General features: G+C 65.2%; 48 protein-coding genes and 1 pseudogene (1 of these 49 running past the window's edge). 20 read left to right on the top strand and 29 right to left on the bottom strand.

The genetic code is table 11. From position 1 onward, the window contains the following. Positions 1-415: 415 nt before the first annotated feature. The 3 genes from ACI2KK_RS20570 (at position 416) to ACI2KK_RS20580 (ending at position 3,324) form a co-directional block, all read left to right on the top strand. Positions 416-1,345 (top strand): helix-turn-helix domain-containing protein, encoded by a 930-nt coding sequence (locus ACI2KK_RS20570; RefSeq protein WP_404670338.1) that lies wholly within the window; start codon positions 416-418, stop codon positions 1,343-1,345. 95 nt (positions 1,346-1,440) lie between these two features. Further along, a complete protein-coding gene (locus ACI2KK_RS20575) occupies positions 1,441-2,418 on the top strand; it encodes a zinc-binding alcohol dehydrogenase family protein (protein WP_404670339.1) in 978 nt (325 codons plus the stop codon). A gap of 21 nt (positions 2,419-2,439) precedes the next feature. Further along, a complete protein-coding gene (locus ACI2KK_RS20580) occupies positions 2,440-3,324 on the top strand; it encodes an arginase family protein (RefSeq protein ID WP_404670340.1) in 885 nt (294 codons plus the stop codon). A 109-nt stretch (positions 3,325-3,433) separates the two neighbouring features. Here the strand turns inward: ACI2KK_RS20580 and ACI2KK_RS20585 are convergent, their stop codons facing one another. The 6 genes from ACI2KK_RS20585 to ACI2KK_RS20610 form a co-directional block, all read right to left on the bottom strand. Then, the gene (locus tag ACI2KK_RS20585) at positions 3,434-3,721 is read right to left on the bottom strand and encodes a DUF3077 domain-containing protein (RefSeq protein WP_404670341.1); all 288 of its coding nucleotides are present in this window, start codon (positions 3,719-3,721) and stop codon (positions 3,434-3,436) included. A gap of 185 nt (positions 3,722-3,906) precedes the next feature. Next, positions 3,907-4,164, bottom strand: coding sequence for a hypothetical protein (locus ACI2KK_RS20590; protein ID WP_404670342.1), 258 nt, complete (start codon positions 4,162-4,164; stop codon positions 3,907-3,909). A 467-nt stretch (positions 4,165-4,631) separates the two neighbouring features. Further along, the gene (locus ACI2KK_RS20595; protein ID WP_404670343.1) at positions 4,632-4,874 is read right to left on the bottom strand and encodes a hypothetical protein; all 243 of its coding nucleotides are present in this window, start codon (positions 4,872-4,874) and stop codon (positions 4,632-4,634) included. A 562-nt stretch (positions 4,875-5,436) separates the two neighbouring features. Further along, positions 5,437-7,101, bottom strand: a complete 1,665-nt coding sequence (locus ACI2KK_RS20600; protein WP_404670344.1) for an ankyrin repeat domain-containing protein — start codon at positions 7,099-7,101, stop codon at positions 5,437-5,439. A gap of 86 nt (positions 7,102-7,187) precedes the next feature. Next, positions 7,188-8,078, bottom strand: coding sequence for a hypothetical protein (locus ACI2KK_RS20605; RefSeq protein WP_404670345.1), 891 nt, complete (start codon positions 8,076-8,078; stop codon positions 7,188-7,190). A gap of 659 nt (positions 8,079-8,737) precedes the next feature. Continuing rightward, a complete protein-coding gene (locus tag ACI2KK_RS20610; RefSeq protein ID WP_404670346.1) occupies positions 8,738-9,661 on the bottom strand; it encodes a LysR family transcriptional regulator in 924 nt (307 codons plus the stop codon). Positions 9,662-9,748: 87 nt separating this feature from the next. Here ACI2KK_RS20610 and ACI2KK_RS20615 point away from each other — a divergent pair, with 87 nt between their 5' ends. Beyond that, positions 9,749-10,531 carry an NAD(P)H-dependent oxidoreductase gene (locus ACI2KK_RS20615; RefSeq protein ID WP_217843092.1) on the top strand — a complete coding sequence of 261 codons (783 nt, stop codon included), beginning with the start codon at positions 9,749-9,751 and terminating at the stop codon, positions 10,529-10,531. On the opposite strand, the gene ACI2KK_RS20620 is transcribed toward ACI2KK_RS20615, so the two are convergent. From ACI2KK_RS20620 to ACI2KK_RS20630, 3 genes are all read right to left on the bottom strand, one after another. Then, a complete protein-coding gene (locus tag ACI2KK_RS20620; RefSeq protein WP_404670347.1) occupies positions 10,528-11,451 on the bottom strand; it encodes a DNA-3-methyladenine glycosylase family protein in 924 nt (307 codons plus the stop codon). The genes ACI2KK_RS20615 and ACI2KK_RS20620 overlap by 4 nt on opposite strands. Positions 11,452-11,757: 306 nt before the next feature. Further along, complete coding sequence (locus ACI2KK_RS20625; protein WP_404670348.1) at positions 11,758-12,087, bottom strand: DHCW motif cupin fold protein; 330 nt, start codon at positions 12,085-12,087, stop codon at positions 11,758-11,760. 132 nt (positions 12,088-12,219) lie between these two features. Next, a complete protein-coding gene (locus ACI2KK_RS20630; protein ID WP_404670349.1) occupies positions 12,220-12,387 on the bottom strand; it encodes a hypothetical protein in 168 nt (55 codons plus the stop codon). Between the two features lie 205 nt (positions 12,388-12,592). Between ACI2KK_RS20630 and ACI2KK_RS20635 the strand changes: the two genes are divergently transcribed. The 4 genes from ACI2KK_RS20635 to ACI2KK_RS20650 all read left to right on the top strand — a co-directional run bounded on the left by ACI2KK_RS20635 (position 12,593) and on the right by ACI2KK_RS20650 (position 19,357). Then, positions 12,593-14,380 (top strand): hypothetical protein, encoded by a 1,788-nt coding sequence (locus tag ACI2KK_RS20635; protein ID WP_404670350.1) that lies wholly within the window; start codon positions 12,593-12,595, stop codon positions 14,378-14,380. 192 nt (positions 14,381-14,572) lie between these two features. Then, positions 14,573-15,190 carry a response regulator gene (locus ACI2KK_RS20640; protein ID WP_404670351.1) on the top strand — a complete coding sequence of 206 codons (618 nt, stop codon included), beginning with the start codon at positions 14,573-14,575 and terminating at the stop codon, positions 15,188-15,190. A gap of 9 nt (positions 15,191-15,199) precedes the next feature. Then, positions 15,200-18,397, top strand: coding sequence for an ATP-binding protein (locus ACI2KK_RS20645; RefSeq protein ID WP_404670352.1), 3,198 nt, complete (start codon positions 15,200-15,202; stop codon positions 18,395-18,397). 120 nt (positions 18,398-18,517) lie between these two features. Further along, positions 18,518-19,357: an EAL domain-containing protein gene (locus ACI2KK_RS20650; protein ID WP_404670353.1), complete on the top strand. Its 840-nt coding sequence runs from the start codon at positions 18,518-18,520 to the stop codon at positions 19,355-19,357. Between the two features lie 231 nt (positions 19,358-19,588). On the opposite strand, the gene ACI2KK_RS20655 is transcribed toward ACI2KK_RS20650, so the two are convergent. From ACI2KK_RS20655 to ACI2KK_RS20675, 5 genes are all read right to left on the bottom strand, one after another. After that, entirely contained in the window at positions 19,589-20,578 is a 990-nt protein-coding gene (locus ACI2KK_RS20655) for a fimbrial protein (protein ID WP_404670354.1), read from the bottom strand. A gap of 1 nt (position 20,579) precedes the next feature. After that, positions 20,580-22,973 carry a fimbria/pilus outer membrane usher protein gene (locus tag ACI2KK_RS20660; RefSeq protein WP_404670403.1) on the bottom strand — a complete coding sequence of 798 codons (2,394 nt, stop codon included), beginning with the start codon at positions 22,971-22,973 and terminating at the stop codon, positions 20,580-20,582. A 210-nt stretch (positions 22,974-23,183) separates the two neighbouring features. Continuing rightward, positions 23,184-23,903: a molecular chaperone gene (locus ACI2KK_RS20665; RefSeq protein WP_404670355.1), complete on the bottom strand. Its 720-nt coding sequence runs from the start codon at positions 23,901-23,903 to the stop codon at positions 23,184-23,186. A 68-nt stretch (positions 23,904-23,971) separates the two neighbouring features. Then, positions 23,972-24,562, bottom strand: a complete 591-nt coding sequence (locus tag ACI2KK_RS20670) for a fimbrial protein (RefSeq protein ID WP_404670356.1) — start codon at positions 24,560-24,562, stop codon at positions 23,972-23,974. Between the two features lie 291 nt (positions 24,563-24,853). Beyond that, positions 24,854-25,660 (bottom strand): LysR family transcriptional regulator, encoded by an 807-nt coding sequence (locus ACI2KK_RS20675; RefSeq protein WP_404670357.1) that lies wholly within the window; start codon positions 25,658-25,660, stop codon positions 24,854-24,856. A gap of 122 nt (positions 25,661-25,782) precedes the next feature. On the opposite strand from ACI2KK_RS20675, the gene ACI2KK_RS20680 reads away from it, so the two are divergent. The 5 genes from ACI2KK_RS20680 (at position 25,783) to ACI2KK_RS20700 (ending at position 31,224) form a co-directional block, all read left to right on the top strand. Then, a complete protein-coding gene (locus ACI2KK_RS20680) occupies positions 25,783-26,514 on the top strand; it encodes an SDR family oxidoreductase (RefSeq protein WP_404670358.1) in 732 nt (243 codons plus the stop codon). A 192-nt stretch (positions 26,515-26,706) separates the two neighbouring features. Beyond that, positions 26,707-27,198: a GNAT family N-acetyltransferase gene (locus ACI2KK_RS20685; RefSeq protein WP_404670359.1), complete on the top strand. Its 492-nt coding sequence runs from the start codon at positions 26,707-26,709 to the stop codon at positions 27,196-27,198. A gap of 255 nt (positions 27,199-27,453) precedes the next feature. Further along, positions 27,454-28,806: an MFS transporter gene (locus ACI2KK_RS20690; protein WP_404670360.1), complete on the top strand. Its 1,353-nt coding sequence runs from the start codon at positions 27,454-27,456 to the stop codon at positions 28,804-28,806. A gap of 26 nt (positions 28,807-28,832) precedes the next feature. After that, positions 28,833-29,822 (top strand): LysR family transcriptional regulator, encoded by a 990-nt coding sequence (locus ACI2KK_RS20695; RefSeq protein ID WP_369991509.1) that lies wholly within the window; start codon positions 28,833-28,835, stop codon positions 29,820-29,822. After that, a complete protein-coding gene (locus tag ACI2KK_RS20700) occupies positions 29,809-31,224 on the top strand; it encodes an aspartate ammonia-lyase (RefSeq protein WP_404670361.1) in 1,416 nt (471 codons plus the stop codon). Before ACI2KK_RS20695 ends, ACI2KK_RS20700 begins: the two co-directional genes overlap by 14 nt. A gap of 162 nt (positions 31,225-31,386) precedes the next feature. On the opposite strand, the gene ACI2KK_RS20705 is transcribed toward ACI2KK_RS20700, so the two are convergent. From ACI2KK_RS20705 to ACI2KK_RS20760, 12 genes and pseudogenes are all read right to left on the bottom strand, one after another. Further along, on the bottom strand, positions 31,387-32,613 hold the full coding sequence (locus ACI2KK_RS20705) for an MFS transporter (RefSeq protein ID WP_404670362.1): 1,227 nt from the start codon (positions 32,611-32,613) through the stop codon (positions 31,387-31,389). Positions 32,614-32,908: 295 nt separating this feature from the next. After that, the gene (gene nhaA / locus ACI2KK_RS20710; RefSeq protein WP_404670363.1) at positions 32,909-34,258 is read right to left on the bottom strand and encodes a Na+/H+ antiporter NhaA; all 1,350 of its coding nucleotides are present in this window, start codon (positions 34,256-34,258) and stop codon (positions 32,909-32,911) included. Positions 34,259-34,649: 391 nt separating this feature from the next. After that, the gene (tatC, locus tag ACI2KK_RS20715; RefSeq protein ID WP_404670364.1) at positions 34,650-35,402 is read right to left on the bottom strand and encodes a twin-arginine translocase subunit TatC; all 753 of its coding nucleotides are present in this window, start codon (positions 35,400-35,402) and stop codon (positions 34,650-34,652) included. 38 nt (positions 35,403-35,440) lie between these two features. Continuing rightward, a pseudogene (gene tatB, locus ACI2KK_RS20720) lies at positions 35,441-35,638 on the bottom strand (Sec-independent protein translocase protein TatB); the annotation flags it as partial. A gap of 3 nt (positions 35,639-35,641) precedes the next feature. After that, complete coding sequence (locus ACI2KK_RS20725) at positions 35,642-35,872, bottom strand: twin-arginine translocase TatA/TatE family subunit (protein WP_404670365.1); 231 nt, start codon at positions 35,870-35,872, stop codon at positions 35,642-35,644. A 70-nt stretch (positions 35,873-35,942) separates the two neighbouring features. Next, positions 35,943-37,379 (bottom strand): FAD-binding oxidoreductase, encoded by a 1,437-nt coding sequence (locus tag ACI2KK_RS20730; RefSeq protein WP_217843116.1) that lies wholly within the window; start codon positions 37,377-37,379, stop codon positions 35,943-35,945. 430 nt (positions 37,380-37,809) lie between these two features. Beyond that, positions 37,810-38,904: an SMP-30/gluconolactonase/LRE family protein gene (locus tag ACI2KK_RS20735; protein ID WP_404670366.1), complete on the bottom strand. Its 1,095-nt coding sequence runs from the start codon at positions 38,902-38,904 to the stop codon at positions 37,810-37,812. Between the two features lie 509 nt (positions 38,905-39,413). Next, positions 39,414-40,574 (bottom strand): mandelate racemase/muconate lactonizing enzyme family protein, encoded by a 1,161-nt coding sequence (locus tag ACI2KK_RS20740; RefSeq protein WP_404670367.1) that lies wholly within the window; start codon positions 40,572-40,574, stop codon positions 39,414-39,416. A 33-nt stretch (positions 40,575-40,607) separates the two neighbouring features. Beyond that, entirely contained in the window at positions 40,608-41,900 is a 1,293-nt protein-coding gene (locus ACI2KK_RS20745; RefSeq protein ID WP_404670404.1) for an MFS transporter, read from the bottom strand. 232 nt (positions 41,901-42,132) lie between these two features. After that, positions 42,133-43,161 carry a LacI family DNA-binding transcriptional regulator gene (locus ACI2KK_RS20750; RefSeq protein ID WP_404670368.1) on the bottom strand — a complete coding sequence of 343 codons (1,029 nt, stop codon included), beginning with the start codon at positions 43,159-43,161 and terminating at the stop codon, positions 42,133-42,135. 397 nt (positions 43,162-43,558) lie between these two features. Next, positions 43,559-44,287 (bottom strand): FadR/GntR family transcriptional regulator, encoded by a 729-nt coding sequence (locus tag ACI2KK_RS20755; RefSeq protein WP_217843121.1) that lies wholly within the window; start codon positions 44,285-44,287, stop codon positions 43,559-43,561. Positions 44,288-44,334: 47 nt separating this feature from the next. Further along, on the bottom strand, positions 44,335-46,071 hold the full coding sequence (locus ACI2KK_RS20760; RefSeq protein ID WP_404670369.1) for an IlvD/Edd family dehydratase: 1,737 nt from the start codon (positions 46,069-46,071) through the stop codon (positions 44,335-44,337). 192 nt (positions 46,072-46,263) lie between these two features. Here ACI2KK_RS20760 and ACI2KK_RS20765 point away from each other — a divergent pair, with 192 nt between their 5' ends. The 6 genes from ACI2KK_RS20765 to araH all read left to right on the top strand — a co-directional run bounded on the left by ACI2KK_RS20765 (position 46,264) and on the right by araH (position 53,263). Continuing rightward, complete coding sequence (locus tag ACI2KK_RS20765; protein WP_404670370.1) at positions 46,264-47,586, top strand: MFS transporter; 1,323 nt, start codon at positions 46,264-46,266, stop codon at positions 47,584-47,586. 48 nt (positions 47,587-47,634) lie between these two features. Continuing rightward, positions 47,635-48,627 (top strand): AraD1 family protein, encoded by a 993-nt coding sequence (araD1, locus tag ACI2KK_RS20770; RefSeq protein ID WP_404670371.1) that lies wholly within the window; start codon positions 47,635-47,637, stop codon positions 48,625-48,627. Positions 48,628-48,787: 160 nt separating this feature from the next. Further along, positions 48,788-49,651: an SMP-30/gluconolactonase/LRE family protein gene (locus ACI2KK_RS20775; protein WP_404670372.1), complete on the top strand. Its 864-nt coding sequence runs from the start codon at positions 48,788-48,790 to the stop codon at positions 49,649-49,651. Between the two features lie 39 nt (positions 49,652-49,690). After that, positions 49,691-50,692, top strand: coding sequence for a substrate-binding domain-containing protein (locus ACI2KK_RS20780; RefSeq protein ID WP_404670373.1), 1,002 nt, complete (start codon positions 49,691-49,693; stop codon positions 50,690-50,692). Positions 50,693-50,755: 63 nt separating this feature from the next. Beyond that, complete coding sequence (gene araG / locus ACI2KK_RS20785) at positions 50,756-52,285, top strand: L-arabinose ABC transporter ATP-binding protein AraG (RefSeq protein WP_404670374.1); 1,530 nt, start codon at positions 50,756-50,758, stop codon at positions 52,283-52,285. 9 nt (positions 52,286-52,294) lie between these two features. Next, positions 52,295-53,263, top strand: coding sequence for an L-arabinose ABC transporter permease AraH (araH, locus tag ACI2KK_RS20790; RefSeq protein WP_404670375.1), 969 nt, complete (start codon positions 52,295-52,297; stop codon positions 53,261-53,263). Positions 53,264-53,312: 49 nt separating this feature from the next. Here the strand turns inward: araH and ACI2KK_RS20795 are convergent, their stop codons facing one another. Beyond that, positions 53,313-54,461 (bottom strand): aldose epimerase family protein, encoded by a 1,149-nt coding sequence (locus tag ACI2KK_RS20795; RefSeq protein ID WP_404670376.1) that lies wholly within the window; start codon positions 54,459-54,461, stop codon positions 53,313-53,315. Between the two features lie 136 nt (positions 54,462-54,597). Here ACI2KK_RS20795 and ACI2KK_RS20800 point away from each other — a divergent pair, with 136 nt between their 5' ends. Then, positions 54,598-55,371 carry an SDR family NAD(P)-dependent oxidoreductase gene (locus tag ACI2KK_RS20800; protein WP_404670377.1) on the top strand — a complete coding sequence of 258 codons (774 nt, stop codon included), beginning with the start codon at positions 54,598-54,600 and terminating at the stop codon, positions 55,369-55,371. Between the two features lie 424 nt (positions 55,372-55,795). Here the strand turns inward: ACI2KK_RS20800 and ACI2KK_RS20805 are convergent, their stop codons facing one another. Continuing rightward, a complete protein-coding gene (locus tag ACI2KK_RS20805; RefSeq protein WP_404670378.1) occupies positions 55,796-56,599 on the bottom strand; it encodes an IclR family transcriptional regulator in 804 nt (267 codons plus the stop codon). 92 nt (positions 56,600-56,691) lie between these two features. After that, positions 56,692-56,702: the 3' portion of a galactonate dehydratase gene (dgoD, locus tag ACI2KK_RS20810; protein ID WP_404670379.1), read on the bottom strand. 1,138 nt of this gene lie beyond the right edge of the window; the window shows 11 of its 1,149 coding nt (coding positions 1,139-1,149); its start codon lies off the right edge, out of view; the stop codon is at positions 56,692-56,694.

Genomic DNA, 56,702 nt, shown 5'->3' on the forward strand with positions numbered 1-56,702 from the left:
GCGCCAGCTTTTAGAAATTGAGCAAGACAGTTGCTCCCACAGGGATTGCATAAGCTTCAGGCCAGTGCCGTACCTGTAGGAGCCGGCTTGCCGGCGATAGGGCCTGCACAGGCTAAAGCTGGCACCGGCTGCGTCAGTGATCGCCGGCAAGCCGGCTCCTACAGGGATCGCACCAGCTTTTAGATATTGAGCAAGACAGTTGCTCCCACAGAGATTGCGGTTATGCCCACCGGCCGCTATGGGTCGAGAGCAGTCCTTCGTAACGGCCAGCTGATGCCCTCCATAGTCGTTGCGGCGGTCATCCAAGCCAGTCGGGAGTACAATGCACCATCGACCACAAGGGCACGAACCCGGGTTGCGGGATCAACATGCTGCGTTTGTGCAGCATCACGATGCTCGTAACGGTGAGGTACTCATGGCACAGCAATCTCTCCCACCGAAGGTAACGTCAAGCGATCATCCGGATGAGTGGCAGGCGCTCACTGATGCGGCCTACGGCCCCACGCGTAATCTGCCTGTCGACGACATACAGTTCGAAGGGCGTTTGCAAGAGCGCCTGCTAGGCACGCTTGGGCTCACACGCATTGCGTCTACGCCGATTCACTACCGACGCGATAAAGAGTCGACTTGCACCGAGAACTTTTTCATTTCTCTCACGCTCTGCAAAGAGGCCCACGTCGAGCAACTGGATCGCGTATCAACTCAATACCACGGTGACATAGTGCTGTATGACGGTGCGCTGCCCTATGCCTGCTCCTTCCCGCAGGGCGATGACCAGGTTGTATTGTCTGTGCCGCGGGCGCTTTTGCTGCAGCACATAGGGGCAGCGGGGCAAATGGTAGGCCTCACCCTGCCTGGTTCCAATCCGCTGGCATCCATTGCTGGCAGCATGATGCAACAGGCTGTGGATGCTGGGCCGTTACCTGTAGGCGCGGCACACAAGCTGGCCGACTCAATGCTGGGTGTGCTCGCAAATGCCTTTGAGCTTTCTTTTACCAGCAACCTGGATAGCAGTCGCCGTGATAGCCAGTTGAGCCGAATCAAACAGCTGATCTTGGCCAACCTGGGGGATCATCAGTTGTCTTTGGAAGGCGTTTCTCAAAGCGCGCATATGTCCGCGCGAACCGTCAGCCGCCTGTTCGCCGCGCAGGGCACTACGTTCGCACGCTGGCTGTGGCAACAGCGCTTGAGTGCCTGCCATCAGGCACTGATTCGAGGGGCACATCGAAGCGTCACCGAAGTTGCCTTGACGTTCGGGTTTTCCAACCCGGCCCACTTCAGCCGTGCATTTCGCCAGGCTTATGGCGTGGCACCCAGTGAGCTTATGCCTGGCCGAGCGAGATAGGCTGGACGAGCAAAGCGCTTGGCCGTTTCGGTCAAGCAGCCCCCCAGGGTTCGGCCGACCATGACCACCATTGTTTTATAAATGGGGTCAGAAACATGCAGGCATTAGTGTTGCGCCAGGCCGGCGAGCAGCCGCACATGGTCATTGAAGAACGACCGCAACCTGGCGTTCAGGTGGGCCATTCGCTTGTGCGTATGCATGCGGCAACGGTCAACCCGCTTTCCAACTGGATTCGCAAAGGCATCCTCAGTGACGGCATTGATCTGCCGCTGGTACTGAGCAATGACGGCGTTGGCTTCATCGAACAAAGCGAAGTGTACGGTGAAGGAACGCCGGTGCTTGTCTATGGCGGTGGCCAGTTGGGCATTAGCCAGGACGGCTTGCAGCAGCAATGGGTGTCGGTTGAGAACCATAGGCTGGTTGCGGTTCAGCAGGGTGTTGAGCTCGACGCGGCCGCCGCGCTAGCGATCAACTACGTCACAGCCCATCAGGCGTTGCATCGGGTGGGCGCGGTCAAGGCCGGCCAGACGGTGCTGATTTCTGGAGCATCGGGTTCGGTTGGGCATGCACTGATCCAGCTCTGTGTAGCCACTGGGGCACACCCGATCGGCGTTGTCTCCAGCGCCGAGAAAGCCCGGCAGGTGCTGGACAGCGGAGCAACCGCTGTCGTTGACCTTTCAAAGCAATCAGTTTGCGACGCGGTTGCCGAGATAACTGGCGGGGCCGGGGTCGATTGGGCTTTCGACGTGGTGGGTGGTCCTGGGCTCAGAGACCTTGCGCTGGCGCTGTGTCAACGCGGCAGTGTCGTCTGTATCGGATTTTCTGGGGCGACCCAGGGCACATTGGATGTCGCTGACCTGGTGATCCAGGAAAAGCGCGTATTGGGGTACGACGCTCACCTAGAGTCCGACAGCGATGTTCAACAGGTTCTGAGCCATCTCATGACATTGGCTGGCGCCGGTGCCATTGCCCCTCGAATCGACAGTCGCTTCTCCATGCCTGACCACGCCCAGGCCTACGCAAGGCTTGAGTCGAGGAAGGCCACGGGCACGATCCTGATCGATCTGAACTGACAACACTGGAACATTGATGCCATGAACAACAGCAATACGCTGCGTTTGCTCTTCCCCCAATGGCAGGGCGGCAACAACCCGCCCTATCACTTTGGCGCTCAATTGCTGGCTTGGCTGGCGCCCCAGGCACAAGGGCCTGTAGAGGAGGTGCCGGTTGCGCTCCCAGGGGCAGATCCTTTGCCTTTGGAGGCCGGTATTCGAGGCCGCACCGCGCTGCTCGAGCAGCTGTACGCGGCCAGGCAGATCATTGACCGACACCAGCCTGATCGTCTGGTGGTTCTTGGTGGTGATTGCCTCGTCGACTTGGCACCGTTCGCTTACTTGAACGAGCGATACGCAGGGGATCTGGCGGTCTTGTGGGTGGATGCCCACCCCGACATCCTGACGCCAGAGCAATTCTCCAACGCCCACGCCATGGTGTTGGGCAACTTGCTAGGTGAAGGGGATGTTCAGTTTGCCGGGGTTGTAGCTCGGCCGCTCAAACCCTCCCAAGTGATGTACGCCGGCGTGCACAGCCTGATGCCCTGGGAGGCCGAGACCATTGATCGCTTAGGTATCAAACTGGCCGGCCCAGATGAGCTCGCAAACAGCAGCGCTAAAGTGCTCGACTGGTTTTCGAGTACCGGCGCGAAGCATTTGGCGATTCACCTGGACCTGGACGTCCTGGAGCCTTCGTCGATGCGTTCAGTGCTGTTCGCCAACCCCCAAGACCCACCGGGCGCCTATGAAGGGGTAGCGCAGGGCAAGATGCAAATTCCTCAAGTATTGAAGCTGCTGCAGGACGTTGCTGCATTGGCCGATGTCGTGGGTATCGGCATTGCCGAGCATTTGCCATGGGATGCGCTAGCCATGCGCGATCTGTTAGCCCAGTTACCTCTCATTGGGGGCGGCGGTACCCGCGCATAGTGCGAGCTTTCAATGGCGCGCCTGGCAAGGTGAGGCGCGTGACACGACGTAGCTGCCTGATGGCGAGGGGCAGAGGCCGGGCGCTCTTTCGACACGCCCGGCCGATCACTTACCCGTTCTTGAGCATTCCCATATGCGCATCATCCATCAGCGCCTTGGCCAGTTCGCTCAAGTAGTGGGAGGCCCAGACCAGTACCGGCTCGTCGTCCATCACGCCTATGTATGACGCACGACGGGCGCTGGCGAGCAGCTGCGAGGCTTGCTCCATGGCATGGTCGGCGCAGTTGCCGGGGATGACCTGGAACAGGCGTTTGCCTTCGACGGCGCCGTCCATGCAGGTTGCGCTGCCGACGGTCCAGCCGAGCTTGCCGAGCGGGGTGGGGGAGGTGGTGTCCATGGGAAGTCCTTTTGGTTTGCATGTCGAATTACGGCAGCCCAGACGGGTAGGGCAGTGTGGGAACGCTTGATTCGGCGTTCGCGCGGCCCTGTGGGAGCGGGCTTGCCCGCGAAGCAGGCGACGCAGTACATGGCACCGGCTACGCCGGTGTTCGCGGGGCAAGCCCGCTCCCACGTGTCACTCGCCTAATGCAGCGTGTGAACCTGCCGGCGCTGCCCTAGCTGTACTTGCGCCAAAGCACACTCCACCAGCTGGCGCACGGCTTCCAGTTCATGCATCACCGCCAGCAGCATGATCGAGGCCGGGGACTTGGGCAAAAAGGTGATGGACTGTTGACCGACAGCTAGGCCGCACATGGCGTATTCCAGGGCTTCGACCAGGGTGTCTTCCAGGTATTGGGGGGTATTGCTGCGGTGGGGTGGGTCGGGGACGATCTTGAGCATAAACACCTCGTAATGCTGGAGTCAGGCCGCCACACACTCGCTTGCAGGCGAAGGGTGGCAGCTACGTACGGGCCTGCAAGACCGGGGCATTACGAGGTCTTTCCCGGCTGACCCGAAGGTCACCCGTACGTAGCCACCATTGAACGAGACCCACGACGCATCGCCGAGGCTCAAGGTGTGCACCATCGTAATACCGCACGGGCTTGCAGACCCGGCCGCTGAATTTGCAGCGGCCGGGCGAGACTAGCCCTCAGTTCGGTGGTGCAACAGGGGTCGAAGCATGCTTGGGAAACGCCTTACAGTGAATAGGGAAAATCTGGTGGGTATTTGTAGGACGGGAGGGTGATTGGGGGATTTTTCGTACGCTGGGCGTGGCTTGATGGGGCGGGTTACAGGCAGATGATATTCATTTGGGGTTGCTGGACTCATCGCCGGCAAGCCGGCTCCTACAGGTGCGCGCCCGGTGTTCAGTGCAGTTCTGGGAACCGCCGACGGGTGAGGAACAACACCACACCCAATGGCACAGCCAATAGCGCCAGCAGTTCCAGGTCGAAGCCCAGCATTTGATGCTGGCCGATCGTGAAGATGCCGACCAGGCCTGCTGCCAGCAATGCCAAACCCAGCCATTTACGTAGTGAGTAAGGTCTTACGAACTGAATGAGGACCACACCTAGCAGCAAAAGGATGATGGTTTGCAGGATGTATGGCATGAGCAGCTCCTAGGGGCGTGATGACTAGCGCGGACTTCATGCGCATAGCCATACGTGCCAAAAAAGAGTCGGATTTTCAAGAGGAGCTGGGTGAGATGCAAACGGTTGAGGTTGGGAATGGGGGGGCGTGAGCCGTAGACAGCCTTCACAACCATCCTTTCCAAGGTGATTGCATCAGGGCTGCCAAGTGTTCGCCACAACCCTTGCAGCGTCTATCAGATCGAGCGCCGCCCGCGCGGTGCATCGCGGGGCAAGCCCGCTCCTACATCTGTTTCGGGCCAGTCTGTCCTGTGCCATTACCGGGTCCGCCTTGTTGGCTCGGCACAGTTTCAGTGTGGGCGCCTAGGCCGCCTCGCAAGGCTCAAGGCATGCAGCAAGGCGGGCAGCGGTACTTTCACAGGACTCATTGGCCCGAAACAGATGTAGGAGCGGCCTTGTGTCGCGATGCGCCGCGCGGGCGGCGCTCGATTTCACAGGCGCTGCAAGGGTTGTGTCGAACACCTGGCGGCCCTGACGCGATCATTGGCAATACCGGTACCAGGCAACCGGCCCTGAAAACCGATCAGCCCTTGGCCGTACCCACCAACGAATCGATCAACCGCGCGGTCTTGGTATCACCGTTCTCCAGCACCATCTGGCGCACCGACATACCAAACGCCGGCACCGGGGTATCGAAGGTGAACTGCGACTTGCCCTGGTAGCCGGCCACAAAACGGATCACCTCTTCGGACCACTGGATGCGGCTGAACTTCGACCCGCGGTAATGCTCCATGAACGCCGCCGCCAGTGGCGTGTTGCCGTCCAGGTCGACGGCATCCAGGTTGGCGCCGACGGCCACCAGCGCCTCGGCATAGCTGTGGTTGCGCTGGCTCATGCACGCATGCAGCGCGGTTTCGCCACCGTAGGCGACGGCATTCACGTCACTGCCCTTGAGCAGGGTCTGGAACAGCGCCTGCGCCTGCGGGTTTTCGCGGCCGTTGCCGTGCAGCTGGTCCGCCCGGCTGCAGAACAGCGCCAGCGGGGTGTAGCCGTAGACGTTGTGCTCTTTGAGGTCTTCGCTGGCGGCCAGCAGGTTCATGTGCTCCAGGCTGCAGCTGGGGAAGTCGATGCCTGCCAGGCAGGTCATCAACCGGGTGTTGCCCTGGATATCCCGGCGTTTCGGGTCGGCACCGGCCGAGATCAGGTAGTCGTAGGCGTTGTCGGCGGCCAGGGTGATCAGCGGGCGGCTTTGCGAGGTCAGCCACTGGTTGATGTCGATGCCGGAGCTTTTTTGCAGGTAGGCGAAGCTGTCCAGGTCGTAGACCATGCGCGGCGCGCCGATGGTGCGCGTTTCACCGCGCGCGGCCTGGGCCAGGCGCTCGGCCATCACCGACTCGTTCTGCGGGTTGCTGTAGTCGAGCACCGACACATGGCCCGGGCCGTAGATCAGCCATACCCCGGCCTTGCGGTCGTCCTTGTACTCACCTTTTTCAGCGATGGTGCCGGCTGGCCAGCCGCTCACGAAGTAGGTCTCTGCCGGGCCGTTTTTCTTGCCGGCGCTGTAGCTCAGCTTGGTGGCTGGCACCGTGGGTTTGCCTTCGGGGGCAGACCAGCTTTCGAACATGCCGTCGAGCGCGCCGTTTTTGTAAGTGGCGCGGTCGACCAGCACACCTTGGTAGTTGTAGTGCTCCACCAGCCCTTCGAGCTTGTCGGAGCCATCGGCAGCGAAGGTTTCCAGCAGGGTCAGCTTCTGCTCGCCATTGACTATCTGCCAGGTGCGCTGTTCGCCCACCCGCGCCGAATGCTTGCGCGTGGCATCGGCCAGCAGGATGGTGCTGTCGCGCACCTGCAGGCCGCTGGCGCAGTCGTAGTCCTGCAGCGAGCGGCGGTCGTTGTCCAGGGTGCTGACGCTTTGCAGGTGGCTGGGGTTCTCGCCCGGGCACCAGGTTTTCTTCGCCCCGACGAACATGCCGGCCTGCAACTGGCCTTCCACCAGCCGGCCTTTTTCGTCGTAGGCCTTCCACGGGCCGACCACCTTGCCGTCTTCAACCTTGAACGGCTGCAGCACCCGGCCACCCTCCCTGGGCACCACGGTGCCGGTCAGCGGCTCACCGGACTTGATCACCACGTAGCGCGCATCGGGGGTGCCCAGCGAGCCGAAGGAGGTGGCGATTTCATCGTAGCTGTACTCGGAATTGCAGCCTGCCAGGGCCGAAACCAGTGCACAAAGGGCAAAATGTCTTTTCATAACCATCCTTGTAGTCATAGCGTTGCCCCGCTTGGCGGGGCTTGTTGCATCAATGGTGTTGTAGCGATGGGGTGGCTTGCCTGCGCTCAGGCAGGCTGCTGCTGACCATGGCTGGCGTGCTCCACCAGCAGGCTCAAGGTGTCGAGGAACAGGTCGGCGCTCATCAGGCCCGTGGCCAGGGTCGACAGCACGGTGGCGCCGCTGGCGTCCTTGATCAGCAGTTTTTCTGTCCAGGTGCTTTGGTCCAGGCTGCGCAGCGAGGCGATCGGCACCTGTTTGCCCTGCACCTGCAGGCTGTGCTGGGTGAGCACGATGGGGTAGGTCTGTACCGCGAGGAAGTTGCCGCTGACCCGCTTGCGCCACACCTGGCCGTTGTCGATGCAGTTGAAGGTCACCGCGCCGCCGCGTTGCAGGGTGTCCAGCACCTGCGGCTGGCGTGCCGCGAGGTACAGCTCGCGAAAGCGCTGCAAGAAGTCGTGGAAGCCCTTGAGGGGCTCGATCACCCGGTGGAACGGCTCGCTGGCGTTGCGCCGGAACGCCAGGTTGGTGACCAGGCCGGTCATCACCGTCTGCCCTGAGCTGAACAGGTACAGGTCGTCGATTTCGCTGAACGGCACGAAGCTACGCTGGCCATTGGTGGTGTGGGCGATGCCGTGTTCGTACAGCTCGTAGCTGCTCTTGCGCAGCCGGCTCTGCCAGGCGTACAGCCCCAGCAGTGCCAGCGCCAGCACCACCAGCAGGCCGCTGGTGAAGTAGATCAGCATGGCCTGGCTTGAGAAGTTCAGGGTGGTGCCGCGCTGGGTGGTCAGCGAGACCGGGCCGACATCCTGCACCGGGAGAATGGTGCCCAGGTACAGCACGAAGCCTGCCAGGCCGATGAGCACCACGCAGAGCGTCAGCACGAAGATTTTCAGCGCCTTGCCATAGCGATAGCTGCCGACCAGCGCACCTGTGGCCGGTGTTGGTGTATGCTGCATGAGAGGTCTGCATCCCTGTAGTGGTGGTGACCAGCGCCGTCCAAGGCGGGTGTTGCGATACAACGGCGCTTGCGTGCCGGGCTGCTGACACGGGGCCATCATCCGGGGCGGTATCCTAGAGCGTGGGCGGGCGGTTAAGTTCAACCGATGGCGGGTTTTGTGCCGTTTTGCGAACGGGCTCTCACTGTGTTGCCCAGCTTTCAGAAGCCGGCGCGATCCCTGTAGGAGCGGGCTTGCCCGCGATGGCGTCAGCACGGGCAGCGTGGGTGTGGCGGCGGGCCCTATCGCCGGCAAGCCGGCTCCTACAGGTACGGCGCTGCTTCGGGCTTCGCGCGGTCCTGTGGGAGCGGGCTTGCCCGCGATGGCGTCAGCACGGGCAGCAGGGTTGTGGCGCCGGGCCCTATCGCCGGCAAGCCGGCTCCTACAGGTACGGCGCTGCTTCGGGCCTCGCGCGGTCCTGTGGGAGCGGGCTTGCCCGCGATGGCGTCAGCACGGGCAGCGTGGGTGTGGCGGCGGGCCCTATCGCCGGCAAGCCGGCTCCTACAGGTACGGCGCTGCTTCGGGCTTCGCGCGGTCCTGTGGGAGCGGGCTTGCCCGCGATGGCGTCAGCACGGGCAGCGGGGTTGTGGCGCCGGGCCTCATCGCCGGCCAGCCGGCTCCTACAGGTACGGCGCTTGCTTCGCGCTTTGCGCGCAACCTGCAATCACCTCCCGCAACCACCGGTGGCCCGGGTCCCGATGCACGCGCTCGGGCCACAGCATGAGCATTTCGAAACCACGTACAGCCAACGGCGCCTCGACCACTTTCAGCCGTGTATCGCCGGCCACCAGCCGCTGCGGCACCATGGCCACCAGGTCAGAGCTGGCCAGCACCGCAGCCAGCAACATGAAGTGCGGCACCGACAACACCACCTGCCGCGCCAGCCCCTGTTCGGCCAAGGCCGCATCGGTGGGGCCGTAAAAGCCGCCGCCGTCCGGCGAAACGATCACTTGCTCCAGTGCGCAGAACTGCTTGAGCGTCAGCTTGCGCTTGAGCCTGGGGTGGTCGATGCGGCCCACCAGTACGTAGCGCTCAGCGTACAACGAGCGCTGACGCAGCTCGGGCGGCGCCTGTTCGGCAATGTGGAAGGCCATGTCGATTTCGCCCAGCTCGGCCTGGCGCACCAGTGCCGCAGGTTGCAAATCGAGGATCGCCAGGCGGGTGGCTGGTGCGGCGCTGCGGATGCTTGCCAGTGCCGGCAGCAGCAGGGTCGAGGCGCCGTAGTCGGTGGCCGCCAGGCGCCAGGTCTGGCTGGCGCTGGCGGGGTCGAAGGGTTGTGCCGGGGCGATGGCCAGGTGCAGCGCCTCCAGGGCCTGGCGCAGCGGCGTGCGCAGGGCCTCGGCGCGGGCCGTGGGGCGCATGCCCCGGGGGCCGGGCAGCAGCAGCGGGTCGTCCAGCAGCTCGCGCAGGCGCGCCAGTTGCACGCTCACCGTTGGCTGGGCCAGGTGCAGGCGCTGCGCGGCGCGGGTCACGTTCAGCTCGACCAGCAGCGCATCGAGGGTCACCAGCAGGTTGAGGTCGAGGCGCCGCAAGGCATCATGCATGGCAATACCTGGTGTTCTGGATATTCATTTCTACTATACCAGCGCGCCACGCATCATGCGCCACATACCCCTTACGGAGCACCCGTCATGAATGTGTTGATTGTCTACGCCCACCCCGAACCGCGCTCGCTCAACGGCTCGCTGAAAGACCACGCGGTGGCGCACCTGCAACGCCAGGGCCACAGCGTGCAGGTGTCGGACCTGTATGCGATGGGCTTCAAGCCGCTGGTCGATGCCAGCGACAACACCGCCCAGCAGCCGGGCCTGCGCTTTCGTGTGTCGGAAGACTCGCAGCAGGCCTACCGTGACGGTACCCAGCGCGCCGACATCGTTGCCGAGCAAAACAAGCTGCGCTGGGCCGATGCGGTGATTCTGCAGTTCCCGCTGTGGTGGTTCGGCTTGCCGGCCATTCTCAAGGGCTGGGTCGAGCGGGTGTATGCCTATGGCTTTGCCTACGGCGTGGGCGAGCACTCAGATCAGCATTGGGGCGACCGCTACGGTGAGGGCAGTATGGCCGGCAAGCGCGCGATGCTGATGGTCACCACCGGTGGTTGGGCCTCGCACTATGCGCCGCGCGGTATCAACGGCTCGCTGGAGGCGATTCTGTTCCCGATCCAGCACGGCATCCTGTTCTACCCAGGCTTTGAGGTGCTCGAACCCTACGTGCTGCACCGCACTAGCCGGGTCGACGAGGCGGGCTTCGCGGCGGCCTGCACGGCGCTGGAGCAGCGCCTGGACGGGCTGTTCAGTGATGCGCCGATCCCGTATCGCCGGCAGAACGGCGGTGACTACCTGATCCCCGAGCTCACCTTGAAGCCTGAACTGGCAGCGGGGCAGGAGGGCATCGGCGTACACCTGCGGGCCGACTAACCGCCCCGGGCCACGCCGGCCTGGTCGGCGATCTCGTTCCACAGGTGCATGGCCACATAGGCCCGCCATGGTCGCCAGCTTTCGGCGTGGCGCGCCTGGCTGGCCTTGCTGGCCAGCTCCGGCAGGCGCCGGGTGATGGCCTGCATCAGCACCAGGTCAGTGGCCGGCCAGGCATCCGGGTCGCGCCAGGCGCGCATGGCCACGTACTCCACGGTCCACGGGCCGATGCCGGGCAGCGCCAGCAACTGCCGGCGCAGCAGGCTGGTGTCGGGCTGGTCGCTGTCGATCAGCAGCTCGCCTTCGGCCACCACCCTGGCGAAGTTCTGCAGGGCGGCCACGCGCTTGGTGGGCATGCCGATCTTGTCCAGGTTGGCCTCGGCGACGGCCCGGGGGGAGGGGAAGTGCCAGGGGATGCCCAGATGCGCTGGGGACGTGGCGGGTGTGCCGGTGCGTTCCACCAGGCGGCCGGTGATGGTGGTGGCCGCCTTGACGCTGACCTGCTGGCCGATGATGGTGCGGATCACCAGCTCAAAGCCCGACCACGCGCCCGGCACCCGCAGGCCGGGCGCTGCGTTCAGCCGCTCGGCCAGCCACGGGTCCTGGCCCAGGCCGTCGCGCACCGCCTCGGGGTGGGTGAGCAGGTCGAACTGCCGGGCCAGGCGCGGTTGCAGCGCGCCCAACTGGCGGCTGGCTTCGCCTTCAAGGCGCACCAGCAGGCAGTCGCGGGCCGGGTCCTTGCGCACGCTGAGCAGGCCGTCGCTACCGGCCAGGGCCAGGGTGCGGTGGTAAACGCCGTCCAGCACCGTCTCCACCCCGCCGGTGGCACGCCCGCTGAAAAAGCGCAGCATGCGCGCCCAGTCCAGCGGCGGGGTGAAGGGCAGTTCCAGTTCGTCTACGGGCTGGCCGGCGATGATTTTCATCAGGGTCCCTGGCGTGGGGTTGAGGATGCCTAGCATGGCAGGCCCGGCGCGGTCTGTGTAGGAGCCGGCTTGCCGGCGATCCGGCGCAGCCGGCCAGCATTGCACTGGCTGCGCCGGCCTCATCGCGGGCAAGCCCGCTCCTACAGGTACGGCGCCGCTGCCGGGCTTTGCTGTAGGAGCCGGCTTGCCAGCGATGAGGCCGGCACCGGCAGCACAAGGCAGTTGCCCCCACGCTGGCGCTGAGTGCTCAGGGCGTGCGCATCAGCGCGGCGAACTCCACGCGTTCGCTAATCAACGCCATGACGGTCAGTCCACGATAAAAAGTTTGGCGCCAATAGCGCTGGAGGACCGGTGCGCCTCGGCGTTGTCGGCCACCTGGTAGCTCATGCCGGGCAGCAGGGTGAAGCGACGGCCGTCCTCAAGCTCGGTGTCCAGCCGGCCTTCGAGGCACAGCAGGATATGGCCTTTGTTGCACCAGTGGTCGGCCAGGTAGCCGGGGCTGTATTCGACCTGGCGCACGCGGATGGCGCCGAACTGGCAGGTGCGCCAGCGGGCCGTGCCGGTTTCGCCGGGGTGGGTGGTGGTTTCGAGGGTCGACCAGTCGGTGATACCGAAGGGGATGCCTGTCAGCTCCATGGCAGTCTCGCGCGTTGAGGGGGAGCTGGACCTTAGCCGGCTTGACCGGCAGCCGACAGAGACAGATCGCGCAGGATTGCGCCATACAGCTGCACTGGGCAGGCGCCGGCAAGCCGGCCCCTGCGTCGAATGTCAGTCCTGGGCCGCTGGAACGAAGGCATGCGCCGCCGCCTGCAGGCGTTCCTGCAAGCGCGCCACGTAGGCCTGGGCCTCGGCGATGCTGGTGAACGAAACCGCATGGCCATCGATGATGACCTTGCAACCGGCGCCTTGCTCGTCCTGCTGGATATCGACCTGCATCGTGCCTGTTCCCTGGTGTTGTTATTGGGGCGCGCAGGTTAACCTGCCAGGCGGGTTTGGAAAATGCACAAAACCGCTCTATTTCGGTACTTTCATGCACATAGGTGATGTTTCATGAAGGCCTGCGGGTTCGTCAATCGTCGCCGGCAATGGCAAGATGGCGCCCGTTTTGCCCCGTAGACGGACGCTCAGCCAAGGATTGCACATGCCAGGGACCCGCGGTTTCACCGCCAACGACATCGCCGACGCCATGCAGGCCAAGGCACAGGACGCTTTCGGCGAAAGCTTCAGCTCACCCTTTAGCGTCGATGCGATCGAGCAGCATCGCGCCGAGGTCAGCTTTACCGTCAGCGTCGACTATTCGTTCGACTACCAGAGCCGCGCCGTCAGCAAGGCCACCGGGCCCTTGTACGACAGGGCGCATATCCGCGCCGTGCTCGACCAGCGCCAGGGGCAGTTGCTGCAGGCCCCGGGTTACCTGCGCGAGCACACCCAGAATTACCTGCGCGAGCATGTGGGTGGCTACCGTGAACCTGGGCGGTTTCGGGTGCTCAGCGACCGCCAGGTGTACTGCAGCGTGGAAGACTGCCAGGGCTGCCAGGCCCAGGGCCGCGTCAAGTGCAACCGTTGCCATGGCAGCGGGCACAACACCTGCCATATGTGCCACACCAGCGGGCGGGTGACCTGTGACGGTTGCGGCGGCGTGCGCAGGCACCCCTACGGTTGCTCGCGGTGTGGCAATGCGGGCAAGGTGATCTGCCACACCTGCCATGGCGGCGGCAGGCTGGTGTGCCACGCTTGCCGTAACGGCCAGGTCACCTGCCAGTCGTGCAACGGCGCCTGCCAGTTGATCTACGAATATCGCCTGCAAGCCTGGGCCGGCACCGCCGTGCATTACACCTGGGGCGCGGCCAGCGCAGGCTGGATGCTGCCGGCGATGAACGAGGCCATGCACACCCCGGAGCGCCACAGCGTCTTCTGCGTGGACCACATCGAGCTGCACAGCGATGACCCGGACGTATTCGTCGCCAGCGGCCACGTGGTCGCCGCCCAGGCCGCGGTGAGTTACCAGCAGGCCAGCGGCACCTGCCGCTTCATCGGCGCGCAGCTGCAGGCGGTATTTCTCGATGGCGTGCTCAGCGGCGGCTTCAAGAAGGCGGTCGAAGGGGTCAAGGACCACCAGAACATCCATCAGGTCAACCAGGCCTCCAGCAGCAAGATCGCCCGCCAGTTGATCAGCGAGATGAACCAGCAGTCGGACGTTGCCCATACCACGCCGGTGCGCAAGGGCATCATCAGCGCGGCCGATGCCCAGGCCTTTTTGCAGTCACGCCAGCGCACGCTGCAGTACATCCTCGCCACGCGCCACCAGTTCCGCTGGGGTGCGGTGTTCGCTTTCGCCTGCTCTCTGACCGGCATGCTCACTGTGCTCTACGGCCTGATGAGCCTGTTCAGCGCGCAGATCCCCAATGCCATGGATGGCAACAAAGGCTACCTCGGCCTGTTCGCCCTGGCGCACAACCCAGGCTCGGTGCTGGCGGCCTTCACCCAGCCGCTGGCCAATCTGTTGGACAGCACTTTTGCCAAGGGCAATTACTGGCAGTTGCTGTGCTGGCTGCTGAGCGCGCTGCTGTTCAACCGCTGCTTGCTGCCAAGGGTTGCGCCCAGGTTGTGGGGGTGGGCCGAGGGCAATCTGCTGCGCGGTGTGCTGCTGAGCGTGCCGGGCATCGCGCTGCTGGGCCTGTTCATGGCCATGCACCCGTCGGGGCATGTGCTGATGCAGCTCAGCGAGTTTTTCCCGAATTCGCAGATCAGCGGTGGCCTGGGGCGCATGTGGCAGTGGGGGCTGACCTATGTGCCGCAGATCTTCGTGCTGGCCCTGGCGATTGCGCTGGTGCGCTACAAGGCTGCCGGGGTGCACTGGGGGCAGCGCATGTTGCGCTTGTTGCTGCAGACGCGGGATGTGTCGGGGTATCAGTCGCGGCTGCGCTAAGGTTGGCGCGCCCATTGCTCAGGCAACCAAGAAGTTTCTTGGTATCGTTCAAGGCGCGTCCTGGGGTATTTCGAGGGCAGGGTTGGCAGAATGTGTGGCCTGGCAGGCTAGCCGCACCCGCTGGCCTGGCGCCTGGGCCATACTGACAGGCGCCCCTGCCTTCGGTAGCCCCTTTGCCCCCCCGGTGACTGCATGAGCAAGAAAGTCCTGATCGTCGACGACCACCCGCTGATTTGCCAGGCAATAGCCCAGGCCCTGGCGCCCATTGGCTTCGAAACCGTGGGCGAGACCGCCGATGGCGTGGATGCGCTGCGCATGATCGCGGCGCTGGCGCCGGATGTGGTGATTCTCGATATCGGCCTGGAAAAGCTCGACGGCCTGAGCGTGCTGCGGCGCATCACCCGCGAAAAACTGGCCACCCGGGTACTGATCTACACCGCCCAGGCCAAAGAGAACTACGCCGCTCGCTGCCTGCAGGGCGGTGCCAGTGGTTTCGTCAGCAAGAGCGAGCCGATCGGCAAGCTGATCAAGGCGCTGGAGACAGTGGCCGACGGCTACGTGTTCTTCCCTCGCGACGCCATGCCGTTGCTGGGCAAGCCCGAGTTCAATGGCGACCTGGAAGACCTCACCGACCGCGAACTGCAGATTTTCAAGCTGCTGGCCGAAGGTTACTCCAACAGCGATATCGCCACCCGGCTGAGCCTGAGCGCCAAGACCGTCAGCGGCCACAAAATCAATATCCAGACCAAACTCGGGGTAGCTTCGGTGATTGAACTGGCCGATATCGCACGCCGGCACAACCTGGTCTGAGCACTGCCTGTGAACCGTCTTTCACACCTGTTGGCCTGCCTGCTGTTGTTGCTGTGCTGGCGCGTCGGCCTTGCCCAGGAGCACGAGCTGCAGCCTTTGGCTCGCCAGCCGCTCGAGCAGCTCAAGGTGCCGCTCACTGCGCCCGAGCGGCAGTGGCTGGCCCAGCGCCAGGCGCTGGTGGTGGGGGTGCTGCAGGAACCCTTGCCGCCGCTGCGCATCTTTACCGAGGGCCAGCAGCTGGAGGGGCTGCTGGCCGACTACGTGGTCGCGCTGCAGCGTGAGCTGGGTGTGCCGGTGCGGGTGTTTGCGTTCGACTCGCGCAAGGCGATGTACCGCGCCTTGCGCGAAGGCCGTATCGACATGGTCAGCAACATCAACCCGCTGATGGCCGACAGCCACGGCCTGACGTTGAGCCCGCCCTATGCCCGCACCGAACTGGGGCTGTTCGCCGAGGGTGGCGACCTGCATGAGTACAGCGTCGACGATGGCCAGACCCGCATTGCCGTGGCCAACGGCATGATGCTCGAGCTGTTCCAGAGCGCCGGCGGGCGCGGGCGCTTCCAGCACTACCCGTCGGCGCTGCTGGCCATGGCCTCGGTACTCACCGGCGAGAACGATGTGTTCCTGGGTGATGCGCTGTCCACCCAGTACCTGTCCAGCCAGTTGTTCAGCAACCAGCTGGTGGTCAACCAGAGCGCCAGCTTGCCGCAGGTGCCGGTGGGTTTTGGCCTGGAGCCGGGCAATACCGTGCTGCTGGGCATCCTCAAGCGCGCGCTCGGCGGGCTGAAACCTTGCCAGGTCATCACTGCGCAGCAGGTGTGGAGCGGCGCCGAGGGCTGCAAGGCCGATGACCTGCGTTCACGCCTGACCCCGGCGCAGTTGGCCTGGCTGGACAACGCCGGGCCGGTGCGCCTGGTGATCAGCGAAGACCTGGCGCCCTATGCCTTCTTCAACAACCGCGGGCGTTTCAACGGCATTGCCTCGGATGTGCTGGACATCATCCGCCGCCAGACCGGCCTGCACTTCGAAATCCACCGAGTCAGCTCGCTGAGCGAGGCCGATGGCCTGCTGCGCCAGGGTGCGGCGACCTTGAGCATTTTGCCCGAAGCCTCGCCGTCGGCACCTGCGCCTTACCTGTACAGCCGGGCGCTGGCCACTGCGCCGTACCTGTTCGTGCAGCGCCAGGAGGGCACGCTGCAACGCCTGGATGCGCTAACCCGCGGCACAGTGACGGTGGCCAAGGGGTATCTCGACCCGCAGCAACTGCAGGCCCGCTACCCGCACCTGGACTTCTGGCAGACCGAGACCATGGGCGAGGCCTTCAAGCTGGTGCGCGACGGCAGCGCCGACATTGTGCTGGCGCCGGCCAACGTGGCGCGCTACTACCTGTCGTACAAGTACGAGAGCAGCCTGAAGATCGGCGGCGTCTTCGACGGCCCCGGCGTACGCATCGTGTTCAGCGCGCCCCAGGGGCAGGCGCAACTGCTCGGCATCCTCGACCAGGCACTGCTGGACATCACCCCGGGCCAGTCACTGCAGATCATCGGCCGCTGGCGGGCCAACTCGGCCACCGACGACAAGTACTGGGAGGGCGTGGCCTCGTTCATCTGGCGCTCCTTCGAACTGCTCGGGGTGCTGCTGATGGTGGCCGGGCTGTTGATCGTCACCCAGCGCCGGCGCATCCGCCGCAAGCGCCTCGACTTGCAGCAGCGCCAGCTGCTGCTGGACGAGCTGCAACTGGCCAAGGCCTCGGCCGACCGCGCCAGCCGCGCCAAAACCGTGTTTCTGGCGACCATGAGCCACGAGATCCGCACGCCGCTCAACGCCATCATCGGCATGCTCGAGCTGGTGCTGACCCGGCGCGGCGAGGCCGAGCTCAACCAGCAGTCGATCCATATCGCCTACGAGTCGGCCATCAGCCTGCTGGCGTTGATCGGCGACATTCTCGATATTTCGCGCATCGAGTCGGGCAAGCTGAGCCTGGCGCCGGAGCCTGCGCAGGTAGAAGACCTGCTGCGCTCGGTGGGCAACGTGTTCGGCGGCCTGGCCCGGCAGAAGCAGTTGCGCCTGGACCTGGATATCGATGCACAGGCCGGCGAGCAGGTGTGGGTGGATGCGGTGAAGCTCAAGCAGGTCGTGTCCAACCTGCTGAGTAACGCCATCAAGTTCACCGAACAGGGCAGGGTCGAGCTGCGCTGCGCGGTGCAGGCTTCGGGTGATGCGGCATTGCGTTTTTGCATCAGCGTGGTCGATACCGGCGCGGGCATACCCGCCGCGCAACTGGAGCAGGTATTCAAGCCGTTTTATGTCACCGATGGGGCGGTCGGCGACCCCAATGCCGGCGCCGGGCTGGGCCTGGCCATCAGCCAGGCGCTGTGCCTGCTGATGGGGGGCTCGCTCAAGGTGCGCAGCGAGCCGGGCAGTGGCACCTGCATGAGCTTTGAGCTGGTGCTCGAGCGGGTGTTGGGCGACACCGCCGTGGTGGCGCAGGGCAAGCCTGCCAAGGCCGGCAGCGATGCCGTGCTGACTGTACTGGTGGTCGAGGACCACTTGCCCAGCCAGTACCTGCTGGTGCAGCAGGTGGGTTACCTGGGGCACCGTGTGCTGACCGCCAGCAACGGCCTGGAGGGGCTGGCGGCGTGGAGCGAGCACGAGGTCGATATCGTCATCACCGACTGCAACATGCCGGAGATGGGCGGCCTGGAAATGGCCCGAACCCTGCGCCGCCTGGAGCGCCAGCAGAGCGTCAGGCCGTGCCTGATCGTCGGCCTTACCGCCGATGCCCAGGGCGAAGTGTTGCAGCAGTGCCTGGACGCCGGTATGGACCACGCGCTGGCCAAACCCACCAATCTTGCAGCCCTCAACCGCCTGATCCCCAAGCTGGGTGCTGCACAGCCCCATGCGACCGAAAGCCCGTCCTGGGCCACCGACATCCGCGCCGCCATGGCCCGCCAGGTACTGGCCAGCAACCAGAGCGAAAGTGCGGCCTTGCGCGAGGCGCTGGCGGCCAGCGATGTGCAGGGGGTGCGGCGCATCGCCCACAAGCTCAAGGGCACGGCGTACCTGCTCAACCACCCGGCGTTGCTGGAGCAGTGCGTGGCGCTGGAGGATGCCTGCGCCAGCGGGCCTGCGGATGCGCAGCAGCAGGCGGGCCAGGTGCTTTTGCAGAGCCTGCAACGGATCAGCCAGACCCTGCAGCCGGAATGAACCAAGACTTTTCCGGGTTGAATTCAAGAATGTTCCCGGCTGCATGGCAGATGCTTCGCTGAAGGGGTGAAGGGGCGCTGGCGTAGGCTTTTCGGACGATTCGAAGCAGGGTTTTCCGACATGTCCATCGCCCATTCCACCCCCATGCCCAACGGCGCCCAGGTGCGCTATATCGCCCGTGCCGTGCCGACGGCGCCAGGTATCGACGCCGACGAGCTGCGCGCAGGGCTGCGCCGCGGTGAGTTCCAGGCCTACGTGCAACCCAAGTTCGACCTGCGCAGCCAGGCGCTGCACGGCGTGGAAGTGCTCGCCCGCTGGCAGCACCCGGTACGCGGCCTGCTGCCCCCGGCGGCTTTCATCGCGCTGATGGCTCGCGAGCAACTGCTCGACGAGCTGCTGTGCAGCCTGCTGGAGCAGGGCCTGGCTTGCCAGCTGGCGCTGCACCGCCAGGGGCGCACGGTCGCTTTTGCCTTCAACCTCAGCCTGCAGCAATTGGCCACCGAGGGTTTGCTGCGGCGCCTGGTGGCGCGTTTGCAGGGGCACCCCTTGCCGTTGTCGCTGGTCACCCTGGAAGTCACCGAGGATGGCTGGGGGGCCGTTACGCCGCAGGTGCTGCAGCGTTTGGCCGCCTTGCGGCGCCTGGGCGTTCGCTTGTCGATGGACGATTTTGGCACCGGGCATTCGTCGTTGTGGCGCCTGGCGCAGTTGCCGTTCGACGAGATCAAGCTGGCCGGGGAGTTCACCCGCCGGATGGAAGGTTCGCGCTGTGCGCGGGCGATCGTGCGCCACGGGGTGGGGCTGGCCGGGGAGTTGGGTATGCAGTTGGTGGTGGAGGGCATCGAGACCCAGGCCCAGCGCGGGATGTTACTGGAGCTGGGGGCCGGGGTCGGGCAGGGGTATCTGTGGGCCAGGCCCATGGCGGCGGGGCAGTTGGCGGTGTTTTTGGCGGGGAGGGCGTAAAGGCTGCTGGTGCGCCACGCCCCTGTAGGAGCGGCCTTGTGTCGCGATGGGATGCGTAGCAGCCCCGGCAATTTTGCATGATGCCGCAATCTTGGGGCTGCTACGCAGCCCATCGCGACACAAGGCCGCTCCTACAGAGGCCGAGTGAAATCAATGGGGTGTGGTTTTCTATGAGATTCCACTCAGCCGCGGATAGGCGCTGCAAGGCTAACGGCAAACACCTCCCACCCCTCAGTCATACTCGATAATGTAATTCAACGTCGCATTGACCACCCCGGCCTCGACCTTCACCGTGCCCTTCCTGGCATAGGTTGCACTGACCGGCAGGCGATACAGCTCGCCCTTGGGCTGGGTGTTGACCCAGGTCATGGCCAGGGCGCTACCCCGGGTAAACGGCAGCAAGGTGCCGCTGCCATTGCGCAGGGTGATTTCCACGCCCTTCGCCCCCCCGGCGTCCAGGTTCAGGCGCCCGGGGCCGGGGGAGTTGCCCTCGAAATACACCCGCACCGGGATTTTGGTGCCGGCCGGCATACCTTCGCACAGCACATCCAGGTTGAAGCTTTTCTGCGTCTTGACGATCTCGCTGAACGACACCCGGCCCATGGGGATGTTGAGGTTCTCGACACCGGCGCAGCCGGTGAAGTAGCTGCGGGTGGTCAGCTCGGTGCTGCCGCTCACCTGCAGCTGCGCCGCATTCCAGCCGTTGATGTCCTGCTCGATGCGGTAACTCAGGTTGGCCGTGCCCTTGCCGACGAACTGCGCGGTGCGGATGAACTCCATCTCCACGGACTTGATCACGTTGATGTAGGTGCTGGGGCTGTTCTTGTAGTCCTGGTTCAGCGGCAGGGTGCCGGAGGTGTTGCCGGCCACGCTCTTGAACCTGACGCCGACCCCCTGGATGCCGGTCTTGTAGACATCGGTGAAGCCGTCGGCCAGTTCGCCGTCGGCCACGTAGTGCCGGCCGCTGTAGTTGGCAACGGCCGGGTACGGGCACTTGATCTGCCAGATCTCGGTGTGGATGGTGGCCTTGGGCACCGTCGCCATCACCGCGCCCACCGCAGCGCTCTTGAGCTCTATCTGTGTGGGTGCGGTCATGCTGAAGAAGCGCTTGATGCTACCGCTACCACCGGTGTACCAATAGCAGCCCGGGTTTGCAGCCTGGGCGTTGTTGCTGGCCAGCAGGGCGCCGGCCGCCGCCAGGGCGAATAGGTTCAGTTTCATCTTATGACTCCGTTGCCGGCTGGGCGCTGCAGGTGGCATTGACCTGGTCGTACACCAGGGATGCATCGCGCTCAGGCAGGGTGTAGGGGATGCGGCAGGTGCCGCCGGCCCAGCGCAGGTGCAGCTGGCCCTTGTCGGCGATGCCGAACACCAGTGCGCGGGACTGGTTGTCGACCACTGCCAGCAGCTTCTTGCCTTCGAGCAGTTGGGCGCCGAACGGCACCTTGGCGCCACTGGCCTGGGCCAGGCTGAACTGCACCCGACGCCCGGCGGCGGCCTGGAAGCTGGCCTTGACCACCGCGCCGCGGCGCGGCACCACGCGGGCCGAGGTTTCGCTGACATCGACGTCGGTGCCCAAGGTCTGGGTGTCGAGGTTCAGGTCGTTGAAGCGGTAGGGCTGTACATAACCCTCAAGCGTGTAACCGGCGCGGTCGGTGCGCCCGCTGGCGCCCTCCAGGCCCACGCCCTTGACGCCTGGCACCTCGACCAGGGCGAAGGTTTCGCCCACCGGCTGGCCGAAGGTCACGCCGCCTGCGTGGGCGACGATGGCGCCGGTGGCGGTCAGGTCCAGGTGGCGCGAGGCGCCGCTTTTGGCGTAGTTGCCGGCAAGCTTGGCCGAGGGTGAATCCCAACCCATGCCGACGCTGCCCGAGCGCTCGCGCCCGGCTTGTCCGGCCTGGGCCGAATACGAAAGCGTGCCGGCGTCGTCCAGGTAGCCGGACACCCCGCTCTGCAGGCTGTCGTCGCCCTTGCCGGCGTGGGTGTAGCTGCTGTACAGGCGCTGCGAGCGGGCGCTGGCGCCGAACGGGATGCTGACCGAAAACGCCAGCTGGTTGTCCGAGTCGCGCGAGCGGCCGGCACTTTGCGTGTGCGAGGCCGAAACGTTGAAGCTCACTTCACCGATGTTGCCGCTGTAGCCCAGCTGGATGCGCCGGGTGTTGCCGTTACGGTCCCAGTAGTTGGTTTCGCCGGCGCTGAGAAACACCGAGCCGTGGTGGCCCACGGTCTGGTTGATGCTCAGGTCGAGGCGGTTTTTCGGCCGGCCGCTGACAAACCCTGGCTGGCCTGCGTTGGCCATTTCCTGGATATGCTCGCTGAGGGTGCGGTAGCCGGCGGTGGAGTAGCGGTAGCCGACCATGGTGAAGGTGGTGTTGGTGCTGTTGAGCGTCTTGGAATACAAGAATCGCGCGCTCTGGCCGGTGGCGCCGGTGCCGTGCTCGGGGCGCGAGCGGCTGTTGGTGACGTCCAGCGACATGCCGCCGGCCGGGGTGTTCAGGCCCAGGCCCAGGTTGACGGCGTTGTAGCCGTCGGCGCCGAGCAGCCCGCCGTAGGTGGTCAGGTTGTCGCTGGCGCCATACACGGCGGTGGCCTGCAACAGCTTGGGCGCCGGCTGGTCCTGGTTGTCGTACTGGCCCAGCGACAGGCTGTACTGGAAAGTGCCGCGGCGCACCATCACCGGCAGGTAGGAATAGGCCTGGCTGAAGCTGCGCTTGCGCCCGTCGGCTTCGATGATGGTCACCTCCAGGTCGCCGTTGGAGCCACCGGGGTAGATGTCGTGGATCTCGAAGGCACCCGGCGACACCGTGGTGGAATAGATCACGTAGCCGTTCTGGCGCACTTCCACGGTGGCATGGGTTTCGGCGATGCCGCGCACTACCGGCGCGTAGCCGGACTCGTTGTCCGGCAGCATGCCGATGTCCGAACCCAGCTGCAGGCCGCGAAAACGGCTGCTATCGAAGATGTCGCCGTTGCTGTACAGCTGGCCGATGGCCAGGCGCCCCTTGAGCGCGGTGACATCGTGCTCAAGATAAGTGCGGTTGCTGGAAAAATGCCGCTCGCTGCCGGTGCTCTGGCTCAGCGAGGCATCGTTGCGCAGGCGCCACTGGCCGAAGTTGAGGCCGCTGCGCAGGCCCAGGTAGCCGTAGTCGCTGCTGAAGCCGCCGCCGGTGTTGCGGTTGTAGTTCAGCTGGTAGTTGCTGAACAGCGCGGTCACGCCGTCGTCCCACAGCGAGGGGTCGACGTAGCCGCGCGAGCGCCGCTTGATGTAGGCCTGGGGCACGCTCAGGTGCAGCGCCAGGCTTGCGGCGTCCATCTCCACCGAAGCGCCTTCGATGCGCAGCAGCACCACCGGGTCGCTGTCCTGGCTGTCTGCGTCGACGATGCCATCGTGCATGAGGCGCTCGACGTCCACGCCCAGTTCGCGCAGCAGGCCAAGGCTGAGCACGGGCTGGGCGTTGGCGGCATCGCCTTCGTCATCCACGGCAAAGCGGATGTCCTGGCGACGCTCCAGGCGCTGGTTCAGGTACAGGTCGACGCTGTAGGTGCCCGGCACCACGCCGTTGGCCTGTTCGAAGTAGCGCAGGTCGACTTCGGCGCCCTTGTTCTGCAGGAACATCGGGTTGAACTGCGCGGCATGCAGCGTGCCGGCGCCGAGCAGGCTGGCGGCGAACAGGGGGATGCTGCCATTCACGCGCTTGCGGGCGCGCAACGTTACAGGCCTGTTGGATTGCTTGGCGGTCATGAACAGCACTTTCCTGTGCGCGCAGGCACGCCGGCCGGGCGCCGGCGTGCAAGGGGGTTGAAAAGGGGTAGGGGAGAACGCGGGTCAGAACTGCAGTGCAGTGCTGTGCGGCTCCAGGGCGCCGTAGTCGTTGATCGACTCCCAGTGCACTTGCGCCGTGCCATTGAAGCCGGCGGGCAGGTCCTTGATGCGCATCTGGCGGTTGCCGTGCGGGCCGACCATGGCCGACTCGACGCTGTATTGCTGCTGGTTGGCCGTTACCTGCACCTGGGCCAGCGACACATGGAAGGCCGCATCGTTGCTGGCTACCAGCATGGGCGTGGCACCGTCCCAGCGCAGTTGCCAGCGCAGCTCGCGGGCGGCCTCGCTGGCGCTGCCGGGCAGGCCGGCGGGGCGGTAGAACAGCTTCAGGCGCTGGCGAAAGGCAACCTGCAGGCTGTTGTCGCTGGCCGACACCTGGGGGATTTCCTGGATGCTCAGCCACACCACCGACTCGCGGTCAGTGGCCAGGCCCTTGCCCTGGTAGAAGATCCGCAGCGTCTGCTGCTTGCGGTGGCTCAGGCGGGCCAGCGAGGGGGTGACGGCAAAGGGCACCTCGGCCTGGCTGTGGCCGGGTTCGGCCTCGACCCAGGACTGGATCATGATGTCCTCGGCACCCTGATTGCTGACCTGGATGGCCGCCTCGCGGTCGCTGGCCGGAAAGATGATGCGGGTGCCACTGACCTGGATGCCGGCCAGGCAGGCCCCGGACGGCACCGACAGTGCCAGCAGCGCGCACAGGCGCAACAGCAATCCTGGTTTCATGGAAGGCTCGAAAGATCTGATGGGCGAATGGAAAGCGCGAGGGTGCAGCGCACCCCCGCGGTGCTGGCTTACTCGTAGGTCAGGGTGAACGGCAGGGTGCCTTCGGCAGTACCCGGGACGATCTCTTCACCGTTGGCCACGTACGAGGCGCGCATGTTCAGGGCGGCGGAGTACTTGGCCTCGGCGCCTTCGCCGGAGACGGTCAGCGGTGCGCTGTAGGCTTCGTTGGCGGAAAGGTTGATCAGCTTGCTGTTCTGGTCGTACATGCCGATGCCCACGCCTTTGGCGCTGCCGGTGGTCTTCAGCAGGTTGTTGTTGCGCGGGTCTACCCCCGAGCCGGACATCGGGTCGAAGCCGAACTTGACGGTGGTCAGGTTGGTGGCGGTGTTGCCACAGTCCAGGTTCAGGTTGATCGAGGTGCCGGCGGCCAGGCCGGCCTCGCTCGAGCCGCCCAGGGCGTCCACACTGACCTTGCCCAGGTTGACGTCGACGATCTGCTGGCCCTGGCTGCCGCCGACCGAGGAACCGGCGCCTGCGGAAGCTACGCAGGAGGCGGCGGTGATTTCACCGGTGAATTTGATGGTGCCGTCCGCGGCCATGGCGGTGTTGGCCAGCAGGCAGGCGGCCGAGGTCAGCATCAGGTACTGGATTGCTTTCATGGGAGTTGTCATTCCTTGCGTGGTTTTTCGGGCAGATAGCGCCGTGATTCAGCGCGAGGAAATTCTAGGAAAGGGGGGGGCGCAGATGAACGAGAAGATTCTTGGAAGGCGCCAAGGGGCTTCTGCAATTGGCTGTTGGGGGGATGGATCGCACAGGTTGCGGGCCTGCGCTGCAGCTGTAGGAGCCGGCTTGCCGGCGATCACCGGCACCGCCGGTGCCGGGTCACAGCGTTGCGCTGCATGTGGCGGCCCTATCGCCGGCAAGCCGGCTCCTACAGGGGGCATGCCCCTTTATTTCGCGACCACGTATTGCAAGGCATCGCGCAACTGAACAACCCCTTCGACCGCCAGCGCCTGGGCCGAATAGCACAGCCCGATACGCCGGCGCAGGTCCAGTTGCGGCAGCGGCTCGGCATGCACGCCGGGGTGCTCGGCGGCCAGTGACTCGGGAACGATGGCGGCCCCCAGCCCGGCGGCGACCATCTCCAGGGCCAGGCTGAACGTGTCGGCCTCGGCCACCGGCGCACTGGCGGCCACCCCGTAGAACGTCAGCAAGCGTTGGTGGCTGGGGTGGGCAGGGCAGGTGACCCAGCGCGTCGTTTCGCCGCCCTGGCCCTGTTCGGCCAGCGGGCGGGCCAGCACGAAGGGGTCGCTGTGCAAGGGCAGGAACAACTCGTCCTCACAACGCAGGTCCTCGCTGGCCAACCGTGCTGCGCCCATGCAGCCGGTCACCAGTTGCAGGCGCACTGCCGGGGTGATTGCGGCAGCGGCGAGCACGACCTTTTTCACGGTTGCCGAGCTGATGTCCTGCTCCACGCCAAGCTGCAACGCCACGCGCTCACGGTCGCCACGAAAACGGCTGAGCAGTCGGCTGGCTTCGGCGACCATGCGCTGGGCTTCGGGGTACAGCGCCCGGGCATCGTCGGTCACCTCCACGCCGCGGGGCTGGCGCACGAACAGCGTGGTGCCCAGCGCCTCTTCAAGCGCCTTGATGCTGCCCGAAAGCGCCGGCTGGCTGAGGTGTATCGCGCGCGCGGCGGCGGTGATGTTGCGCTCTTCGAACACGGCGATGAACGCGCGAAGCTGTCGGTAATCCACTTGGCACCCATAAGTGAAGCTGATGGCTGCGACAAGAATATCCCATTTTTCGCGCCTTCCAGGCGTTTCTATACTTGCCCTGCGTTTTACCCATAACCACTTTGAATGACAGGACGCTCGCGATGACCACTACCCACAAACCCCTGGTCGTGATTACCGGTGCCAGCTCCGGTATTGGCCTGGCCACCGCCAAGCTGCTGTCCGCCCAAGGCCACGCCTTGCTGCTGCTGGCCCGCCGCCTGGAGCCGATGGCGCAGTTGGCGTTGCCGCACACCCTGGCCCTGTCGGTGGATGTCACCGACCGCGCGGCGGTGCTGGCTGCCGTGGCCCAAGCTGAAGATCGCTTTGGCCCGGTGGATGCGATCATCAACAACGCAGGCGTGATGCTGCTGGGCAGCATCGCCACCCAGGACCCTACCGAGTGGGACCGCATGCTCGACATCAACGTGCGCGGGCTGCTCAACGGCATCCATGCCGTAGCTGCCGGCATGGTCGAGCGCCAGCACGGCACCATCATCAACGTCAGCTCGGTGGCCGGGCGCAAGACCTTCCCCAACCATGTCGCCTACGTAGGTACCAAGTTTGCCGTCAGCGGCCTGTCGGAGAACCTGCGCGAAGAGCTCTCGCCGAGCAATGTGCGGGTGATCACCATCGAGCCGGGCGCGGTGGATACCGAGCTGCTCAGCCATACCACCGACCAGGGCATCAAGGACGGCTATGACGAGTGGAAGCAGCAGATGGGCGGGGTGCTGGCCTCGCAAACCATCGCCGAGGCCATTGGTTACGCTTATGGCCAGCCGCAGTCGGTGTGTGTGCGGGAGATCGTGATCTGTGCCACCCGCCAGCAGCCCTGAGTTTGGCTGCCCCCCTGTAGGAGCCGGCTTGCCGGCGATGAGGCCAGGCCTGCAAACACACTTGCGGGCCTGATGCCGGGGCTGATGGCCCTATCGCCGGCAAGCCGGCTCCTACAGATTTGAGCTCTGCAGGCCGGTGCCGGGTGCTTTACCATGGCGGGGTAATCGACACTGCCTTCCGGAGCCTTTGCAATGAGCCACACCGCCTTCCGCCAACCTGTGATCCAGGACGCCGAGCGCTGCTACGAAATCGAGATCGGCGCCTATGAAGGCGACGAGGCCGCAACGCTTGAAAAGATCCGCACCCGCATCAGCCAGTACCTCCAGGGTTTCTTGCTGCTGGAAGACCAGGCTGGCATCGTCGGCTTCATCAACAGTGGCTGTGCCCACGAGGTGGTGATGTCCGACGAGGCGTTCAAGGAACTGGTCGGCCATGACCCGGCAGCGCCCAACGTGGTGATCATGTCGGTGGTGGTGGACCCGGCGCAGCAGGGCAAGGGCCACGCCCGGCGGCTGATGGACGAGTTCATCGCGCGCATGCAGGCCCAGGGCAAGCGCACCATCCACCTGATGTGCAAGGAGCAGCACGTGGAGCTGTACCGCAAGATGGGCTACCAGTACGTGCAGCCATCGCCCTCGGACCACGGCGGCATGGCCTGGCATGAGATGGTCATGGGGCTCTGAGCCTGTGCTGACGCCATCGCGGCCCCCGCGATGGCGTCCTGGTATTCACCCCCCCGCAAGTACCTCCCCCCCCCCGGCTTTCAAGGCCGAAACCCGCCGACCAACAGCCCTTCCATCACCCCCTCTGGCAGCTAGTATCAGCCATGCTGATACTGTCAATGCACATGCTGTTTTGCTGATTCTGCAGCCGTACACTCCCTCGCAACCGGCCACCCGAGCCGGCCCACAACTACAAAAATGCAAGTGGAGACACGAATGAGTAGTCCAGTTTCGTTCGAAGACCTCCCCCTGAGCCGCTTCCATATCCGGACGGTGTTCAGCGGTACAGGCGGTCAATTCAGTGACGGATTCGTGCTAGGGATTATCGGCATCGCGGTCAGCATGGCGGCGGGGCCGTTGCAATTGAATGCGCTATGGATGGGCTTGCTCGGCGCGGCGTCGCTGGCCGGGCTGTTTCTCGGCAGCCTGTTCGCAGGGCCCCTGGCCGACAAGTTCGGCCGGCGCACCATCTTTGCCTGGGACATGCTGCTGTTTGCGGTGATCTCGGCGTCGCAGTTCTTCGTCACCTCACCTGAGCAACTGCTGGTTTTGCGCCTGCTGCTGGGCCTGGTGCTGGGTTTTGACTATGTGGTGAGCAAGTCGCTGGTCACCGAGTTCGCCCCGCGGCGTTACCGCGGGCGCCTGCTCAGCGTACTGGCAGCGGCCTGGGCGGCAGGTTACGTGGCGGCCTACCTGGTGGGCTTTGCCATCCGCGACATCGGCCCGGACGCCTGGCGCCTGATGCTGGCCCTGAGTGGTGTGCCGGCGTTGTTGATCCTGCCGCTGCGCCTGGGTGTGCCGGAGTCGCCGATCTGGCTGGCGGCCCGTGGCCGCACAGAAGAAGCGCTGGCCATCGTGCGCGACAAGTTCGGCCCCCATGTGACCTTGCCGGTGGCACCGGTAGCAGCACACAAGCGCGGCGGTTTTCGTGAGCTGATGAGCAAGCGCTGGCGGCGCAACACCTTGGTTGGCTGTGTGTTCTACACCTGCCAGGTGATCCCGTTCTTTGCCCTGGGCACCTTCTCGCCGCGGGTACTGGAAGCGCTGAACGTGCAGGACAAGTTCGTCGGCGGCCTGGTGTACAACGTGCTGCTGATGCTGGGCGCGCTGCTGGGCCTGCTGATCATCGACCGTATCTCGCGCCGCAGCTTCCTGGTCGGCACCTTCTACCTCAGCGCCGTGGGCCTGGCCGCACTGGCCTGGGCCGGCTTCGGGCCGCTGGGCACCATCATCGCCTTCGGCTTCTTCGCCTGCGTGCTGGCAGCGGCGGTGAACCTTGAGTTCGTCTACCCCGGCGAGCTGTTCCCCACCCACCTGCGCGCCTCGGGCATCGGCATGGCGGTGGCGGCCAGCCGCTTCGGCTCGGCGTTTGCCACCTTCCTGCTGCCGATCGCCGTGCAGCACCTGGGCGTGCATACCGCCCTGGGCGTATGCGTCGGCGTGTTGGTGTTCGGCGGCGTGTTCTGCCACCTGTTCGCCCCGGAAACCAGCCAGGAGCAGCTTGGCGCCGTCAGCCCCGAGGCGCAGGCGCAGGCTGGCGCCGATGAGCGGCCGGCCAACGCCCACTGACCCTGAGCACAACAGAGAGCACGCCCATGCCCAACCACCGACTGATCGACATGCACGCGGTACAGGTGTTCATCGCCGTGGCCGAGGAGGGCAGCATGTCGGGTGCGGCCAACCGCATGGGCATCTCGCAGTCCGGGGTGTCGCAGCTGGTGCGCCAGCTGGAGGACGAACTGGGCGTGGTGCTGGTGGACCGCACCACCCGGCCGCTGACTCTGACGCCGTTCGGCCTGGCATTGCGCAACCGCGGCGCGCTGCTCAGCGAGGAGTTGTTCAACCTCAAGGCCCAGGTGCTGGATGCCGGGCGCGGGGTCAAGCCCGACCTGCGCCTGGGCCTGGTGGACTCGTTCGCCGCCACCTGTGGCTCGGCGCTGACCCGGCAACTGCTGGGGCAGGTGGCGCAGCTGTCGGTGCGCACCGGCCTGAGCCCGCAGCAGGGCGAATCGCTGCTGCGCCGCGACCTCGACCTGATCGTCACCAGCGACCCGCTGGTGGATGCCAACGACATGATCCGCTACCGGCTGTTCACCGAGCGCTACTTCGTGATCACCCCCAAGGCCCTGGGCAAGACCTTGGCCAGCCTCGACGACATCCGCGCCTTGGCCAACGTGCTGCCGGTGGTGCGCTTCAACCGTACCTCGCAGGTGGGCCTGCAGATCGAGCGCCATTTGCGTGGCCTCAACGTGCGCGTGCCCAACCGCCTGGAACTGGACAACGCTGATGCCCTGACCGCCATGGTCGCCGAGGGCATCGGCTGGGCGGTGACCAGCCCGATGTGTTTTCTCCAGGCTTTGCCCTGGGTCGACAACGTCACCGCCCACCTGGCCCCGCAGCTGAGCCTGGAACGCTCGCTGTACCTGGTGGCCCGGCGCAACGAATACAGCGCCTTCTTTGCAGATGCCTGCGAGTCGGCGCGTGCCGTCATCCTCGATTCCTTCCTGCCGCGCCTGAAGGCGCTGGGCAAGGGGGTCGAGGCTCTAGTGAATTTCGATGAGGGAAATACCCGTGAGTACTTTTGACCGTGTCGACGTGCGCGTCGAGCAAGATTACGTAGGTGATGTGCAGATCCCGGCTGGCAAGCTGTACGGGGTCAACAGCGTGCGCGGCTTCGACAACCTGAGCATCTCGCCGCTGACGGTGGCCCATTACCCGGCGTTTCGCGATGCCTTCGCCCAGTGCAAGTGGGCCGCAGCGCTGGCCAACCTGGACTGCGGGGTGCTGCAGGGCGCCCAGGCCGAGGCCATTGCCCTGGCTTGCCAGTCGCTGATGGCAGGGGAGTGCGACGACTCGTTGATCGTCGATTTACTGGAAGGCTCCGGCGGCACCTCGACCAACATGAACTTCAACGAGGTGATCGCCAACCGCGCCCAGCAGTTGCTCGGCCATGCCGCTGGCAGCTACGCGGTGGTGCACCCCAACGACCACGTGAACATCTCGCAGTCGACCAACGACGTGTACCCGGCCGCGCTGAAGATCGCCACCCACGCCATGCTGGCCGGGCTGATCGAGCAGGTGCGCCTGCTGGCCGAGGTGTTCCAGGCCAAGGCTGTGCAGTTTGCCGATGTGCTGCACCTGGGCCGCACCTGCCTGCAGGATGCCCAGCCGATGCGCCTGGGGCAGTTGTTCTCGGGCTATGCCTCGCTGACCGTGCGCCTGGCTGACGAGCTGGTGGCGGTACGCGACAAGCTGCGCACCCTGCCGCTGGGCGGCACCGCCATCGGCACCGGCTTCGGCGCCCCGGCCGCTTACCGCGCGGCGGTGTACCAGCACCTGGGCCGTATCACCCAGGTGGATTACCAGGCCCCGGCCAACCCGTTCGATGCCATGCAGAACATGGACGTGTTCGCCCGGGTGTCCGGTGAGTTGCGCACCTGCTCGGCGTCGCTGGCCAAGATTGCCGCCGACCTGACCAAGCTGTCTTCAGGCCCTGTGGCGGGTTTGGGCGAGATCAAGCTGCCCGAGGCCCAGGCCGGCTCGTCGATCATGCCCGGCAAGGTCAACCCGGTGCTGCCAATGGCGATGATCCAGCTGAGCTTCGCGGTGATCGGCAACGATGTGGCGGTGGCCCAGGCGGTGCAGTACGGCGAGCTTGAGATCAACCACTTCGAGCCGGTGGTGGCCTCGCGGGTGTTCGACAGCATCACCTTGCTGACCCAGGGTATTCAGCGCTTCCGTGAGAAATGCGTGGCCGGCATCCAGGCGGATGAGGCGCGCAACCTGGCGCACCTGACCGATTCCATGGCCGTGGCCACCGCGCTGGTGCCGCGCCTGGGCTATGCCCAGGTGAGCAAGCTGGCGCGCCAGTCGGTGAACGAAGGCCGCTCGCTGCTGGCGATCATGGCCGAGTCGGGGGTGATGACCGAGGCCGAGGCGATGGCCGCGATCGAGAAGGCGTCCTACCCGGTGTTCGAGGGGCAGTGAGGCAGCGTCGCCCTTGCGCATGGCCCCTGTAGGAGCGGCCTTGTGTCGCGAAAGGGCCGCAAAGCGGCCCCGGCGATTTCTGCATTGACGCTGCAATCCTGGGGCCGCTTTGCGGCCCTTTCGCGACACGAGGCCGCTCCTACAAAAGGCGCGGTACGCGGATTACGCCGCACTCGCCGCCAGGCGATTGCTGACGCTGCGCCCCAGCACCAGCACTGTGACGAAACCGCAACCCACCAGCGCCGTGGCCAGGCTCAGCAGCACGGCGCTGCCCATCTGGTCGACGATGCGCCCGCCGAAGAACGAGCCCAGGGCGATGATCACCTGGAACATCGCCACGAACAGCGGCATACCGCGTTCCACGTCCTTGGGCGCCACCACGAACATCCAGATGCTGGCGCAAGCCGGGAAGGCGCCGAAGGCAAAGCCCCACAGGGCGATCAGCATCGCAGCGCCGGTCAGGTTGGTGGCGAAGTACGGGAACAGCGCGGTGCTGATGGCAATCATCAGCGCCACCAGCAGCAAGGTGTAGCGCACGCTCTGGTTGGCGGCAAAGCCCGCGAACACGTTACCCAGCACCCCGGCCACCCCGTACAGCAGCAACAGCGAGCCGATGGTCGGGCCATCGAAGCCGGCGCTTTGCTTGAAGAACGGCGCTACATAGGTGTAGGCAGCAAAGTGCGCCAGGCCAATCAGCAGCACGGCAATCAGGCCGACCCGCGCTTGCGGGTTGATGAACAGCGCCGGCAGGTCGCTGATGCGAATGGCCTTGTCCGGGTTCAGCCGCGGCAGCAACAGCACTTGCGCCAGCAGCACCGGCACGCCCAGCAGGGCGGTGACCAGGAACGTCATGCGCCAGCCCATCAGGCCGCTTAGCCAGGTGCCGACCGGCACGCCGAGCACGGTGGCCAGGGTTACGCCGACCATGATGATCGACGTGGCCTGGGCCACGCCCACGCCCTTGGGCGCCAGCCGCCCGCTCAAGGCGATGGCAGTGGCCCAGAAGCCGCCGATGCTCACCCCCAGCAGCACGCGGCCGAACAGCAGCAGGCCGAAGTCGGTGGCGTAGGCCACCACGGCGTTGGCGGCGATCATGATCAGGGTCAGGCCGATCAGCAGGTAGCGCCGGTCCATGGCACCGATGCCCACCGACAGCAACGGCGCGGCGAGGGCGGCCATGATGCCGGGCAGGGTGACCATCAAGCCGGCGTGGCCGGCGCTGATGCCCAGGTCGCTGGCGACGTCGTTGAGCACGCCCACCGGGAGGAACTCGCTGGTCACCAGGGCGAAGGCGCCCACCGCGACCGAGAGGATCGCCAACCATTGCTGGAGGACGCTTTGCTGGTTGTGTTCGGGGACGCCCTGGGCGGGCTGGTTGGGGTTTGGCATGGAGTGGGTTCCAAAGGGGATGGCGCCTGGGGCAGGCGAAGGGTAGGGGAAAATTGAAGGCGATTATAAAAGCGGGTCGGGCCGGCCCGATAAGCGAGCGGCTTGATAGTAATCATCAGTGGGATCGATGAAAGGCATGGGGCAGAGCGGTTGCGCAGTTGAAGCGCGGGAGCGGGCGCGTGGTGGGGGCTGTACCGGCCTCATCGCCGGCAAGCCGGCTCCTACAGAGGTAACGCAACCTTGTAGGAGCCGGCTTGCCGGCGATGTCACCAGTACAGGCAGTACAAAACCTTTGCTATTCAGCCCGCTTGCCGATGCTCCCCTGGCGAATGCACCAGGCGCCCCAGGCCAGGCCGAGGCTGGCGGCCACCACCGAGGCGCACAGCACGCCGAGTTTGGCCGCCCCCAGTGCCGCAGCGTCGATGAAGGCCAGGTTGGCGATGAAGATCGACATGGTGAAGCCAATACCGGCCAGCAGCCCGATCAGCAGGATGCCGTGCCAGTTGACCCCGGCCGGCAGCGTGCACCAGCCGAGGCGCACCATCAGCCAGCTGACGCTGAATATGCCCAGGGGTTTGCCGACCACCAACGCCAGCATGACTGCGAGCATCACCCACTGCGGCGCACCGCTGCCCAGGTCGACCCCCGACAGGCTTACGCCGGCGTTGGCCAGGGCGAACAGCGGCATGATGCCAAACGCCACCCACGGGTGCAGGGTGCCCTGCATGCGCACCACTGGCGGCAGCAGTTCACGCTGGGCCAGGCGCAGGCGCTTGAGCGGGTCGAGCAGCTCGCTGGCATCGCGATCGGCCTTGGCCCGGCCCAGCAGCTCGTCGGTGAAGCGGCCGATCGCCTCCAGCGGGCGCTCGCGCATGGGCATGGCGGTGACCGGGGTCATCAAGCCCAGCACCACGCCGGCCAGGGTCGGGTGGGCGCCGGTCATCAACACTCCCAGCCAGGTGATGGCGCCGGGGAGGATGTAGGCGTAGGCCGAGCCGATACCGATTTTCTGCAGCCCGACCACCATCAGCAGGCCGATGGCAGCTACGCCGAAACCGCTGTAGTCCAGGCCGCCGGAATAGAAGAACGCGATGATCAGCACCGCGATGATGTCGTCGATGATTGCCAGGGCCAGCAGGAACACCCGCACGTTGGACGGGATCGACTTGCCCAGCAGGGCCAGCACGCCGACCGCGAAGGCGATGTCGGTGGCGGTGGGCACGGCCCAGCCGCGCGCTTCGGGCGGTGCGTGGTTGAAGACCAGGTAGACCAGTGCCGGCACTGCCACGCCGCCGATGGCTGCGGCCATGGGCAGGGTGGCCTGGCGCAGGCTGGCGAGGGCACCTTCATGGATTTCACGGCGGATTTCCATGCCCACCACCAGGAAGAAGATGGTCATCAGGCCATCGTTGATCCAGAAGTGCAGGGATTGCGCGTACACCAGCGAACCCACACCCAGGGTGATCGGGGTGTGCCACAGGGCTTCGTAGTGTTCGGCGGCCGAGGAGTTGGCCCAGATCAGTGCGGCGATGGCCGCGACCAGCAGTACGACACCGCTGACCGCCTCGATGTGCACGAAGCGCTCGAGGCTGGCGAAGGCGCGCTGGGCCAACTGTTGGGCACGGGGCAAGTGTGGTTTTTGCATAGGCGCAAGGACTCCCGCTAGGCGGCCCGACCTGCGCTGATATTTAACCTGCTTCACTGCACCTTGCAGCTAGCACCCGGCGGCGATTGTACAGAAACTGCCGGTACAGTTGTACCCCGGGTGGCTGCGCTGGCCCTCGGCTGAAGGGCCAAACCTGCGCCGTACCTGTAGGAGCCGGCTTGCCGGCGATCACTGGCCCAGCTTTAGCCTGTGCAGGCCCTATCGCCGGCAAGCCGGCTCCTACAGGTACGGCACTGACCTGAAACTCATGCAATACCTGTGGGAGCGGCTTCAGCCGCGAACACCGGCGAAGCCGGTGCCATCAACCGCAGCGCCCGCTTCGCGGCTAAAGCCGCTCCTACAGAATCGTGCAGCGCCCGGGGGCAAACTGCTAGCCAATGCAGCCAACCTCGCTACGCTTGCGCACCAGGCTGGCGCACAGCACGCCGGCCTCGAACAGCAGCCACATCGGTACCGCCAAAAGGGTCTGCGAGAAGATGTCCGGCGGGGTGAGCACCATACCGACCACAAAGCAGCCGATGACCACGTACGGGCGCACCTTTTTCAGGTACTGCACATCGACCAGGCCGATCCACACCAGCAGCACCACCGCCACCGGGATCTCGAAGGCGACGCCGAAGGCGAAGAACAGGGTCATGACGAAGTCGAGGTAGTTGGCGATGTCGGTCATCATTGCAACGCCTGCCGGGGTGGCGGCAGCGAAGAAGCTGAACATCAGCGGGAACACCAGAAAGTAGGCGAAGGCCATGCCGGCGTAAAACAGCACGATGCTCGACACCAATAGCGGGATGGCGATGCGCTTTTCCTGGCGGTACAGCCCCGGCGCGATGAAGCCCCAGACCTGCTGCAGGATGAACGGAATCGCCAGAAACAGCGAGACGATCATGGTCAGCTTGAACGGCGTGAGAAACGGCGAGGCCACGTCGGTGGCGATCATCGTCGCGTTGGCTGGCAGGTGGTCGCGCAGCGGCGCCGATACCAGGGTGTAGATCTGCTGGGCGAAGCTGAACAGCCCGGCAAAGATCAGGAAAATCGCCGCCACGCAGCGCAGCAGGCGGGTGCGCAGTTCAGTCAGGTGCGAGACCAGCGGCTGCGGCTGGTCGGGTTGCGGGTTATCGATCATGGGGCTCGCGGCGGTTGGGGTTGTTCAGGCGTGGGTTGCTCGGTGTGCACCGGGCGGTGCATGTCGTTGGCGCCGATTTCGCGCTCGACCTCGGCCTTGATCGCATTGAAGCTGCGCTTCAGCCGGCCGATCCACACCCCGGCGGTACGCGCGGCACCGGGCAGGCGCTCGGGGCCGAGCACCAGCAAGGCCACCAGGCCGATAAGCAGCAGTTCGCTGAAGCTGATACCAAACATGCTTCAGGCTTTGTGCTGGGGGGCTTGGGCGGGTTGTGCCTGGCCGTCGAAGCTGTGGTTCGGTTGCACCTGCACAGCAGGTGCGGGGGCTTGCTCTTCATCGCTCATGGCCTTGCGAAAGCCCTTGATCGATTCGCCCAGGTCGCCGCCGAGGTTCTTCAGCTTTTTGGTGCCGAAGACCAGGACCACGACGCCCAACAGGACGATCCAGTGTTTCCAGTCAAAAATACCCATGGTGTTCTCTGCAGGTGTGCCGCTCGGGCAGGGTGGAGGAGGCTGGCGCGCAAGGCGCCAGCCTGCCGGGTCAGGCTTCCAGGCCGGCGCGGGCCTGGCCGGTGCGCAGGGTGAAGTTCACCCCCAGCGAAAGCGCAGGTTGCGGCGGGTTCCAGTTAGGCTTTGGCGCAGCCAGCAGGAACTCGGTCAGCGGCTCCATCTTGCCGGCCAGCATGTTCGCCAGCAGGGTGCCGGTGGCGGTACCACGCACGGTACCCAGGCCGTTGCAGGCCAGGGCGCCATACACGTTCTCGCGCAGCTCGCCGAAGAAGCCGGCGCCGTTGCGGGTCATGCCCAGGCCACCCCCCCAGGTGTGCTCGAACGGCACTTCGGTGAGGGTCGGGAAGCGGCGCTCGAACGACAGGCGGTGGCTGGCACGCACCTTCTCGGTGTAGCCATCCTTGGAGCGTCCGTCCGGGTTGAAGCTGAAGCTGTTGCGCACCAGTATGCGGTTGTCGTGGGTGCGGCGCAGGGTGCTGCCGAACGGGTCGGCCGGGATCACGCCCCAGAATTCCTGGCCACCGATGCTGGCCTGCTCGGCCGGGGTCAGCTGGCGGGTCAGGCTGCCGTAGGTGAAGATCGGCAGCATGCGGTTTTCGAGGAAACCGAAGTGCTGGCCGAAGTGGTTGTTGCCCAGGATCAGCTTGCCGGCGGTAATGCGCCCGGTCGGGTGGTGCAGGACGATCTTCTGGCCGTAGTCGACGGCGGTGATCACCGTGTCTTCGTACAGGGTGACGTTCTCCGGCAGGCTGTCGGCCAGGCCTTTCACCAGTGCCGAAGGTTGCACCAGCATGGTGCCGGGGGTGTACAGCGCCTTGCGGTAGAACGAGGTGCCGATGTGGTCCTTCAGCTCGTTGCCTTCGATCAGCTCGACCTTCTCGCCCAGGGCCTCGAGGCCGCCACGGTAGGCGTTGAGCACGGCGATGCCCTTGTCCTCGATGGCCGCCTGGTACTTGCCGGAGTGGCGCAGGTGGGCGTCGACGATCTTGTGCTCCTCGACCAGGTCGCGAAGGATGCCCTGGCCACGCTGGTTCAGGTGCAGAACGTTCTTGGCGTTGGTCTTGTCGCCGATGTAGTCGGGGGCGCCGATGTCGTGGGGGACGTCGATCAAGAAGCCCGCGTTACGCCCGGAGGTGCCGAAGCCGACCTGCTGCGCCTCGACCAGGATCACCCGGTCCTGGGGGAAGTTCAGGGCCAGCTGGCGAGCGGCGGCAAGGCCGGTGAAGCCGCCACCGATCACCACCCACGGCGCCTGGTCGTCACCTACCAGCGGTGCCTTGGGCTGGCGCACGCGGCTGGTGTGGAACCAGCCCGGGGACGAGTCGTCGCGGGGCAGCGAAGTGACGCGGTGAAGGGTGGACGGGTCGGCAGGGATGCCGTCATTGAGCAGGCTGGCTGCCCCGCCTGCTGCAACGACACCTGCGCCGACGCCGGCCCCGATAAGTACTTTCCTGCGCGTAACTGCCATTTACATCCATCTCGATCTAAGGGGTTTGCGGTGCTCGCTGCCTCGCGAGCCCCGGCTCGGCATTGATTTCTATCAATAGAATACAATGTGTATACAGATTGTATGATCGAGAATGGGGTGCGTCAATCTGCCTCTATTGCAATCCCTGTAGGAGCCGGCTTGCTAAGCGCATCTCCTGGCACCGGCCATGCCGGTGTTCGCGGGCAAGCCCGCTCCCACAGGGAAAGCATTGCAGTTGAGTCATATGGTGCCTGCGGGGTTTGGGGAGGGATGGGCAGGCCTGTGCCGGCCTCATCGCCGGCAAGTGGAATGCGATTGGCTGTAGGAGCCGGCTTGCCGGCGATAGGGCCGGGCCTGCACAGCGCATTGCCTGGCACCGGCTATGCCGGTGTTCGCGGGCAAGCCCGCTCCTACAGGGAGGGGGGCTTTTTTAGCCCTGGGCTGCGGCCAGCGTGGCGCCGCGGGTGTTGACGTACAACGCATACACCGAGCGCGAACTGGCCATGAACAGGCGGTTGCCCTTGGCGCCGCCGAAGCACAGGTTGGCGCAGCGCTCCGGCAGGTGGATATGGCCGATGGCCTGGCCTTGCGGGTTGAATACCCGTACGCCGTCCAGTTGTTCAGGGTTGGCTTCCTTCACCCCGGGGCTGCCCCAACCGCACCACAGGTTGCCGTCTTCATCGCATTTCATGCCGTCCAGGGCGCCGTAGCCGGTGCCTTCGACATGCTTGCGCCGTTCGCCCAGGCTGCCATCGGCATTCACCGTGTAGGCCCAGACGATACGGTTGGGCTTGGCCCGCGCCTCGATCACGTACAGGGTCTTTTCGTCGGGGGAGAAGCACAGGCCGTTGGGGCCGGCGAAGTCCTTGATCACCTGGGTGACTTTCAAGCTTTTACCGTCGATGCGGTACACCGCATCGGGCAGTTCGGGCTTGAGCTTGTGGCCTTCGTAGTCGTTGCCCATCTGGAAGGGCGGGTCGGTGAACCACACCGAACCATCGCTCTTGACCACCACATCGTTGGGCGAGTTGAAGCGCTTGCCGTCGAAGTTGTCGGCCAGCACGGTGATGCGGCCGTCGTGCTCCGTGCGGGTGACGCGGCGGCCTTCACTGCTGGTGGTCGAGCCTTCGCAGACGATCAGCCGGCCCTGCAGGTCGCGGGCCAGGCCGTTGGAGTAGTTGGAGTTGTGGCGGTACACGCCCAGGCTGTCGCTGATCTCGTCCCAGCGCATGATGCGGTTGTTGGGCACGTCGCTGAACAGCAGGTAGCGGCCGTCACCGACCCACAGCGGGCCTTCTGCCCAATACAGGCCGGTGGCCAGGCGTTCGACGCCGGCGTTGAAGATGCGGTAGCGGGTGAAGCTGTCGTCGAGCACCTCGATCATCGGGTCGGGGTAGCGTTGGCTGATCGGCTCGCCGGCGGTGGCCAGGCGCGGCAGGCTTGCGGCGCCGGCTGCGGCGACGGCAAGGGTGAGGGATTGCTTGAGGAAGTGGCGGCGGGCTGAAGCGGGGGAGTGCGGGTGCATTGGGGATCCTTGTTTTTGTTATGGGTTGCGGCCCCGGGCCTGGGAGGCCGAGGGTGGTTGCGCAACCAATATTCAGGATTCCGGGGTGCTGGTCAAATGATGTCGTACAACTATAGGTGAGGCCTAAGTAAGCAGAGGTGGTTTCGAGGTGATCGCGTCATGGCTGCCAGGTTTTCGCCGAAAGGGTTGCAGCGCCTATCAGATCGAGCGCCGCCCGCGCGGCGCATCGCGACACAAGGCCGCTCCTACATTTGTTTCGGGCCAGTTATTTCTGTGAAAGTATCGGCGCCTGCCTTGGCGCATGTCTTGAGTCATGTGCAGCGGCTGCAATGCCCACACTGAAATCGCGTCGTACAAACAAGGCGGACCAGGCAATGGCATAGGCTAGACTGGCCCGAAACAGATGTAGGAGCGGCCTTGTGTCGCGATGCGCCGCGCGGGCGGCGCTCGATTTCATAGGCGCCAGAAGGCTTTCGGCGAACACCTTGTAGCCACAAACGCAGCCGCCTCTACCCCCGCGCGCCGAACTCAGCCACCTGCGCCGTCCACCCCAGCACCCGCTCACTCAACGACAACCCCAGCCCCGGCCGGGTCGGTACCAGCATGCGCCCGTCGCGAGTCTCGAGGCGTTCGTTGAACAGCGGCTCCAGCCATTCGAAATGCTCGACCCAGGGCTCGGTCGGGTAGGTGGCCGCCAAATGCACGTGCAGCTCCATGGCAAAGTGCGGGGCAATCATCACCCCGGCCTGTTCGGCCATGGCCGCTACTTTCAAATACGGCGTGATACCGCCAACCCGCGGCGCGTCCGGCATCAGGTAGTCGGCGCCGCGCAGCTTGATGAACTCGGCGTGCTCGGCCACGCTGGTGAGCATCTCGCCGGTGGCGATGGGGGTGTCGAACTGCTGGGCCAGGGCGGCATGGCCTTCGGCGTCGTAGCAGTCCAGCGGTTCTTCGATCCACACCAGGTTGAATTCCTCGAAGCGCCGGCACATGCGCTGGGCAGTGGGGCGGTCCCACTGCTGGTTGGCATCGACCATCAACGGGAAGCTTTCGCCCAGGTGCTCGCGCACGCTGCTGACGCGATGCAGGTCCACCGCGCAATCCGGCTGGCCGACTTTCAGCTTGATCCCGCCAATGCCTTTTTCCCGGGACAGGTCGGTGTTTTTCAGCAACTGCTCCAGCGGGGTGTGCAGGAAGCCGCCAGAGGTGTTGTAGCAACGCACCGAATCGCGCTGGGCACCGAGCAGGCGTGCCAGCGACAGGTTGGCGCGCTTGGCCTTGAGGTCCCACAGGGCCACGTCGAAGGCGCCGATGGCCTGGGTCGACAGGCCGCTGCGGCCCACCGAGGCGCCGGCCCAGCACAGCTTGGTCCACAGCTTGGCAATGTCGCTGGGGTTCTCGCCGAGCAGCGCCGGGGCAATTTCCTGGGCATGGGCGAACTGGCCCGGGCCGCCGGCGCGCTTGGAATAGCTGAAGCCCAGGCCCCGGTGGCCGTCTGCGGTCTCGATATCGGCAAACAGAATGGCGATTTCGGTCATCGGCTTCTGCCGCCCGGTGAGCACCTTGGCGTCACTGATGGGGTTGGTCAGCGGCAAAAATACCGAAGACACCTTCACATAGGTGATGCGGTCGCTGTCGGCGCTAGGGCGTTGTTGTTCTTGTGCGAGCATGGGGCTCTCCTTGTAGACCAGTTAGGGTGAAAATCAGCGAGCCGGGTGGGATACCGCGGCGGGGGGGGGGGTTGCGGCTTGCGGGTCGTCGATGTCCAGGCGCTTGAGCGGCCCGACGATGACCAGGTAGGCGAAGGCGCCGAGCAGGCCCATGGCGGCGACGTAGACCAGCGCGGCATCGAACGATGCGCCCTTGACCAGCAGGCCGATGGCGATCGGGGTGACGATGCTGGCGATGTTGCCGCAGAAGTTGAACATCGCCCCGCTGGTGCCCATGGCGTGCTTGGGCGACACGTCGCCGACGATGCACCAGCCGAGGTTGCCGACGCCCTTGGCGAAGAAGGCGATGGACATCACCAGGATCACCAGGGTGATCGACTGGGTGTAGTTGGCCACCACGATGCTGCTGGACAGCAGCAGGCCGCAGATGATCGGGGTCTTGCGCGCGGCGGTGAGGCTGAAGCCTTTCTTGAGCATCCAGTCCGACCATACGCCGCCGATCATCCCGCCCAGGCAGCCGGCTACCGGCGGAATGGCCGCCACCAGGCCGACCTTGAGCAGGGTCATGCCCTTGGCCTCGATCAGGTAGGTGGGGAACCAGGTGAGGAAGAACCAGGTGATCGAGGTCAGGCAGAACTGCCCCAGGTAGATGCCGGCCATCATGCGGTTGGCCGAGATGGCGCGCAGCCGCGCCCAGCTGAACGGGGTCTTGATCTCGCCCATGTCGGGCAGGCCGCCGCCGGCTTCGATGTAGTCGAGCTCGGCCTGGTTGACCCGCTTGTCACGGCGCGGCTCATGCACGAAGCGAAACCACAACAGGCCGATCAGGATGCCGGCGCCGCCGGTCCAGAAAAACACGTGCTGCCAGCCGAAGCTGTTGAGCAGCAGCACCATCAGCGGGGTGAAGGCGGCCAGGGCGAAGTACTGGGCCGACTGGAAGATCGCCGTGGCCAGGCCGCGTTCGTGGCGCGGGAACCACATCACGGTCAGGCGGTTGTTGGCCGGGAAGGCCGGCGACTCGGCCACGCCCATCATGAAGCGCAGCACGAACAGCGCCAGAAAGGCCGAGCTGAACAGGTCGACGAAGCCCTGCAGGAAGGTGAAGGCCGACCAGATGATCAGGCTCATGCCCAGCACCAGGCGCGAGCCGAAGCGGTCGAGGATTACCCCGCCCGGCAGTTGCATGCTGGTGTAGGCCCAGCCGAAGGCGGAAAAGGCGATGCCCATGGTCACGGCGTCGAAGCCAAGGTCGGCGCGCATGGCGGGGGCGGCGATCGACAGGGTGGCGCGGTCGACGTAGTTGAACACGGTGACGATGAAGATCATCGCCAGGATGAGGTAGCGGACGTTGGTCCGGGCCGCCTCCGAGGTGGGAGTGATCACTGTTGTTTTCCTTGTTGTGATGGATGCCGCTGGGTTTGACCGATCACATGATTGCGCAATCATTTTCAGGTCAAAAAAAACAGCCATCAGCAAAAGGCAGCAGGTGGCTGTGCATTCGATCTTACAATGATTGCGCAATCATTCAAGGGCACATTCGTCGCCTGGATGAAAAATTTCAGGTGCTCTGGCGGTCGATCAGGGTGAAGCCGGTATCGATACGTACCGGCTGCGCGCCGCCGGCCGGGTAGCTGAAGCGCTCGAGCAGGGCCTGGGCGATCTGCTCGCCAATGCGTGTACCGTCCACCCGCACGGTGGACAGCGGTGGGTGCACCTGGGCGGCGCTGCTGAGGTCGCCAAAGCCCATCACTGCCAAGTCTTGCGGCACCTTGAGGCCACGGCTGGCGGCTTCGGCGAGCACGCCCTGGGCGATGGTGTCGGAGCTGCACACCACCACTTCGGGGCGCTGGCCCTGGTCGAGCAGTTGCTTGAGGCCGCTGCGGCCGACTTCGAGGGTGGCCGGCGGGGTGAGGATTTGCGTGGGGATGTCGTGGTGCCCGTGGCGGGCCAGCTCCGCCACCAGGCTGTTGCAGCGGCGCAGGCCGCGCGGGTCGCCGATGCTGACCACGGCAAAACGCTGGTAACCCTTGCCCAGCAAATGGCGGGCGATGGCTTCGCCGACGGCTTCGTGGGAGAAGCCCACCAGCATGTCCAGCGGGTCTTCGCTGAGGTCCCAGGATTCGACCACCGGTATGCCCGACTGCGCCAGGCGCTGGCGGCTGGCTGCGGTGTGCAGGGTGCCGGTCAGCACGATGCCGTCCGGGCGCCGGCCGAGCAGGGCTTCGATCAGCTTTTCTTCCTGCTCGGCGGAATAACCGGTCAGGCCCAGCAGGGTCTGGTAGCCGGCGTGGGTCAGGCGGTCCATCAGCGCCTGCACGGTGTCGGCGAAGATCGAGTTGGCGATGGTCGGCAGCAGGATGGCCACCAGCCGGCTCTTGTTGCTGGCAAGGCTGCCGGCCAGCATGTTCGACACGTAACCGACTTCGCGCACTGCCGCCAGCACCTTCTCGCGCGCCGCCTTGCTGACCACCTCGGGGCGGTGCAGGGCGCGGGACACGGTGATCGGCGAAACGCCGGCGACCTTGGCCACGTCGATCAAGGTCGGGGAGGACGGCTTTGCCGTGGGGGTGCTGGGTGTGTTGGCCATGCCGGTTCCGCGTCAGATGCTAGGGCAACGTGCTGCTGCCTGAGGGCGTGAATCTACCAAAGCGTTGCGCCTGGCGCACCTGGCTTGGCCCGTGTTCGCGGTGCTCCGCCGGCACCCACAAGGGCCGCATCAGGCCTGCACGGTACCTGTAGGAGCCGGCTTGTTGGCTCTCATAGAACAAACTACAACTGATTGATTTAACACGGACCCTGTGGGAAGCGGCCTCGTGTCGCGATGGGCTGCGCAGCAGCCCCGGCAATTTTGCATGAGGCCGAGGCCTTGGGGCCGCTTCGCGCCCCATCGCGACACGAGGCCGCTTCCCACAGAGACCGTGGCGCATCTGCGGGACCAGTTCTCTGCGCGACAGCGCAGGCCTGAATCCAGGCGCCAAACCACCCTACAACGGCGTCAAGGTATTCATCACCGTATGCAACGCCACCCGCGTGTCGTCCAGTTGCACCAGCGAGGCATGCCGCGCGGCGAGGGCGTCGCGGTTCTGGATGGCGGTGAGGATCGCCTTGTGCCGCGGCAGGCTCAGGCACTGGATGTCCGGGTCGGGGCGGCGGTTGGTGATGTTGATCGACTCGCGCAGCGGCAACGACAGCATGTTGCACATGTAGGCCAGCAGGTCGTTGTGGGTGGCTTCGGCGATGGCCCGGTGAAAGTCCAGGTCGGCCTGCAGCAGGTCTTCGTGGTTGGTCGCGGTTTCCATGCCCAGGTAGGCTTTTTCGATGGCGGCGATGTCGTCGTCGGTGGCGGTGACCGCGGTCATGGCCGCGATCTCCGGCTCGAGGATGCGCCGTACCCCGGACAGGGTGTCGAAGAACTTGCTGTGCGGGGTGGATTGCATCAACCAGGCCAGCACGTCCGGGTCGAGCAGGTGCCATTTCGACCGTGAGCGCACCACCGCCCCCACCCGTGGCTTGGAATACACCAGGCCCTTGGCGCTGAGCACCCGGGTCGCCTCGCGCAATACCGAGCGGCTGACCTGGTATTGCTCGCACAGCGTGGACTCCATGGGCAGCCGCTCTTCCGGCTTGAAACGGCCGGAAACGATGGCCATGCCCAGATCCTGGACGATCTGGGAATGCATGCTCTTGCGCGGCTTGGGCGGCTGTTTATCCATACAAAGGGGGCGGCTCTGGTTGAATGGGCGGCGCTATATTACCCCAATCAATGGGAATGACGGGGGACTTCGGCCCCGCGACAGCCCACCAGGAAGTCGAAGTCGCAGCCCTGGTCGGCCTGCATCACGTGGTCGATGTACAGCTGGCGGTAACCGCCCACCAGCAGTTGTTGGGGGGCTTGCAGGTCGGCCATGCGCGCGGCCAGCTCGGCCTCGGGAATGTCCAGGTGCAGGCGGCCGTTGGCGCAGTCGAGCTCGATCCAGTCACCTTCCTGCACCGCAGCCAGCGGCCCGCCGGCGGCGGCTTCCGGCGCCACGTGCAGCACCACGGTGCCATACGCCGTACCGCTCATGCGCGCATCGGAAATACGCACCATGTCGGTCACACCCTGGGCCAGCAGCTTGGCCGGCAGGCCCATGTTGCCGACCTCGGCCATGCCCGGGTAACCCTTGGGCCCGCAGTTCTTCATCACCAGGATCGAGCTGGCATCGACTTCAAGCGCTGGGTCGTTGATGCGCGCCTTGTACATGTCGAAGTTCTCGAACACCACGGCGCGGCCACGGTGCTGCATCAGCTCAGGGGTGGCGGCGGAGGGCTTGAGCACCGCGCCAGATGGCGCCAGGTTGCCGCGCAACACGCAAATACCGCCGTCGGCACGGATCGGGTTGTCGAGGCTGCGGATCACCTGGTCTTCGCCGTAGATCGGCGCCTCCCGGGTGTTCTCGCCGAGAGACTTGCCATTGACCGTCAGGGCGTCGGGGTGGGGGATCAGGCCGGCTTCACCCAGTCGGCGCAATACCGCCGGCAGGCCGCCGGCGTAGTAGAACTCTTCCATCAGGAAGCGCCCGGACGGCTGCAGGTCGACGATGGTCGGCATGCCGCGGCCGATGCGGGTCCAGTCGTCCAGGTCGAGCTCGACGCCAATGCGCCCGGCGATGGCCTTGAGGTGGATCACCGCGTTGGTCGAGCCGCCGATGGCCGCGTTGACGCGGATGGCGTTTTCGAAGGCCTGTTTGGTCAGTATTTTCGACAGCTTCAGGTCTTCGCGCACCATTTCCACCGCGCGCATGCCCGACATGTGCGCCAGCACGTAGCGCCGTGCATCCACCGCCGGGATGGCCGCGTTGTGCGGCAGGGAAGTGCCCAGTGCCTCGGCCATGCAGGCCATGGTCGAGGCCGTGCCCATGGTGTTGCAGGTGCCGGCCGAACGGGACATGCCGCCCTCGGCGGCGAGGAAGTCATCAATGCTGATGGTGCCGGCCTTGACCTGCTCGCTGAGCTGCCACACCACGGTGCCCGAGCCGATGTCCTTGCCCTTGTGCTTGCCGTTGAGCATCGGCCCGCCGGTGACCACGATCGCCGGCACGTCGCAGCTGGCCGCGCCCATCAGCAGGGCCGGGGTGGTCTTGTCGCAGCCGGTCAGCAGCACCACGCCGTCGATGGGGTTGCCGCGGATTGCTTCCTCCACATCCATGCTCGCCAGGTTACGGGTGAGCATGGCGGTGGGGCGCAGGTTGGACTCGCCGTTGGAGAACACCGGGAATTCCACCGGGAAGCCACCGGCCTCGATCACCCCGCGTTTTACGTGCTCGGCTATCTGGCGAAAGTGCGCGTTGCACGGGGTGAGTTCCGACCATGTGTTGCAGATGCCGATGATCGGCTTGCCCTGGAACTGGTGGTCGGCGATGCCCTGGTTCTTCATCCAGCTGCGGTACATGAAACCGTTCTTGTCGGCGGTGCCGAACCATTGGGCCGAGCGCAGGGTGGGCTTCTTATCAGACATGATCGACTCTCTTATTGTAAGACTATAGTGTGCGTCCTGAGGGCTAACATAGGTCAAAAATTGGGCGTTTGGAAGTGTTGTGGTGCAAATAGTACTACTATATAGTCGGTTGCAGCGATGGAATGACCCTGACGGATTTCCGTGAGAGGCGCCCCCAAGGTTCGATAACAAAAACAATCGGAGACCTGCCCCATGAGCCACGAACAGCGGCTTGTTCGCCGCATCACGCTGAAACTGATCCCGTTTTTGATCCTGCTGTACCTGATCGCCTACGTGGACCGGTCTGCGGTGGGCTTTGCCAAGCTGCACATGGGCGCCGACGTCGGCATCGGTGATGCGGCCTACGGGCTGGGCGCCGGGCTGTTCTTCATTGGTTATTTCCTGTTCGAGATCCCCAGCAACCTGATGCTCGAGCGCTTCGGCGCGCGGCGCTGGTTCGCGCGCATCATGCTCACCTGGGGCGCCATCACCATCGGCATGGCCTTCGTGCAGGGGCCCTACAGCTTCTATGTGATGCGCTTTCTGCTCGGCGCCGCCGAGGCCGGGTTCTTCCCCGGCGTTCTCTACTACATCACCCAGTGGTTCCCGGTTCGCCACTGCGGCAAGATCCTCGGCCTGTTCATCCTTTCCCAACCGATCGCCATGCTGGTCACCGGCCCCGTGTCCGGCGGCCTGCTTGGCATGGAAGGCATCCTCGGGCTGCATGGCTGGCAGTGGCTGTTCATCGTCATCGGTACCCCGGCGCTGCTGCTGACCTGGCCGGTGCTGAGCTGGCTGCCGGATGGCCCGGCGCAGGTGAAGTGGATGAACCAGGCCGAGAAGGACTGGCTGGCCGGCGAGTTGCAAAAGGACCTGGAGGCCTACGGCCAGACCCGCCACGGCAACCCGCTGCACGCCCTCAAGGACAAGCGGGTGCTGCTGCTGGCGCTGTTCTACCTGCCCGTGACCTTGAGCATCTATGGCCTGGGCCTGTGGCTGCCGACCCTGATCAAGCAGTTCGGCGGCAGCGACCTGGTGACCGGGTTCGTGTCCTCGGTGCCGTACCTGTTCGGGATCATCGGCCTGTTGATCATCCCGCGCAGCTCCGACCGCCTGAACGACCGCTACGGCCACCTGGCCGTGCTCTACGTGCTGGGCGCCGTCGGCCTGTTCCTCAGCGCCTGGCTGACCTTGCCGGTGTGGCAGCTGGCGGCCCTGTGCCTGGTGGCGTTCGCGCTGTTTTCGTGCACCGCGGTGTTCTGGACCTTGCCCGGGCGCTTCTTCGCCGGCGCCAGCGCCGCGGCCGGCATTGCCCTGATCAACTCGGTGGGCAACCTGGGCGGCTACATCGGCCCGTTCGTGATCGGCGCGCTCAAGGGCTACACCGGCAACCTGGAGTCGGGGCTGTACTTCCTGGCCGGGGTGATGGTGTTCGGCCTGGTGCTGACCGGCGTGGTGTACCGCCAGCTGGAGCGCAAGCACGTGCTGCCGGTTGAACAGTTCGCCGCCAGCGCCCGGGGGGCGACCCGCATCTGACCCTTTGATCGGCAGCCGCGCGATCAAGCTTATCTACAGGAGAAACCCATGCGTCTGGTGCAATTCGAATTGAGTAACGGCGAGCACCGCGTCGGTGTGGTCGAGGGCGGCCAGGTACGCGAGGTGCAGGCAGCGCGCACCACGCGTGACCTGGCGCTGGCGGCGATCGAGGCGGGCGTCAGCCTGCAGCAGCAGGTACAGGCCCTGGGCCTGGGTGCCAGCCATGACTATGCCGAGCTGCTGGCGGCACTGCGCATCCTGGCGCCGCTGGACCACCCGGACCCGGCCCACCTGCTGGTCAGCGGCACCGGCCTGACCCACCTGGGCAGCGCCGCAGCGCGAGACAAGATGCACCAGCAGGCCGGCGATGAAGCGGCCATGACCGACACCATGCGCATCTTCAAATGGGGCGTGGAGGGCGGCAAGCCTGCCGCCGGCCAGGCGGGCGTGCAACCGGAATGGTTCTACAAGGGTGACGGCAGCTGCGTGGTGCGCCCCGGCCAGGCGTTCCCTGTACCGCCGTTCGCCGAAGACGCCGGCGAAGAGCCCGAGCTTGCCGGCCTTTATGTGATCAGCCCCGAGGGCAAGCCTTATCGCCTGGGTTATGCGCTGGGCAACGAGTTTTCCGACCATGTGACCGAGCGCAAGAACTACCTGTACCTGGCGCATTCCAAGCTGCGCAGCTGCAGCTACGGCCCCGAGCTGCGGGTGGGCGAGCTGCCGCAGCACCTGGCCGGCACCAGCCGTATCCTGCGTGACGGCCAGGTGCTGTGGCAAAACGAGTTTCTCAGCGGCGAGGCCAACATGTGCCATAGCCTGGCGAACCTTGAATACCACCATTTCAAGTACCGCCAGTTCCTGCGCCCGGGGGATGTGCACGTGCACTTCTTCGGTACCGCGACGCTGTCCTTCGCCGACGGCATTCGCACCCGCCCGGGGGATGTGTTCGAGATCAGCCAGCCGGCATTCGGCGCCCCGCTGGTGAACGGTATCGCAGCCGCCGAGGCGGCCTTCGCCCCAGGCGCTGTGGGCACACTTTAAGGAGCGCCTGATGTGCTACCAGTACGACCCCGACAGCCTGCTGCCCGAGCCATTGCGCAACGCCAACCCGTTGCGCATTCTGCAGCGGGTGGATGACGCGCCGTCGGTCGATTCGCTGTAACGTACGCCTGCGAACCTATCTACCCAGCAAGGAGGCTTCATGACGTGCATCGCCGTTACCCCGCACCGCGCGCAGTTGGGCGAGGGCCCGTTCTGGGACGCGCCCACCCAGGCGCTGTATTGGGTCGATATCGCCGCCAGGCAGGCGCTGCGCCTGCAGGGCTCGCAGGTGCAGGTGTGGCAGTTGCCCGAGCACGTCTCGGCGTTCATCCCCTGTGCCAGCGGCGATGCGCTGGTGACCCTGAGCAGCGGCGTGCATCGCCTGGACCTGGCCACGCAAGCCCTGACCCTGCTGTGCGTGGCCGACCCGCACGCCGGCAACCGTGCCAACGAGGCGCGCTGCGATGCCCAGGGCCGCCTGTGGCTGGGCACCATGCAGAACAACCTCGGCGAGCAGGGTGAAGACCTGCCGGTCACCCGGCGCTCTGGCGGGCTGTACCGCATCGATGCCGATGGCCAGGTCACGCCGCTGCTGCAGGGCCTGGGCATCCCCAACACCTTGCTGTGGAGCGCGCAGGGGCGCCAGGTGCATTTTGCCGACAGCCTGGATGGCACGCTGTACCGCCACACCATCCAGCCCGATGGCCAGCTCGACCCTGCGCAAGCCTGGTTCGGGCCCCATGAACGGGGTGTGCCGGATGGTTCTGCCATGGACAGCGAAGGCTATATCTGGAATGCCCGCTGGGATGGCAGCTGCCTGTTGCGGCTGGCCCCGGACGGCAGCCTCGACCGCATCATCGAACTGCCGGTCAGCCGCCCCACCAGTTGCGTATTCGGCGGCCCGAACCTCACCACCTTGTACATCACCAGTGCCGCCAGCCCGCTGAACCACCCCCTGGACGGCGCGCTGCTAGCCATCGAGGTGCAGGTGCCCGGCACACCCTGTCACCGCTTCGCAGGCTAACCCGCAATACCTCAAAAACAACAACAAGGAGTCACCCGTATGGATCGTCGTCGTTGTATTCGTACCCTGTGCGCCGCCGTGGCGGTCTCGGCCATGGGCCTGGGCAGCCTGGCGCTGGCCGCAGAGCCTGTGAAAATCGGCTTTCTGGTCAAGCAGGCCGAAGAGCCGTGGTTCCAGACCGAGTGGGCCTTCGCCGAAAAGGCCGGCAAGGAACACGGCTTCGAGGTGATCAAGATCGCCGTGCCCGATGGCGAGAAAACCCTGGCAGCCATCGACAGCTTGGCCGCCAACGGCGCCAAGGGCTTTGTCATCTGCCCGCCGGATGTGTCCCTTGGCCCGGCCATCGTCGCCAAGGCCAGGATCAACGACCTCAAGGTGATTGCCGTGGATGACCGCTTTGTCGACGCCAAGGGCAAGTTCATGGAAGACGTGCCGTACCTGGGCATGGCCGCGTTCGAGGTGGGCCAGAAGCAGGGCGCCGCCATGGCCGAGGAGGCGAAGAAGCGCGGTTGGGACTGGAAGGACACTTATGCGGTGATCACCACCTTCAACGAACTGGACACCGGAAAGCAACGCACCGACGGCTCGATCAAGTCGCTGGAAGCTGCCGGCATGCCCAAGGACCACATCCTCACCGCCCCGCTCAAGACCCTGGATGTGCCAGGTAGCATGGACGCCACCAACTCTGCGCTGGTCAAGCTGCCGGGTGCTGCGAAAAACCTGATCATCGGCGGCATGAACGACAACACCGTGCTCGGCGGCGTGCGCGCCACCGAAAGCGCAGGCTTTGCCGCCGCCAACGTGATCGGTATCGGCATCAACGGCACCGATGCCATCGGCGAGCTGAAAAAGGCCGACAGCGGCTTCTTCGGCTCGATGCTGCCCAGCCCGCACCTGGAGGGCTACAACACCGCACTGATGATGTACAAGTGGGTCACCGAAGGCACCGAACCGCCGAAGTACACCGGCATGGAGGACGTGACCCTGATCACCCGCGCCAACTTCAAGCAGGAGCTGGAAAAGATCGGCCTGTGGAAATAAGGCCGTTTGCTTCCCGCCACGGCACCGGCAACGGTGCCGCCTGACCGGTACGATGAGGTGGTCATGCACGCACAACCCAAGCAACAACACAACGCCGGTGCCAGCCTGCGGTTTGACGGCATCTGCAAAAGCTTCCCCGGCGTCAAGGCACTGGACGGCATCAGCTTCACTGCCCACCCCGGGCAGGTGCACGCCCTGATGGGCGAGAACGGCGCGGGCAAGTCGACCTTGCTGAAGATCCTCGGCGGGGCCTACATCCCCACCCGCGGCGCACTGCACATCGGTGAGCGGGCGATGGCCTTCAAAAGCGCCTCCGACAGCCTCGCCAGCGGCGTGGCGGTGATTCACCAGGAGCTGCACCTGGTGCCGGAAATGACCGTCGCCGAAAACCTCTTCCTTGGCCATTTGCCGGCGCGCTTCGGCGTGGTCAACCGCGGCCTGCTGCGCAAGCAGGCGCTGGAATGCCTCAAGGGCCTGGCCGACGAGATCGACCCGGAGCAGAAGCTTGGCCGCCTGTCGCTGGGCCAGCGGCAACTGGTGGAAATCGCCAAGGCGCTGTCCCATGGCGCCCATGTGATCGCCTTCGATGAACCCACCAGCAGCCTGTCGGCCCGGGAGATCGACCGCTTGATGGCGATCATCGCGCGGCTGCGCGACGAGGGCAAAGTGGTGCTGTACGTGTCCCACCGCATGGAAGAGGTGTTTCGCATCTGCAATGCCGTGACGGTGTTCAAGGACGGCCGCCACGTGCGCACCTTCGACGACATGAACACCCTGACCCACGACGCGCTGGTGACCTGCATGGTCGGCCGCGACATCCAGGACATCTACGACTACCGCCCGCGCCCCCACGGCGAGGTGGCGCTCAAGGCCGAAGGCCTGCTGGGCCCCGGCCTGCGCGAACCGGTCAGCCTGCAGGTGCACAAGGGTGAAGTGCTCGGCCTGTTCGGGCTGGTCGGGGCCGGGCGCACCGAGCTGTTGCGCCTGCTCAGCGGCCTGGAACGGGCCAGCGCCGGGCAACTGGAGCTGTGCGGCCAACCACTGAAGCTGCGCTCGCCCCGTGATGCCATCGCCGCCGGCGTGCTGCTGTGCCCGGAAGACCGCAAGAAGGAGGGCATCATCCCGCTGGGCAGCGTGGCGGAGAACATCAACATCAGCGCCCGCGCCAGCCACTCACGGTTTGGCTGGCTGTTGCAAGAGGGCTGGGAAGCCGCCAACGCCGAGCGACAGATCAAGGCCATGCGGGTCAAGACCCCGCACGCTGCGCAGAAGATCAAGTTCCTTTCTGGTGGCAACCAGCAGAAGGCCATTCTCGGCCGCTGGCTGTCGATGCCGATGAAGGTGCTGCTGCTGGACGAGCCGACCCGCGGCATCGACGTCGGCGCCAAGGCCGAGATCTACCAGATCATCCACAACCTGGCGGCCCAGGGCATCGCGGTGATCGTGGTGTCCAGCGACCTGATGGAAGTGATGGGCATTTCCGACCGCATCCTGGTGCTGTGCGAGGGCGCCATGAGCGGCGGGCACAGCCGTGAACAGGCTACCGAATCCAACCTGCTGCAGCTGGCCTTGCCGCGCGGCCTGGCGAACTGAGAGAAGACCATGAGCACTCAAAACGACGCACTGCCGACGGCATCCAAACCTTTGGACCTGCGCGGGCTGCTGGACAACTGGGCGATGCCGCTGGTGGCGGTAGGCATCTTCGTGCTGTGCGCCCTGATGATCGACAACTTCCTTTCGCCGCTGAACATGCGCGGCCTGGGCCTGGCGATTTCCACCGTGGGCATTGCCGCATGCACCATGTTGTTCTGCCTGGCCTCCGGGCACTTCGACCTGTCGGTGGGCTCGGTGATCGCCTGCGCCGGGGTGGTGGCAGCGATCGTGATGCGCGACACCGAAAGCGTGATGCTGGGCATCGGCGCGGCGCTGCTGATGGGGCTGGTGGTCGGGTTGATCAACGGCATCGTCATCGCCAGGCTGCGGGTCAATGCGCTGATCACCACCCTGGCGACCATGCAGATCGTGCGGGGGCTGGCGTATATCTTTGCCGACGGCAAGGCGGTGGGTGTATCCCAGGACCAGTTCTTCACCCTGGGCAACGGCCAACTGTTCGGTGTGCCGGTGCCGATCCTGATCACCATCGTCTGCTTTGTGTTCTTCGGCTGGCTGCTCAACTACACCACCTACGGGCGCAACACCATGGCCATCGGCGGCAACCCCGAGGCGGCGTTGCTGGCGGGGGTGAATGTCGACCGCACCAAGATCCTGATCTTTGCCGTGCATGGCCTGATCGGCGCCCTGGCGGGGGTGATCCTGGCCTCGCGCATGACGTCCGGGCAGCCAATGATCGGCCAGGGCTTCGAGCTAACGGTGATTTCTGCATGCGTGCTGGGCGGGGTGTCGTTGAGCGGCGGTATCGGCATGATTCGCCATGTGATCGCCGGGGTGCTGATTCTGGCGGTCATCGAGAACGCCATGAACCTGAAGAACATCGACACCTTCTACCAGTACGTGATTCGCGGCTCGATCCTGCTGCTGGCGGTGATCATCGACCGCATGAAACAACGCTGATCGGGCCTGGGCCGGCAATGGCAGCGCCATCGCCGGCCCAAGCTTGGGCTCAGTCGGCGGAGAACTTGAAAACGCTGGTCTGGGTGTAGGTCTGCCCCGGGTTCAGGCGGGTCGAGGCGAAGGCGGGCTGGTTGGGGGCGTCCGGAAAGTGCTGGGTCTCCAGGGTGAAACCGCCCCAGTGCAGGTAGGTCTTGCCGGCCTTGCCCTTGACCGAACCATCGAGGAAGTTGCTGGTATAGAACTGCACCCCTGGCTCGCTGGTGTACAGCTGCAGGCGCCGGCCGGATTGCGGGTCGTGCACGTCGGCGGCCAGTTGCTTGATGTCGCCCTTGGCATCCAGCGCCCAGTTGAAGTCGAAGCCGCCTTGCTTGGGCTCGGCGAAGGCCAGTTGCGGGTGCTTGTCCTTGATGTGTTGGCCGATGGGCGTGGGGGTGAGGAAGTCCATCGGCGTGCCCTTGACCGGGGCCAGTTCGCCGGTGGGGATCAACGTCGCGTTGACCGGTGTGTAGTGGCTGGCGTGCAGGGTGGCGACCTGCTTGAGAATGTCGCCGTTGCCGGCGCCTGCGAGGTTGAAGTAGCTGTGGTTGGTGAGGTTGAGCACCGTGGGTTTGTCGGTGTTGGCCTGGTAGGCGATGCGCAGTTCGTTGTGCTCGTTGAGGCTGTAGGTGACTTGGGTCTTCAGGTTGCCGGGAAAGCCCATTTCACCGTCTTTGGACAGGTAGGTGAGGGTGACCCCGACCCAGCCATCGCCCTTCACCGGCGTGGCTTGCCACACCTGCTTGTCGAAGCCCTGGGCGCCGCCATGCAGGGCGTTGGGGCCGTCGTTGAGCGGCACCTGGTAGCGCTTGCCGTCGAGTTCGAAGGCGCCGCCGGCCAGGCGGTTGCCGAAGCGGCCGATGGTCGCGCCAAAGAAGGCGCTGCCGCCCTGGTAGCCCTGCACATCGTCAAAGCCCAGCACCACGTCTGCGAGCTTGCCGTGTTTGTCGGGCACCAGCAGCGATTGCAGCACGCCGCCATAGGTGATCACCGTGGCTTGCATGCCCAGGCTGTTGCGCAGGATGTATTGCTCGACCGGGGTACCGTCACGGGTCTTGCCGAAGGCTTTGTGCTCGCTGCTGAGCCCGGCAGCCTGGGCGCTGCCGGTGGCGATCAGCATCGACAGGGCAAGGCCGCAAAGCTTGGGGTGAGGTCGCGTCATCATCGAATTCCTTTTGTTATTTTTGAGTGAAATAGTTCTACTAATGTGCGATATTTTGCCGGTAAGACAGCGAATTTATAGCTGGTGACGCCGCCTTTGCAAAATAAAATAAGACTATATAGGTGAGGCTTTGAAAATGACCGATCAGACCCCGAACGCCGTGTACCACGACCTCGAAGGCAAGACCGTGCTGATTTCAGGGGGCGCCTCGGGGATTGGCGAGTTCATGGTGCGTGCCTTCGCCGCCCAGGGCGCCAGGGTTGCGTTCGTCGACCGCGCCCAGCGCCAGGGCGAGCGCCTCGAAACACTGCTGCGCAGCCAGGGGCACACGGTGGAATTCGTGCATTGCGACATCACCAATGACCTTGATTACCGCGCCGCCATCAGCCGCTTCGAGCAGTCGCTGGGGCCGATCACGGTGCTGGTGAACAACGCGGCCAACGACCTGCGCCACAGCCTGCAGGAGGTGGACTCGGACACCTTCGACCGGCTGATCGCGGTCAACCTCAAGCATGCGTTTTTTGCTGCCAAGGCCGTGGTGCCGATGATGGAGCGGGCGGGCGGTGGCGCGATCATCAACCTGGGTTCGGTGGGCTGGATGATGGCCTCGGCCGGCTATCCGGTGTATGCGGCCAGCAAGGCCGCCGTGCACGGCATGACCCGTGCCCTGGCGCGCGAGCTGGGCGCGCAGCGCATTCGGGTCAATACACTGGTGCCGGGTTGGGTGATGACGGAAAAGCAGCTGGCCATGTGGGTCGATGATGCGGCCAAGGAGCTGATCGCCCGCAGCCAGTGCCTGCCGGGCAGCGTGCTGCCGGAGCATATCGCCGAAATGGCGCTGTTTCTGGCATCCGATGCCTCGGCGATGTGTTCGGCGCAGAACTTCATTGTCGATGGTGGTTGGGTCTAGCCAGTGCGAGTTTCATCGCCAACAGGGCTGCTGCGCAGCCCATCGCGGGCAAGCCCGCTCTCATAGAGCAAACGGCAACTCATTGATTTAACACGGTCCCTGTGGGAAGCGGCCTTGTGTCGCGATGGGGCGCGAAGCGGCCCCAAGGCCTCGACCTCATGCAAAATTGCCGGGGCTGCTGCGCAGCCCATCGCGACACAAGGCCGCTTCCCACAGGGACCGTAGCGCATCTGCGAGACCAGTTTTCTGCGCGACAGCGCAGCCCGAAAGGGCTGGGTGATCTCCTACAGGGTTGCGCAAGGCCCAGGCCGGCGCGCTACCTGTAGGAGCCGGCTTGCCGGCGATGAGGCCGGTACGGGCAGCGCAAGAAGGTTGTTCCAACAGGGCACGCGTCGAGTGAGCGCGTTGGGATGTGTGCCCTCGGCTAAAGCTTCATCCCCAACTCCGCCGACAACCTCGCAGTGGCGTCCTTGACCTGCGGAATCAGCTCGGCCATTTTTTCCAGCGGCATGTACGGCACGGTACTGGCGATGCTGATGGCCGCAACGATGGCCTTGCTGGCATCGCGCACCGGCGCCGCCACGCAGCGTATCGATGGCTCGTTGTCTTCCAGGTCGAAGGCGTAACCGCCGGCGGCATACTCAAGCATGCGCTGCTGGAACTGCGCCCAGGTCTGCTCGGTGTGCAGTGGCCGGAACTGGCCGTGCTCACCCGCCGGTACGCTGATTTCATACAGCCGTTGCCACGTCTGCGGGCTGTCATCGAGCATCAACGCCTTGCCGATGCCGGTGCGTGCCAGGGGCATGCGGTGGCCAACCCGCGAGCGCATTTCCGGGCCATGGCGCCCCGGGGTCTTGTGCAGGTACAGCACCTCGTCGCCTTCGCGAATGGCCAGGTGGATGGTGTCGCCGGTCTGGGCCGACAACGCGTCCAGGTAGGGCAGGGCCAAGGTCGTCAGCGGCAGTTCTTCACGCGCCTGAAAACCCAGCTCGATCAGCTTCGGCCCAAGCAGGTAGCCGACCTGAGGCACCACCCGCAGGTAGCGCTGGGCCACCAGGCAACTGGCCAGGCGGTGGGTGGTGCTGCGGGTGGTACCGAGCAACCGGGCGATGTCCTTGAGGTCGTGGGCGCCGTTGGCCACCGCCTGCACCACGCCCAGGCCGCGCAGCAGGGTCTGGGTGCCGGCCGGCGCAGCGTCCTCGGTATTTTCAGGGGTGTCTTGGTGCATGTTCAGCCTTGGTCTCGGGCAGGGTGGCGGGCGCCATTATGGTCGCCCGCAAGCCAGGGCCACAACCGGGTGGCAGGGGGCGCGACGCTTGATCACCATTCGG

The organism is Pseudomonas sp. NPDC089406 (assembly GCF_044900265.1).
Taxonomy (GTDB): Bacteria; Pseudomonadota; Gammaproteobacteria; order Pseudomonadales; family Pseudomonadaceae; genus Aquipseudomonas; species Aquipseudomonas fakonensis.

What these genes read in the sequence shown, in the direction of transcription:
- ACI2KK_RS20570 (WP_404670338.1), top strand. Translation starts at nt 416, where the DNA reads ATGGCACAGCAATCTCTCCCACCGAAGGTAACGTCAAGCGATCATCCG.
- ACI2KK_RS20575 (WP_404670339.1), top strand. Translation starts at nt 1,441, where the DNA reads ATGCAGGCATTAGTGTTGCGCCAGGCCGGCGAGCAGCCGCACATGGTC.
- ACI2KK_RS20580 (WP_404670340.1), top strand. Translation starts at nt 2,440, where the DNA reads ATGAACAACAGCAATACGCTGCGTTTGCTCTTCCCCCAATGGCAGGGC.
- ACI2KK_RS20585 (WP_404670341.1), bottom strand. Translation starts at nt 3,721, where the DNA reads ATGGACACCACCTCCCCCACCCCGCTCGGCAAGCTCGGCTGGACCGTC.
- ACI2KK_RS20590 (WP_404670342.1), bottom strand. Translation starts at nt 4,164, where the DNA reads ATGCTCAAGATCGTCCCCGACCCACCCCACCGCAGCAATACCCCCCAA.
- ACI2KK_RS20595 (WP_404670343.1), bottom strand. Translation starts at nt 4,874, where the DNA reads ATGCCATACATCCTGCAAACCATCATCCTTTTGCTGCTAGGTGTGGTC.
- ACI2KK_RS20600 (WP_404670344.1), bottom strand. Translation starts at nt 7,101, where the DNA reads ATGAAAAGACATTTTGCCCTTTGTGCACTGGTTTCGGCCCTGGCAGGC.
- ACI2KK_RS20605 (WP_404670345.1), bottom strand. Translation starts at nt 8,078, where the DNA reads ATGCAGCATACACCAACACCGGCCACAGGTGCGCTGGTCGGCAGCTAT.
- ACI2KK_RS20610 (WP_404670346.1), bottom strand. Translation starts at nt 9,661, where the DNA reads ATGCATGATGCCTTGCGGCGCCTCGACCTCAACCTGCTGGTGACCCTC.
- ACI2KK_RS20615 (WP_217843092.1), top strand. Translation starts at nt 9,749, where the DNA reads ATGAATGTGTTGATTGTCTACGCCCACCCCGAACCGCGCTCGCTCAAC.
- ACI2KK_RS20620 (WP_404670347.1), bottom strand. Translation starts at nt 11,451, where the DNA reads ATGAAAATCATCGCCGGCCAGCCCGTAGACGAACTGGAACTGCCCTTC.
- ACI2KK_RS20625 (WP_404670348.1), bottom strand. Translation starts at nt 12,087, where the DNA reads ATGGAGCTGACAGGCATCCCCTTCGGTATCACCGACTGGTCGACCCTC.
- ACI2KK_RS20630 (WP_404670349.1), bottom strand. Translation starts at nt 12,387, where the DNA reads ATGCAGGTCGATATCCAGCAGGACGAGCAAGGCGCCGGTTGCAAGGTC.
- ACI2KK_RS20635 (WP_404670350.1), top strand. Translation starts at nt 12,593, where the DNA reads ATGCCAGGGACCCGCGGTTTCACCGCCAACGACATCGCCGACGCCATG.
- ACI2KK_RS20640 (WP_404670351.1), top strand. Translation starts at nt 14,573, where the DNA reads ATGAGCAAGAAAGTCCTGATCGTCGACGACCACCCGCTGATTTGCCAG.
- ACI2KK_RS20650 (WP_404670353.1), top strand. Translation starts at nt 18,518, where the DNA reads ATGTCCATCGCCCATTCCACCCCCATGCCCAACGGCGCCCAGGTGCGC.
- ACI2KK_RS20655 (WP_404670354.1), bottom strand. Translation starts at nt 20,578, where the DNA reads ATGAAACTGAACCTATTCGCCCTGGCGGCGGCCGGCGCCCTGCTGGCC.
- ACI2KK_RS20660 (WP_404670403.1), bottom strand. Translation starts at nt 22,973, where the DNA reads ATGTTCCTGCAGAACAAGGGCGCCGAAGTCGACCTGCGCTACTTCGAA.
- ACI2KK_RS20665 (WP_404670355.1), bottom strand. Translation starts at nt 23,903, where the DNA reads ATGAAACCAGGATTGCTGTTGCGCCTGTGCGCGCTGCTGGCACTGTCG.
- ACI2KK_RS20670 (WP_404670356.1), bottom strand. Translation starts at nt 24,562, where the DNA reads ATGAAAGCAATCCAGTACCTGATGCTGACCTCGGCCGCCTGCCTGCTG.
- ACI2KK_RS20680 (WP_404670358.1), top strand. Translation starts at nt 25,783, where the DNA reads ATGACCACTACCCACAAACCCCTGGTCGTGATTACCGGTGCCAGCTCC.
- ACI2KK_RS20685 (WP_404670359.1), top strand. Translation starts at nt 26,707, where the DNA reads ATGAGCCACACCGCCTTCCGCCAACCTGTGATCCAGGACGCCGAGCGC.
- ACI2KK_RS20690 (WP_404670360.1), top strand. Translation starts at nt 27,454, where the DNA reads ATGAGTAGTCCAGTTTCGTTCGAAGACCTCCCCCTGAGCCGCTTCCAT.
- ACI2KK_RS20695 (WP_369991509.1), top strand. Translation starts at nt 28,833, where the DNA reads ATGCCCAACCACCGACTGATCGACATGCACGCGGTACAGGTGTTCATC.
- ACI2KK_RS20705 (WP_404670362.1), bottom strand. Translation starts at nt 32,613, where the DNA reads ATGCCAAACCCCAACCAGCCCGCCCAGGGCGTCCCCGAACACAACCAG.
- nhaA (WP_404670363.1), bottom strand. Translation starts at nt 34,258, where the DNA reads ATGCAAAAACCACACTTGCCCCGTGCCCAACAGTTGGCCCAGCGCGCC.
- tatC (WP_404670364.1), bottom strand. Translation starts at nt 35,402, where the DNA reads ATGATCGATAACCCGCAACCCGACCAGCCGCAGCCGCTGGTCTCGCAC.
- ACI2KK_RS20725 (WP_404670365.1), bottom strand. Translation starts at nt 35,872, where the DNA reads ATGGGTATTTTTGACTGGAAACACTGGATCGTCCTGTTGGGCGTCGTG.
- ACI2KK_RS20730 (WP_217843116.1), bottom strand. Translation starts at nt 37,379, where the DNA reads ATGGCAGTTACGCGCAGGAAAGTACTTATCGGGGCCGGCGTCGGCGCA.
- ACI2KK_RS20735 (WP_404670366.1), bottom strand. Translation starts at nt 38,904, where the DNA reads ATGCACCCGCACTCCCCCGCTTCAGCCCGCCGCCACTTCCTCAAGCAA.
- ACI2KK_RS20740 (WP_404670367.1), bottom strand. Translation starts at nt 40,574, where the DNA reads ATGCTCGCACAAGAACAACAACGCCCTAGCGCCGACAGCGACCGCATC.
- ACI2KK_RS20745 (WP_404670404.1), bottom strand. Translation starts at nt 41,900, where the DNA reads ATGATCTTCATCGTCACCGTGTTCAACTACGTCGACCGCGCCACCCTG.
- ACI2KK_RS20750 (WP_404670368.1), bottom strand. Translation starts at nt 43,161, where the DNA reads ATGGCCAACACACCCAGCACCCCCACGGCAAAGCCGTCCTCCCCGACC.
- ACI2KK_RS20755 (WP_217843121.1), bottom strand. Translation starts at nt 44,287, where the DNA reads ATGGATAAACAGCCGCCCAAGCCGCGCAAGAGCATGCATTCCCAGATC.
- ACI2KK_RS20760 (WP_404670369.1), bottom strand. Translation starts at nt 46,071, where the DNA reads ATGTCTGATAAGAAGCCCACCCTGCGCTCGGCCCAATGGTTCGGCACC.
- ACI2KK_RS20765 (WP_404670370.1), top strand. Translation starts at nt 46,264, where the DNA reads ATGAGCCACGAACAGCGGCTTGTTCGCCGCATCACGCTGAAACTGATC.
- araD1 (WP_404670371.1), top strand. Translation starts at nt 47,635, where the DNA reads ATGCGTCTGGTGCAATTCGAATTGAGTAACGGCGAGCACCGCGTCGGT.
- ACI2KK_RS20775 (WP_404670372.1), top strand. Translation starts at nt 48,788, where the DNA reads ATGACGTGCATCGCCGTTACCCCGCACCGCGCGCAGTTGGGCGAGGGC.
- ACI2KK_RS20780 (WP_404670373.1), top strand. Translation starts at nt 49,691, where the DNA reads ATGGATCGTCGTCGTTGTATTCGTACCCTGTGCGCCGCCGTGGCGGTC.
- araG (WP_404670374.1), top strand. Translation starts at nt 50,756, where the DNA reads ATGCACGCACAACCCAAGCAACAACACAACGCCGGTGCCAGCCTGCGG.
- araH (WP_404670375.1), top strand. Translation starts at nt 52,295, where the DNA reads ATGAGCACTCAAAACGACGCACTGCCGACGGCATCCAAACCTTTGGAC.
- ACI2KK_RS20795 (WP_404670376.1), bottom strand. Translation starts at nt 54,461, where the DNA reads ATGACGCGACCTCACCCCAAGCTTTGCGGCCTTGCCCTGTCGATGCTG.
- ACI2KK_RS20800 (WP_404670377.1), top strand. Translation starts at nt 54,598, where the DNA reads ATGACCGATCAGACCCCGAACGCCGTGTACCACGACCTCGAAGGCAAG.
- ACI2KK_RS20805 (WP_404670378.1), bottom strand. Translation starts at nt 56,599, where the DNA reads ATGCACCAAGACACCCCTGAAAATACCGAGGACGCTGCGCCGGCCGGC.